This is a genomic window from Solidesulfovibrio carbinolicus (genome assembly GCF_004135975.1).
Classification (GTDB): domain Bacteria; phylum Desulfobacterota; class Desulfovibrionia; order Desulfovibrionales; family Desulfovibrionaceae; genus Solidesulfovibrio; species Solidesulfovibrio carbinolicus.
In genome coordinates this window covers 2,452,327-2,508,753 of the sequence record NZ_CP026538.1, presented here as the reverse complement: position 1 = coordinate 2,508,753, position 56,427 = coordinate 2,452,327, and the positions used below count along the sequence as shown (strand labels likewise).

The 56,427-nt window shown below is 64.5% G+C and carries 56 protein-coding genes and 1 tRNA gene (1 of these 57 only partly in view); 33 read left to right on the top strand and 24 right to left on the bottom strand.

Annotated elements, in window-relative coordinates; translation table 11 throughout:
• Positions 1-135: 135 nt before the first annotated feature.
• The 3 genes from glgA (at position 136) to pdxA (ending at position 4,808) form a co-directional block, all read left to right on the top strand.
• Positions 136-1,593 carry a glycogen synthase GlgA gene (gene glgA, locus C3Y92_RS11230; protein WP_129352558.1) on the top strand — a complete coding sequence of 486 codons (1,458 nt, stop codon included), beginning with the start codon at positions 136-138 and terminating at the stop codon, positions 1,591-1,593.
• A gap of 183 nt (positions 1,594-1,776) precedes the next feature.
• Positions 1,777-3,708 carry a 1,4-alpha-glucan branching protein GlgB gene (gene glgB / locus C3Y92_RS11225; protein ID WP_129352556.1) on the top strand — a complete coding sequence of 644 codons (1,932 nt, stop codon included), beginning with the start codon at positions 1,777-1,779 and terminating at the stop codon, positions 3,706-3,708.
• A gap of 89 nt (positions 3,709-3,797) precedes the next feature.
• Positions 3,798-4,808, top strand: coding sequence for a 4-hydroxythreonine-4-phosphate dehydrogenase PdxA (gene pdxA, locus C3Y92_RS11220; protein ID WP_129352554.1), 1,011 nt, complete (start codon positions 3,798-3,800; stop codon positions 4,806-4,808).
• 102 nt (positions 4,809-4,910) lie between these two features.
• On the opposite strand, the gene pgi is transcribed toward pdxA, so the two are convergent.
• The 3 genes from pgi to C3Y92_RS11205 all read right to left on the bottom strand — a co-directional run bounded on the left by pgi (position 4,911) and on the right by C3Y92_RS11205 (position 8,973).
• On the bottom strand, positions 4,911-6,560 hold the full coding sequence (pgi, locus tag C3Y92_RS11215; RefSeq protein ID WP_129352552.1) for a glucose-6-phosphate isomerase: 1,650 nt from the start codon (positions 6,558-6,560) through the stop codon (positions 4,911-4,913).
• A gap of 195 nt (positions 6,561-6,755) precedes the next feature.
• Positions 6,756-8,540, bottom strand: coding sequence for an aldehyde ferredoxin oxidoreductase C-terminal domain-containing protein (locus C3Y92_RS11210; protein ID WP_129352550.1), 1,785 nt, complete (start codon positions 8,538-8,540; stop codon positions 6,756-6,758).
• Complete coding sequence (locus C3Y92_RS11205; protein ID WP_129352548.1) at positions 8,530-8,973, bottom strand: 4Fe-4S dicluster domain-containing protein; 444 nt, start codon at positions 8,971-8,973, stop codon at positions 8,530-8,532. Before C3Y92_RS11205 ends, C3Y92_RS11210 begins: the two co-directional genes overlap by 11 nt.
• A 186-nt stretch (positions 8,974-9,159) precedes the next feature.
• On the opposite strand from C3Y92_RS11205, the gene C3Y92_RS11200 reads away from it, so the two are divergent.
• Positions 9,160-9,235: transfer RNA gene (locus C3Y92_RS11200), tRNA-Ala, on the top strand.
• Between the two features lie 77 nt (positions 9,236-9,312).
• Here C3Y92_RS11200 and C3Y92_RS11195 read toward each other — a convergent pair.
• Entirely contained in the window at positions 9,313-10,053 is a 741-nt protein-coding gene (locus C3Y92_RS11195; RefSeq protein ID WP_129352546.1) for an SDR family oxidoreductase, read from the bottom strand.
• 181 nt (positions 10,054-10,234) lie between these two features.
• On the opposite strand from C3Y92_RS11195, the gene C3Y92_RS11190 reads away from it, so the two are divergent.
• Complete coding sequence (locus C3Y92_RS11190; protein WP_129352544.1) at positions 10,235-11,191, top strand: serine/threonine protein kinase; 957 nt, start codon at positions 10,235-10,237, stop codon at positions 11,189-11,191.
• Between the two features lie 13 nt (positions 11,192-11,204).
• Positions 11,205-11,693, top strand: a complete 489-nt coding sequence (locus tag C3Y92_RS11185) for a universal stress protein (RefSeq protein ID WP_129352542.1) — start codon at positions 11,205-11,207, stop codon at positions 11,691-11,693.
• A 204-nt stretch (positions 11,694-11,897) separates the two neighbouring features.
• Here the strand turns inward: C3Y92_RS11185 and C3Y92_RS11180 are convergent, their stop codons facing one another.
• The 20 genes from C3Y92_RS11180 to C3Y92_RS11085 all read right to left on the bottom strand — a co-directional run bounded on the left by C3Y92_RS11180 (position 11,898) and on the right by C3Y92_RS11085 (position 32,423).
• Complete coding sequence (locus C3Y92_RS11180) at positions 11,898-12,356, bottom strand: hypothetical protein (RefSeq protein ID WP_129352540.1); 459 nt, start codon at positions 12,354-12,356, stop codon at positions 11,898-11,900.
• Between the two features lie 10 nt (positions 12,357-12,366).
• Entirely contained in the window at positions 12,367-13,689 is a 1,323-nt protein-coding gene (locus C3Y92_RS11175) for a vWA domain-containing protein (RefSeq protein WP_129352538.1), read from the bottom strand.
• Positions 13,686-14,669 carry an AAA family ATPase gene (locus C3Y92_RS11170; RefSeq protein ID WP_129352536.1) on the bottom strand — a complete coding sequence of 328 codons (984 nt, stop codon included), beginning with the start codon at positions 14,667-14,669 and terminating at the stop codon, positions 13,686-13,688. Before C3Y92_RS11170 ends, C3Y92_RS11175 begins: the two co-directional genes overlap by 4 nt.
• 231 nt (positions 14,670-14,900) lie before the next feature.
• Entirely contained in the window at positions 14,901-15,119 is a 219-nt protein-coding gene (locus tag C3Y92_RS11165; RefSeq protein WP_129352534.1) for a hypothetical protein, read from the bottom strand.
• A gap of 14 nt (positions 15,120-15,133) precedes the next feature.
• Entirely contained in the window at positions 15,134-15,442 is a 309-nt protein-coding gene (locus C3Y92_RS11160) for a type II toxin-antitoxin system HicA family toxin (RefSeq protein ID WP_129352532.1), read from the bottom strand.
• A 134-nt stretch (positions 15,443-15,576) separates the two neighbouring features.
• Positions 15,577-16,233 (bottom strand): CBS and ACT domain-containing protein, encoded by a 657-nt coding sequence (locus C3Y92_RS11155; protein WP_129352530.1) that lies wholly within the window; start codon positions 16,231-16,233, stop codon positions 15,577-15,579.
• 27 nt (positions 16,234-16,260) lie between these two features.
• Entirely contained in the window at positions 16,261-18,039 is a 1,779-nt protein-coding gene (locus C3Y92_RS11150) for an aldehyde ferredoxin oxidoreductase family protein (RefSeq protein WP_129352528.1), read from the bottom strand.
• An 11-nt stretch (positions 18,040-18,050) separates the two neighbouring features.
• Positions 18,051-18,761, bottom strand: a complete 711-nt coding sequence (locus C3Y92_RS11145; RefSeq protein ID WP_129352526.1) for an ABC transporter ATP-binding protein — start codon at positions 18,759-18,761, stop codon at positions 18,051-18,053.
• Complete coding sequence (locus C3Y92_RS11140; RefSeq protein WP_015860941.1) at positions 18,748-19,476, bottom strand: ABC transporter ATP-binding protein; 729 nt, start codon at positions 19,474-19,476, stop codon at positions 18,748-18,750. Before C3Y92_RS11140 ends, C3Y92_RS11145 begins: the two co-directional genes overlap by 14 nt.
• Positions 19,473-20,480 (bottom strand): branched-chain amino acid ABC transporter permease, encoded by a 1,008-nt coding sequence (locus C3Y92_RS11135; RefSeq protein ID WP_129352524.1) that lies wholly within the window; start codon positions 20,478-20,480, stop codon positions 19,473-19,475. Before C3Y92_RS11135 ends, C3Y92_RS11140 begins: the two co-directional genes overlap by 4 nt.
• A 10-nt stretch (positions 20,481-20,490) precedes the next feature.
• Positions 20,491-21,375 carry a branched-chain amino acid ABC transporter permease gene (locus C3Y92_RS11130; protein ID WP_129352522.1) on the bottom strand — a complete coding sequence of 295 codons (885 nt, stop codon included), beginning with the start codon at positions 21,373-21,375 and terminating at the stop codon, positions 20,491-20,493.
• 67 nt (positions 21,376-21,442) lie between these two features.
• Entirely contained in the window at positions 21,443-22,690 is a 1,248-nt protein-coding gene (locus tag C3Y92_RS11125; protein ID WP_129352520.1) for an ABC transporter substrate-binding protein, read from the bottom strand.
• Between the two features lie 49 nt (positions 22,691-22,739).
• Positions 22,740-24,065, bottom strand: a complete 1,326-nt coding sequence (gene gabT / locus C3Y92_RS11120; protein ID WP_129352518.1) for a 4-aminobutyrate--2-oxoglutarate transaminase — start codon at positions 24,063-24,065, stop codon at positions 22,740-22,742.
• A 416-nt stretch (positions 24,066-24,481) separates the two neighbouring features.
• Positions 24,482-26,185, bottom strand: coding sequence for a sigma-54 interaction domain-containing protein (locus tag C3Y92_RS11115; protein WP_129352516.1), 1,704 nt, complete (start codon positions 26,183-26,185; stop codon positions 24,482-24,484).
• A 244-nt stretch (positions 26,186-26,429) separates the two neighbouring features.
• Positions 26,430-27,149, bottom strand: a complete 720-nt coding sequence (locus C3Y92_RS11110; RefSeq protein ID WP_129352514.1) for an N-formylglutamate amidohydrolase — start codon at positions 27,147-27,149, stop codon at positions 26,430-26,432.
• A complete protein-coding gene (locus C3Y92_RS11105; RefSeq protein WP_129352512.1) occupies positions 27,115-28,380 on the bottom strand; it encodes a carboxylate-amine ligase in 1,266 nt (421 codons plus the stop codon). The genes C3Y92_RS11110 and C3Y92_RS11105 overlap by 35 nt, the downstream gene beginning before the upstream one ends.
• Positions 28,377-29,846, bottom strand: coding sequence for a RimK family protein (locus tag C3Y92_RS11100; protein WP_129352510.1), 1,470 nt, complete (start codon positions 29,844-29,846; stop codon positions 28,377-28,379). The genes C3Y92_RS11105 and C3Y92_RS11100 overlap by 4 nt, the downstream gene beginning before the upstream one ends.
• Complete coding sequence (locus C3Y92_RS11095) at positions 29,846-30,607, bottom strand: C39 family peptidase (RefSeq protein WP_235669463.1); 762 nt, start codon at positions 30,605-30,607, stop codon at positions 29,846-29,848. The genes C3Y92_RS11100 and C3Y92_RS11095 overlap by 1 nt, the downstream gene beginning before the upstream one ends.
• Positions 30,608-30,700: 93 nt before the next feature.
• Positions 30,701-31,681 (bottom strand): flagellar motor switch protein FliM, encoded by a 981-nt coding sequence (fliM, locus tag C3Y92_RS11090; protein ID WP_006919667.1) that lies wholly within the window; start codon positions 31,679-31,681, stop codon positions 30,701-30,703.
• 160 nt (positions 31,682-31,841) lie between these two features.
• Positions 31,842-32,423, bottom strand: a complete 582-nt coding sequence (locus C3Y92_RS11085; RefSeq protein WP_129352506.1) for an outer membrane beta-barrel protein — start codon at positions 32,421-32,423, stop codon at positions 31,842-31,844.
• 436 nt (positions 32,424-32,859) lie between these two features.
• Between C3Y92_RS11085 and C3Y92_RS11080 the strand changes: the two genes are divergently transcribed.
• The 27 genes from C3Y92_RS11080 to secD form a co-directional block, all read left to right on the top strand.
• On the top strand, positions 32,860-33,486 hold the full coding sequence (locus tag C3Y92_RS11080) for a class I SAM-dependent methyltransferase (protein ID WP_129352504.1): 627 nt from the start codon (positions 32,860-32,862) through the stop codon (positions 33,484-33,486).
• Between the two features lie 45 nt (positions 33,487-33,531).
• The gene (locus C3Y92_RS11075; RefSeq protein ID WP_268932642.1) at positions 33,532-34,803 is read left to right on the top strand and encodes a glutamate-5-semialdehyde dehydrogenase; all 1,272 of its coding nucleotides are present in this window, start codon (positions 33,532-33,534) and stop codon (positions 34,801-34,803) included.
• A gap of 9 nt (positions 34,804-34,812) precedes the next feature.
• Complete coding sequence (gene nadD / locus C3Y92_RS11070; protein ID WP_129352500.1) at positions 34,813-35,496, top strand: nicotinate (nicotinamide) nucleotide adenylyltransferase; 684 nt, start codon at positions 34,813-34,815, stop codon at positions 35,494-35,496.
• Between the two features lie 16 nt (positions 35,497-35,512).
• Positions 35,513-36,721 (top strand): alginate O-acetyltransferase AlgX-related protein, encoded by a 1,209-nt coding sequence (locus C3Y92_RS11065; RefSeq protein WP_129352498.1) that lies wholly within the window; start codon positions 35,513-35,515, stop codon positions 36,719-36,721.
• Positions 36,722-36,911: 190 nt separating this feature from the next.
• Positions 36,912-37,973, top strand: a complete 1,062-nt coding sequence (locus tag C3Y92_RS11060) for a hemolysin family protein (protein ID WP_129352496.1) — start codon at positions 36,912-36,914, stop codon at positions 37,971-37,973.
• 23 nt (positions 37,974-37,996) lie between these two features.
• Positions 37,997-38,410 (top strand): cytochrome c maturation protein CcmE, encoded by a 414-nt coding sequence (locus C3Y92_RS11055; protein WP_129352494.1) that lies wholly within the window; start codon positions 37,997-37,999, stop codon positions 38,408-38,410.
• Positions 38,411-38,599: 189 nt separating this feature from the next.
• Positions 38,600-40,492, top strand: a complete 1,893-nt coding sequence (locus tag C3Y92_RS11050) for a heme lyase CcmF/NrfE family subunit (RefSeq protein ID WP_129352492.1) — start codon at positions 38,600-38,602, stop codon at positions 40,490-40,492.
• A gap of 16 nt (positions 40,493-40,508) precedes the next feature.
• The gene (locus C3Y92_RS11045) at positions 40,509-41,180 is read left to right on the top strand and encodes an ABC transporter ATP-binding protein (RefSeq protein WP_129352490.1); all 672 of its coding nucleotides are present in this window, start codon (positions 40,509-40,511) and stop codon (positions 41,178-41,180) included.
• Positions 41,174-41,851, top strand: coding sequence for a heme exporter protein CcmB (locus C3Y92_RS11040; RefSeq protein WP_129352488.1), 678 nt, complete (start codon positions 41,174-41,176; stop codon positions 41,849-41,851). The genes C3Y92_RS11045 and C3Y92_RS11040 overlap by 7 nt, the downstream gene beginning before the upstream one ends.
• A 5-nt stretch (positions 41,852-41,856) precedes the next feature.
• The gene (locus C3Y92_RS11035) at positions 41,857-42,525 is read left to right on the top strand and encodes a cytochrome c biogenesis protein (protein ID WP_129352486.1); all 669 of its coding nucleotides are present in this window, start codon (positions 41,857-41,859) and stop codon (positions 42,523-42,525) included.
• A 3-nt stretch (positions 42,526-42,528) separates the two neighbouring features.
• Positions 42,529-42,669, top strand: coding sequence for a CcmD family protein (locus C3Y92_RS11030; protein ID WP_006921665.1), 141 nt, complete (start codon positions 42,529-42,531; stop codon positions 42,667-42,669).
• Positions 42,656-43,264 (top strand): tetratricopeptide repeat protein, encoded by a 609-nt coding sequence (locus C3Y92_RS11025; protein ID WP_129352484.1) that lies wholly within the window; start codon positions 42,656-42,658, stop codon positions 43,262-43,264. Before C3Y92_RS11030 ends, C3Y92_RS11025 begins: the two co-directional genes overlap by 14 nt.
• A 132-nt stretch (positions 43,265-43,396) precedes the next feature.
• Entirely contained in the window at positions 43,397-44,563 is a 1,167-nt protein-coding gene (locus tag C3Y92_RS11020) for an ABC transporter substrate-binding protein (RefSeq protein WP_129352482.1), read from the top strand.
• A gap of 99 nt (positions 44,564-44,662) precedes the next feature.
• On the top strand, positions 44,663-45,547 hold the full coding sequence (locus C3Y92_RS11015; RefSeq protein ID WP_129352480.1) for a branched-chain amino acid ABC transporter permease: 885 nt from the start codon (positions 44,663-44,665) through the stop codon (positions 45,545-45,547).
• 45 nt (positions 45,548-45,592) lie between these two features.
• Positions 45,593-46,639 (top strand): branched-chain amino acid ABC transporter permease, encoded by a 1,047-nt coding sequence (locus C3Y92_RS11010; RefSeq protein ID WP_129352478.1) that lies wholly within the window; start codon positions 45,593-45,595, stop codon positions 46,637-46,639.
• Position 46,640: 1 nt separating this feature from the next.
• Positions 46,641-47,429, top strand: coding sequence for an ABC transporter ATP-binding protein (locus C3Y92_RS11005; RefSeq protein ID WP_129352476.1), 789 nt, complete (start codon positions 46,641-46,643; stop codon positions 47,427-47,429).
• Positions 47,422-48,129 (top strand): ABC transporter ATP-binding protein, encoded by a 708-nt coding sequence (locus tag C3Y92_RS11000; RefSeq protein WP_015860915.1) that lies wholly within the window; start codon positions 47,422-47,424, stop codon positions 48,127-48,129. The genes C3Y92_RS11005 and C3Y92_RS11000 overlap by 8 nt, the downstream gene beginning before the upstream one ends.
• 28 nt (positions 48,130-48,157) lie before the next feature.
• Positions 48,158-49,615 carry an IMP dehydrogenase gene (gene guaB / locus C3Y92_RS10995; protein WP_129352474.1) on the top strand — a complete coding sequence of 486 codons (1,458 nt, stop codon included), beginning with the start codon at positions 48,158-48,160 and terminating at the stop codon, positions 49,613-49,615.
• Between the two features lies 1 nt (position 49,616).
• The gene (guaA, locus tag C3Y92_RS10990; protein ID WP_129352472.1) at positions 49,617-51,167 is read left to right on the top strand and encodes a glutamine-hydrolyzing GMP synthase; all 1,551 of its coding nucleotides are present in this window, start codon (positions 49,617-49,619) and stop codon (positions 51,165-51,167) included.
• 57 nt (positions 51,168-51,224) lie between these two features.
• A complete protein-coding gene (tatB, locus tag C3Y92_RS10985) occupies positions 51,225-51,506 on the top strand; it encodes a Sec-independent protein translocase protein TatB (protein ID WP_129352470.1) in 282 nt (93 codons plus the stop codon).
• Between the two features lie 17 nt (positions 51,507-51,523).
• Positions 51,524-52,114: an imidazoleglycerol-phosphate dehydratase HisB gene (gene hisB, locus C3Y92_RS10980; protein ID WP_129352468.1), complete on the top strand. Its 591-nt coding sequence runs from the start codon at positions 51,524-51,526 to the stop codon at positions 52,112-52,114.
• Complete coding sequence (locus C3Y92_RS10975) at positions 52,114-52,794, top strand: DcrB/PsbP domain-containing protein (RefSeq protein WP_129352466.1); 681 nt, start codon at positions 52,114-52,116, stop codon at positions 52,792-52,794. The genes hisB and C3Y92_RS10975 overlap by 1 nt, the downstream gene beginning before the upstream one ends.
• Positions 52,791-53,534 carry a 1-(5-phosphoribosyl)-5-[(5-phosphoribosylamino)methylideneamino]imidazole-4-carboxamide isomerase gene (gene hisA, locus C3Y92_RS10970; RefSeq protein WP_129352464.1) on the top strand — a complete coding sequence of 248 codons (744 nt, stop codon included), beginning with the start codon at positions 52,791-52,793 and terminating at the stop codon, positions 53,532-53,534. Before C3Y92_RS10975 ends, hisA begins: the two co-directional genes overlap by 4 nt.
• Positions 53,534-53,734 carry a heavy-metal-associated domain-containing protein gene (locus tag C3Y92_RS10965; RefSeq protein WP_129352462.1) on the top strand — a complete coding sequence of 67 codons (201 nt, stop codon included), beginning with the start codon at positions 53,534-53,536 and terminating at the stop codon, positions 53,732-53,734. Before hisA ends, C3Y92_RS10965 begins: the two co-directional genes overlap by 1 nt.
• Before the next feature lie 69 nt (positions 53,735-53,803).
• Positions 53,804-54,481, top strand: a complete 678-nt coding sequence (locus C3Y92_RS10960; RefSeq protein ID WP_129352460.1) for a thermonuclease family protein — start codon at positions 53,804-53,806, stop codon at positions 54,479-54,481.
• Between the two features lie 174 nt (positions 54,482-54,655).
• A complete protein-coding gene (gene yajC, locus C3Y92_RS10955; RefSeq protein ID WP_129352458.1) occupies positions 54,656-55,027 on the top strand; it encodes a preprotein translocase subunit YajC in 372 nt (123 codons plus the stop codon).
• Between the two features lie 114 nt (positions 55,028-55,141).
• Positions 55,142-56,427, top strand: the 5' portion of a protein-coding gene (gene secD, locus C3Y92_RS10950; RefSeq protein ID WP_129352456.1) for a protein translocase subunit SecD. Its footprint extends 319 nt past the window's final position; the window shows 1,286 of its 1,605 coding nt (coding positions 1-1,286); its start codon is at positions 55,142-55,144; the stop codon falls past the right edge of the window.

Here is a 56,427-nt window from a genome sequence, read left to right as displayed (position 1 = left end):
CGCGGGGAAGGGCTTTTGCCGCGCCTTGTTGCCCCGCAGTCCGCCCGAGGCGGTTGACGGGAAGAACAGACCACATCCCCGGACCCGCGGCTGGCTGCGGCATGGGGAAGAGAACCGGCCCTGCCGAGGAGCGCGATGAAGTTTCATCACAAGGTCCTCTTTGTCGCTTCGGAAATGTATCCCTTCTCCAAGACCGGCGGTCTCGGGGACGTCATGGGCGCGCTGCCCAAGGAACTCAAGCGCCAGGGCGTCAACGTCGCCCTGATCGCGCCCTACTACGGCCGCCTCAACCACGGCGACCACCAGCTGCGGCTGATCTATTCCAAATGCCGCGTCGGCTATCCCTGGGCGCCGATCACCGCCGACATCTACACCGCCACCTGCGACGACGTGCCGGTCTACTTCGTCCAGCGCGGCGAATACTTCGACCGTCGTTTTTATTACAACACCCACGACGGCGACTATTTCGACAACTGCGAGCGCTTCATCTTTTTCTGCCGGGCCACCATGGCCTGGGCCAGCCGACTGGACGGCGCGCCGGCCATTGTCCACGCCCACGACTGGCAGGCCGCCCTGGTGCCGGCCTACCTGCACTTCCTGCGTCCGGCAGCGCCCTTTTGGCGCAACACCAAAACCGTCATGACCATCCACAACCTGGCCTTTCAGGGCCGTTTCGCCTCGCGGCTGTTCTTCGACTCCGGCCTGCCCAAGGAGGCCTGGGGCCTGGACGGCGCGGAATTCTGGGGCGATTTCAACCTGCTCAAGGCCGGCTTGGCCTATTCCGACATCATTACGGCGGTCAGCCCCACCTACGCCCTGGAGATCCTCTCGCCCCAGTTCGGTTGCGGCCTGGAAGGCATCCTGACCAAGCGCGCCCCCCAACTGCGCGGCATCTTAAACGGCGCGGACTACACCGTCTGGGATCCCATAAACGATCGCCACCTGCCAAGCGCCTACAGCCCCGACGACCTCTCTGGCAAGGCGGTGTGTAAGCGCAATCTGGTGGCCGAGCTGGGACTGGACCGGCGGTTTCTCAAACGGCCCATTCTCGGTTTTATCGGCCGCATCCGCGACCAGAAGGGCATTGATCTGCTTATCGACATCATGAGCCGCGTCATGGACAAGGACGCCGCCGTGGTGGTCCTTGGCGAAGGCAGCCTCGATTACGAGGCCGTGCTCTTGGACATGATGGAGAACTACCCCGGCCGGCTGGCCGTGCGCGTCGGCTATACCGAAGATCTGGCCCATCGCATCCAGGCTGGTTCGGACATTTTCCTGATGCCCTCGCGCTATGAGCCCTGCGGTCTGACCCAGATGTACGCCCTGCGGTTCGGCACGCCGCCCGTGGCCACGGCCGTGGGCGGGCTGCGCGACACCATCGTGCCCTGGCCAGACCCCGCAGCCACGGGGTTCACCTTCTCCGAACCCGATCCCGAACTCTTCTACCGGGCCATCCTCGACGCCCTGGAACTCTGGGACCGCCCCGAAGCCTGGAAAGCCATGGTCGTACGGGCCATGCGGGCAGATTATTCCTGGGAAAAGGCGGCCAAGAACTACATCAATCTCTACCGGGAGCTTGGGGCCGACATTTAAGCCGCCGCGAGATCGACACGGCATTGACGCCGTCTTGGCCTCGCGACGCGACCTGCAAAAACGAGAGTATTGACCGCCTTGCTCGTCAGCTGCCTTGTGCGCTTTTCGAGAAGGCGACACCCCGATCCGACGCGCCGGGACCGGCTGGACCAAGGGCCGTCCCGCCCGCCAAAGGAGTTCCCCATGTCCAAAGCCGCCGCTCCGTCCGTGTCCCCCTGCCTGCCCGTGGCCCTGGGCGAACTCGATATTTTCCTTTTCGGCCAGGGCAAGCACTGGGATCTCTACCGGCTCCTGGGCGCGCATCCCTACGACGGGCCGGACGGACCGGGCTACCGGTTCGCCGTCTGGGCTCCCAACGCCCGGGCCGTGTCGGTTATAAGCGACGCCAACGGCTGGACCCCCGGCCTGCAATCCCTGCATCCCGTGGCCGCCTCGGGCATCTGGGCCGGTTACATCCCGGGTTTCGAGAGGGGCTGGCTCTACAAATTTTCCGTCACCCAACAAGACGGCGCGGTGGTGGAAAAGGCCGATCCCTTCGCTTTTTGCACCGAGATGCGGCCCGGCGTGGCCGCTCGGGCCTGGGATCTGGACAGCTACGCCTGGAACGACGGGGCCTGGATGGAGCAGCGCCGGGCGCGCGGCCTGCCCCTGACCGATCCGGTGGCCATCTATGAAGTCCATGCCGGCTCCTGGCGCTGGAAAACCGCCGACTACGGCTCGTTTTATTCCTACCGCGACCTGGCCGAGACCCTGGTGCCCTACGTGCGCGACCTGGGTTTCACCCACATCGAATTCATGCCCCTGGCCGAACATCCCCTGGACGAATCCTGGGGCTATCAGGTCGGCCACTATTTTTCCCCGACCTCGCGCTTCGGTACGCCCGAGGATCTGCGCTACTTGATCGACGTCTGCCACCAAAACGGCATCGGCGTCATCCTCGACTGGGTTCCGGCCCATTTTCCCAAGGACGCCTGGAGCCTGGGCCGCTTCGACGGCACCGGGCTTTTCGAGCACGAAGATCCGCGCCAGGGCGAGCACCCCGACTGGGGCACCTATGTCTTCAATTTCGAGCGCCACGAAGTCAAAAACTTCCTTTTGGCCAACGCGCTCTACTGGTTCAAGGAATTCCATCTCGACGGCCTGCGCATCGACGCCGTGGCCAGCATGCTCTACCTCGACTACTCCCGCCGGGAAGGGCAGTGGATTCCCAACAAGTACGGCGGCAAGGAAAACATCGCGGCCATCGAGATGCTGCGCGAACTCAACGTCGTGGTCCACGAGCATTTCCCCGGCGCGGCCATGATCGCCGAGGAGTCCACCTCCTGGGCCGGCGTGTCGCGGCCGGTCTACACCGGAGGCCTGGGGTTCACCTTCAAGTGGAACATGGGCTGGATGAACGACACCCTGAGCTATTTCGCCAAGGACCCCATCTACCGGGGCTACCACCAAAACCAGCTCACCTTTTCCATGCTCTATGCCTTTCACGAGAACTTCATCCTGCCCCTGTCCCACGACGAGGTCACTCACGGCAAAGGCGCCCTCATTTCCAAGATGCCCGGCGACCAGTGGCAGCAGATGGCCAACCTGCGCCTGTTTTTGGCCTATATGTGGGCCCATCCGGGCAAGAAGCTTCTGTTTATGGGCTGCGAGTTCGGCCAGTGGAAGGAATGGAACTCCCGGGAGCCGCTGGACTGGGCGCTGATGGACTTCCCCAACCATCAAGGCGCGGCGGAACTCGTGCGGGCGCTCAATGCCCTGCACAAGGCCTATCCGGCCATGCACGACCGCGACAATGACTGGACCGGATTTGAGTGGGTGGATCTTTCCGATTACGCCGCCTCGGTCATCACCTTCCTGCGCAAGGCCCCGGACGGGTCGCCGGTCCTTTGGGCCTTTAACTTCACGCCCATCGTGCGCGAGAACTACGCCGTGGGCTGCCGCATCCCCGGCTTCTGGCGGGAGATTTTCAATTCCGACGCCGCGCTTTTCGGCGGCGGCAATATCGGCAACGGCGGCGGCGTCATGGCCCGGCCGGCCGCCTACGGCGACTGGCCCGAATACCTCTCCCTGACGCTGCCGCCCCTGGCCGCCGTGGCTTTGACCCCCGAAGGCTGAAAATGGACGGGAGGAGGCGCGGCCTCCTCCCCAAACCTCCTGTGCCGGGGAATCATCCTTCCGGCTTTTGGTGTTATGGAAGGAAGCCCATGACTGCCCAATCCCCTTTGAAAAACCCCATCCTTCTCACCCTCGGCGACGCAGGCGGCCTTGGGCCGGAACTGGCCTGCCGGCTGCTCGGCGGCCCGGACGCGCCGAAAAACGACCGTTCTGTGGCGCTTGTTGGCCCGGAAACGGCCCTGGTTTGGCACGCAAGTCACCTGGGACTGGCCCGGTTCTGGACGCGCCTGCCCGACTATGACGCCCTGGCCGAAGCCTCCCCCGGCGTTTATCTCCTGGAGCCTCAGGGCTTGGCCGGGTTGCCGGTTGCGGCTGGAAAAGAGACGCCCGAAGGCGGCCGGGCCGCCGGCGAGAGCCTGGAACTGGCCCTGGCCGTCCTGGCCGCTCATCCGGACTGGGGGCTGGTCACCGGCCCGCTGTCCAAGGCGGCGCTCAACGCCGCCGGCTTCGCTTTTCCGGGTCATACCGAATTTCTGGCCGAACGTTCAGGCGTGGGACGTGGCGGGGTGTGCATGCACCTGTGCGGTCCGGTGCTGCGGGTGAGCCTGGTCACCACCCATCCACCCTTGGCCAAGGTGCCGTCGCTGGTCACCTACGACCGGGTGGCCCGCTGCCTGGCCCTGACCTGGGACTACGTCACGCGCCTTGGCGTGGCGGACAAGCCCATTGCCGTGTGCGGCCTCAATCCCCATGCCGGGGAGGGCGGGCTTTTAGGTCGCGAGGATGAGGCAGTGGTGCGCCCGGCCGTGGACGCGGCCCGGGCCAAGGGCGTCGCGGCCGTGGGGCCGCTGCCGGCGGACACGCTCTTTTACCGGGCGGCCCAGGGCGAATTTTCCGCCATCCTGGCCATGTACCATGACCAGGGTTTGCCGCCGCTAAAGCTTTTACACTTCAAGGACACGGTCAACGTGACCCTGGGGCTGCCCTTTGTGCGCACCTCCGTGGGCCACGGCACGGGCTTCGAGCTTGTCGGCACGGGCAAGGCGGCCACAAGCAGCTTGGCCGCCGCCTTGGAGCTGGCCAAGCGGCTGACGGGGTAACCGTGTCTTCCCGCTATCCCCCTTTTAACCCTTTGGGGGGGGCGGGGGCCTGAGGCCCCCGCCCGCCGGAGGCGTCGCTTTGCTGCGACGCGGGGCGCGACACTAGTCGCCCAGACGCAATTCCTTGTAGTAATTGACCAAGCCGTTGGTGGAGCAGTCGTGGGATTTCACTGGCGCGTCGTCCTCCAACTCCTTGAGGATGGTCCCGGCCAGCACCTTGCCGAGTTCCACGCCCATCTGGTCGTAGGAGTTGATGTCCCAGATGGTTCCCTGGACAAAAATCTTGTGCTCGTAGAGCGCGATCAGCGTGCCCAGGGTCTTGGGATCCAGGACGCGATACAGGAACGAATTGGTCGGGCGGTTGCCGGTGAAGGACTTGGCCTTGGATAAAAGCTCCAATTGTGCCTCGTCCAATCCCTTGCCGGTAAGTTCTCCCCGGGCTTCGTCCACGGTCTTGCCCTTCATGAGGGCCTCGGTCTGGGCAAAGAAGTTGGACAACAGCATGTCCTGATGCCGGCCCAGGGGTGTGCGGGTGACGGCGGCGGCCAGGAAATCGCAGGGGATGAGCTTTCGGCCCTGGTGGATGAGCTGGTAAAAGGCATGCTGGCCGTTGGTGCCGGGTTCGCCCCAGATGATGGGGCCGGTGGTGTAGTCCACGAACCGGCCGTCATTGGTGACGGACTTGCCGTTGCTCTCCATGTCGCCTTGCTGGAAATAGGCGGCGAACCGGGTCAGGTGCTGGTCGTAGGGCAGGATGGCCTGGGTCTGGGCCCCGAAGTAATTGTTGTACCAGATGCCGAGCAGTCCCATGACCACCGGAATGTTGCGCTCCAGGGGCGCGGACCGGAAATGCTCGTCGGCGATAAACGCGCCTTCGAGCATGGCCTCGAAGTTGTCGAAGCCCACGGCCAGGGCGATAGACAGGCCAATGGCCGACCACAGGGAATAGCGCCCGCCGACCCAATCCCAAAAGGCGAACATGTTGGCCGTGTCGATACCGAAGGCGGCCACGGCCTCGGCGTTGGTGGACAGAGCCACGAAATGCTTGGCCACGGCCGCCTCGTCGCCGGCCTGGGCGAGAAACCAATCCCGAGCGTCATGAGCGTTGGCCATGGTCTCCAGGGTGGTGAAGGTCTTGGAGGCGATGATGAAAAGAGTCGTCTCCGGGGAGACGCGCCTTAGCGTGTCCACCATGTGCGCGCCGTCCACGTTGGAAACGAAATGCGACGTGATGCCGGGCACGGCATAATGGGCCAGGGCCAGGCTCGCCATCTGCGGCCCCAGGTCCGAGCCGCCGATGCCGATGTTGACCACGTCGGTGATGGCCTTGCCGGTGTATCCCTTCCACTGGCCGGAATGGACGCGGCCGCAAAAAATGCGCATCTGGTTGAGCACCTTGTTGACGTCGGGCATGACGTCGCGGCCGTCCACCGCGATGGGCCGGTTGGCGCGGTTTCGCAGGGCCACGTGGAGCACGGCCCGGTTTTCGGTGCGGTTGATCTTTTCGCCGGCGAACATGGCGTCGCGCCGGGCTTCCACCCCGGCTTGCCGGGCCAGGTCGAACAGCAGGCCCAGGGTCTCGTCCGTGACCCGATTCTTGGAATAATCGAACAGGACGTCGCCCAGGCGCAGGGAATAGTTGTCGAACCGGCCGGGGTCGGCGGCGAACAGGTCGCGCATGTGCAGTTCCTTGACGCGCTCATGGTGAGCGACGAGGGCGCTGTGGGCCGGATGCTCGGTGAGTTGGGCCATGTCTGGTCTCCTTTGACCGTCAGGGGCTTAGGATCGAGGCCTTGGCCGGGGCGGGCACGGCCGGACGACGTTTCTGCCATAACACGCCGTGGTTGCGGAAAAAAGAATAAAATACGGCATCGGCCCCGGTTTGGGGCCGATGCCGTATGGCCTAGCATCTCGCCGCGTCGATTGCACGGCGGGGACGGCGTTTTATTACATAGCCGGCGGTTGGGGCTCGGCGGCGGCAGGCGGCGCGCCGAGTTCGGCCACGGCCTCGGCATAGGCGGCCCGCAGGGCCTCCATGTAGACCGCGTCCACCGGCCCCTTCCAGGTGGTCACCTCGGTGAAGCGCTTGGGAATGCGCGTGGCCCTGGGATCGTAGCCGGTGGCGATCTTGAGCCGCCAGCGGGCGCGCCGGGCGTTCTCGGCGGCGGCGTCAAAGGAGCCGGCCAGTTCCTCGTGGCCCAGGCAGCCGAGCACCGAGGCGATGACTTCGGGCTTGTAGACCTCCCGGGCGAAAAGGCAGGCCACAAGGCAGGTGAGAAGCACCCGTTCGCGTTCGTCCTTGACAAGGAAATCCACCACCTTGGCCACGTCCTGCTCCTTGTGCTTCTGGTCGTAGGAGTAGGCCCCGGTATCGAGGTGGGAATGACGGAAAGCGACGGTCTGGGAGGCAAAATAGGTCTCGCCCGTGGCGTAGCCGGCCATTTCCTGCCCCAGCACGCAGGCGTAGTCGGCCCCGCCGTAATGGGCGGCGGCGGCCATGGCGCCCTGGCCAAGCAGCGCATAGAAGTCGTTGGCCTTGTGGCCGATGAGCCACATGGCGCGCTTTAGGGCGGCCGCGTCGCCGAAGGCGAGCTTCACCTCGGTTTCCTTTTCGGAAATGACGCCCTTTTGCGTGGCCTCCACGGCCCAGGCCAGGGCCACGCCGGCCGAGATGATGTCCAGACCCTGGCGGTCGGCCATGTCGTTTATCGCCAGCACCTCCACCGGATCGGTCACGCCAAGCATGGGGCCGGCCGCGAAGTTGGGCTCGTGGTCGTAGGCCACCTGATGGATGGCGAAACGGTGGGAAGTCGAGAACATCTCGCGCACCATGCCGACGTGGATGCAGCCCACCGGGCAGCCGGCGCAGGCGGCGTTGTGCATGAGGAGCTTTTCGGCAAAAGCCTCGCCCGAGACCTTGTCCGCCTCGGCGTCGCTGGTGGCGGCCAAGTTGCGCCAGGGCAGGGACTTGAGTTCGTTTAAGGGCAGCACGTTGGCCGGGGTGCCGAGGTTGTGGTATTTTTCCATCATCCCCGAAGACGTGACCTTTTCGTGAATGTCCTTGAAAAGCTTGGCGTAGCCCTTGTCGGCCGGAAGGGGCAAGTCGCCGTCGCCCTGCAGGACGATGCCTTTGAGGTTTTTCGCGCCCATGACCGCCCCGGCCCCGAGGCGGCCGAAGTGGCGGTAGGTATCGACGTTGATGCAGGCGTAGCCCGAGCCGTTTTCTCCGGCCGGGCCGATGCGCAGGATGCTGCGGTGGCCCGAGGCCCCTTCGGCGATTTTTCGCAGGAGCTTGCCCGTGGTGAACACGTCGGCCCCGGCCAGATAGTGGACGTCGAGGCGTTCGATGCGCCGCGAACCGACCACCAGGGTGGAGAGCCTCGGGGCCTTGCCCACCACCACCAGGGCGTCGTAGCCGGCAAAACGCAGGGACAGGGCCGAACGGCCGCCGGCGTGGGATTCGGCGTAGTTTTCGTTGTAGGGCGATTTGAAGCCGCACACGGTCTTGCTCATGAGCGGGAAATAGCCGGTGGCCGGACCAATGGCGAAAATCAGCGGCTGGCGGGGATCGAAGGCCGGGGCCGTGGGCAGGCCATATTTTTCGTAGAGGAGCGCCGCCAGCCCCGAGCCGCCGAGGTAGTCCCGCCGACCGGGCAGGATGGCCAGTTCGCCGCGACCGCGTTCGAGGTCATAGACCAGGACGCGGAACAGATCGTTTGCCTCATTCGACATGGCAACTCTCCAGGCAGGGGGCGGCGGGCGTGTCGGCCTCGACCAGCTCCAGGCAGTCATGGGGGCAATAGGCGGTGCACTGGCCGCAGTGCAGGCACACGGCGGGATTGCCGGCCGCGTCAAGATTGATGGCGTCCACCGGACAGGCGGCGGCGCATTGGCCGCACTGGATGCACAGGGATTTTTTGAGGGTTACCCCGCCGCCGGACTTGCGTTGGCGCATGGCCCCGGTGGGGCAGGCGGCAGCGCACGGGGCCGGGTCGCAGGCCAGGCACAGGATGGCCTGGAAGCCGCTGGACACGCCGCCGGTGGATCGGATGCGGATGCCGGCGGTTTGCCAGGACATGGACTTGTAAACCAGCCGGGCGCAGGCCAGGGAACAGGAATGGCAACCTATGCAGCGCTCCATGCGCAGGGCGCGATGGATCTTCATGATCAGGTCTCCAGAGGCGAAATCGCCAAAAAAGGCATAATGGTTTCGGGTATCTTTCAATTGGGATAGTGGCATCAGGAACGCCCGAGGTCAACCGCACTCCGATGACATTTGGCTAACGCCACGAAAACGACAAAGGATTTCTTGACCGGGCCGAGGATTGCGCTTAATAACCTTCTTCCCAACGGGGGCGTAGCTCATCTGGGAGAGCGATGCGTTCGCAACGCATAGGTAGTGGGTTCAAGTCCCATCGCCTCCACCATTGGAATGTCAGGGCCTTGCGGCAATTTGCCGCAAGGCCTTTTTTCTGGTCCGACTCCGGGAGCGCACCACCCCCGGCTACGCCATGCCCCCGTTGGCTCGGATGACCGCGCCGTTGATCCAGCCGCCGCTCTCTCCCACCAGAAACGACACCACCCCGGCCACGTCCTCGGGCGTGCCGAGCCGGCCCAGGGGCGTTGCCGCGACGATGCGCTCCACCATCTCCGGCGTCTTGCCCGTCAAAAAAAGCTCCGTGCCAACCGGCCCCGGAGCCACGGCCGAGACGCTGATGCCGCGCGGCCCCATTTCCTTGGCGAAGATGGCGGTCATGGTTTCCACCGCCGCCTTGGTGGCCGCGTAAACGGCGTAGCCGGCCGGCCGTAGCCCGACCACGCTGGAGGAAAAATTGACGATGCGCCCATTGTCGCGCAGCCGGGTCGCGGCCAGACGCAGCATGTTGAACGTGCCGCCGAGGTTGATGGACACGATGCGCTCGTACAGTTCGTCGCTGGTGTCGGCCAGGGAAACCACTCCGGGTTGCATCACCCCGGCATTGTTGACGATGACGTCCACGTTGCCAAAGACGGCTTCGGCCGCCTCGAAAAGCGCGGCCGCATCGGCCGGATCGGACACGTCGGCCCCGATGGCCACGCCATGCCCGCCCTCGGCCACAATGTCGCGCACAACAGCCTCCGCCCGGGTTTGCCCAGTCACGTAATTGACCACCACCGCCAGCCCGTTCGCAGCCAGGCGCCGGGCCACAGCCGCGCCGATGCCCCGGGACGCGCCGGTGACAATGGCCACGCGTTTGTCCGCCATGAGTCCTCCCCCCATCCTGTCCGCGTTCGTATTGCCGGAATCGGCCCAACGACGACAGACGTCGTTTGACATTAGCCCGTCCACAAGCCCGGGACAAGCCGTCCAATACGCCCCAGGCGTTGCCCAAGATCCCAAAATCGGGCACAGGTATAGGAAACGTCCAACCGCCACGGAGGCGTCCTTGGCCCCATCCGCCCGCGAACTGCTCACCCGTCTGGCCCCGGATTTTCCGGCCCGCCACGTCGGGGAACTCTACGACGACACCAGCGAATTCATGCGCATCGGCTACGGCGACGTCATGGTCCTTGGCGAGCGCCACTTCCTGGTGCTGCGCGACGAGGCCGAACGCCGCTTCGGCATGGAAGACCCGAAATACTGGGTCAAACGCTGCCGCTGTCTGGAAACCGGCGGCCGTAACATCGTCAAGCTCGTTTTCCACGAGAACTTTCCCATGACCATCGGCTCCATGGTGGTCACCTGCACACGAAGCCCGCGCAAGGAGACCCGTATCCTCGACCTCGTGCGCGGCGACCCGCGCTTTATGCAGGGCGAGACCATCTACGACGTGGCCGGCAATCCCGTGCGCATCCTCGACCTTGTCGCCGGCAAGCGCCTGGACGAAAAGATCGAGGCCCTGGAAATGCCGCATCGCGACTATTTCCACGACCTCTTCCCCACGGTTCTCGAACGCTTCATCGAGGCCTGCCAGGCCATCAAATGGCTCCATGACCGCAATGAAAAGCACGGCGACGTGCGCCGCGACCACCTCTACGTGCTCCACGATTCCGGGCAGTATTGCTGGATCGATTTCGATTACACTTTTGACTTCCAGGAAAGCCCGTTTGGCCTCGACCTCTTTGGCCTGGGCAACATCATCCAGTTCCTGGTCGGCATGGGGCAGCACACCACCCAGTCCGTCTCGCCGGCCATGCGGGCGCAGATCACCAGCGACGATTGTTCCATCATGTTCCCCAATCGCATCGTCAATCTGCAGAAGCTGTTTCCCTACATCCCGCTGGAACTGACCAATGTCTTGCGGCGATTTTCCCTGGCCGCCGAGGTCTACTATGACACGGCCGGCGAACTCATCGACGACCTTTGCCGCGCCCGCCAAGCCCTTGGCCGCAGCGGCGTCTGAACCTGGAGCAGCCATGAATACCGACAAAATCCTTATCGCCTACGACGGCTCGGACAATGCCCAACGCTCCGTGGCCTATGTCGCGGCCATGGTCGGGCACGATGGAACCCGACAAGTCGATGTGGCCGCCATTGAACGTCCGGCCGACCGGGACCTTTTTGCCGATGACGCGGCCTGGAAGGCCGAATGCCAGCGCCGCAACGCCGCCATGCGTGACGCCCTGGCCCAGGCCAGGGCCATGCTCGTCGCGGCCGGCATTCCCGATGGCAAGGTCGGCACGCGGTTCGTGGAGAGCTGCCGTTCCCCGCTGCGGGAAGCCACCGAATGCAGCATCGGCACGAGCATCGCCCTGGAAGTGCTGCGGCTGGCCGAGGAAGGCGGCTACGGCACCGTGGTCGTGGGTCGGCGCGGCGTGTCCAAGCAGGAGGAATTTCTTTTCGGCAGCGTCTCCACCAAAATCATCCACGCCGCCAAGGGGCTGGCGGTCTGGGTGGTGGCGTAAGGACGCGACGAGAAGAGGCAAGAGGCTTTTGGACGCCTCGTTTTGGAGGGGCAATTTATCGGTTTGGGTGGCGGCTGGCGATGGATTTGACATTTCCATCAGGCGCTTTTTCGTGGGCGCGACAAGAGTCCGGCCCGGAGCAAACGCTAGGGGCCGCCCGGACACATTCCCGGGCGGCCCTTCGGCGTTTGAGCCTGCAAGGCGCTACTGGGCCAGCCCCAGCAGCCGGTCGGCCATGAGCGACGGGGCCAGATCCCGCTTGAGGCCGGCGGAGAGCGTCAGCTCCCCGCGCACGTCCATGGGCTGGCTGGCTCCGGCCGCAGCCAAAGCCGCTTCAAAGGCCCGGCGCAGGGCCGTAAACGACGCTTCCACTTCCGGGTAGGCGTTGTCCTGCCGCCAGGGCAGGCGCAGCGATTGCCGCAGCCTGCCGGCGGCATGGTTGGGCGTGGCCAACTGGTAAACGCCGGCCGGCGCGGCCCCGGCCCGTTCGTGCTGGCCGGGATAGCAGTGGGCCTGCCAGGAAGACGGCGGCTCGGGGATGGTCGAATCAATGCGCACGTAAGGCAGGGCCAGGGCTTTTTCGTGGCCTTCCAGGACGACGTCGTAGACCAGTTCCGGGCGCAGATTGCCGCGCTTTTTGACGATATGCCAGGTAATGCGCATAGGGACTCTCCTAGTCCAGTTGGACGACGTCGCCGAACGGCGGTCGCTCCTTGGCGGTTTTGGGCACGATCCACAGCACCGGATAGGCCGGCTCCTCGGGAAACCGGTCGCACTGGAGATCGGTGAAATAGAGCAGACAGGCCGGCCGTAACCCGTCGGCCTCAACCTTGGCGAAGGCCGGGCGGTAGTCCGTGCCGCCGCCACCCGGCGGGGACAGGTGCAAGGGCGGATCGGCCCGGGAGTACACGGTCGCTTCGCCCACGGCCGCGTCGCAGGCATAGACGTGCAGCCTGGCCTCGCAGGCGCTCAGGATGGAGCCGAGCTCGGCGCAAAAGGCGGCGAGAAGCTCCTCGTCCACCGAGCCGGAGGTGTCGAGAACAAGGGCCACCTCGCCCAGGGTCATGGAGCGCGGCGAGGGGAGGTACAGACCCAGGTGGATATGGCGACGGCTGGGCGGCGACCAGGAATAGTCGCTGACCGCCCGGGCCAGGATGAAACGGCGCAGCAGTGCCGCCCAATCGAGCCTGGGCGAGGCCAGCTCGGCCAACAGCCGGTCAAGACCGGCCGGCATGTTGCCCATGGCGCTGGCCGCCCGGCGCGACTGGTTGACGTCCTGGCGCAGCTTGTCGGTCAGATCGCGGTGCTCGGATTCCCGGCGCTGCCCGTCCAGGTCCGGGTGGTCGCGCACCTCGCCGATGCTGCGGCTTGGCGTTTGGCCAAGGGTTCCGGCCCCGTCCTTGTCGCCCGAAGCGCTTTGGGGCTGTTTGTCCTGGCCGGTAAGCGCGGCGCCGGACGGCGTGGGTTCGGCTTGTCCGGCCTTGGCGGCCAGCGGCGTGTCGCCGTCGCCGCCGCCCGGGGCGGTGTCGGCCGGCAGGGCCGAAGTCTTGGCCGCATCCGTGCCGCCGCCGCCATGACGCTGGTCGATTTCGCCGGCCAGCACGGCATAGATGGCCTCGGCCGGCTTGCCGGCGTGGGCGGCCTCGAAGGGGTGGCCCGGGGGCAGGGTGAAGCCCGCTTCCACGAGCAGCGCGGACACGGCCAGGTCGCAAGCCAGGTTCCACAGCCCCTTGTCGCGGTCCTTACGGCGCAAATGGTGTTCGCAGGCCAAGTGCAGGATTTCATGGGCGATAATCGCCGAGATTTCGTCCTCGCCGCGCTCGGCCACGAAAAGGGGATTGTAGCCGAGCGTGACGCCGTCGGTCCAGACGTCGCGACAGGAGGCGTCGGCCAGTGGGGTGAGGCGCAGGGCCATGGCCCCGAAAAACGGGTGGCCCAGCACGAGCTCCATGCGTGCCCGCACGAGCTTTCGGCCTACGGCGTCGGGCGCGGTCACACGAACACCTCGGCGTTGTCGCGGGCCCAGGCGGCAAAGGCCGGCGTCTTGGCCGTGCGGCTGTCGCGGCGCACGGCGTCGCGCATGAGCAGCACCCCGAATTCCACCGGCAGCCGGGCGGCGTAGCGGGTCAGCGCCGGCATGACGTCCGGGCAGGCCAGCCGTCCCAGGGCCTCGCAGATGGCGTAGGCGGCAGCCGGCTCCAGTGGAGCCGGCGCGGCGTCGGGATCGGCCAACACGGCGTCGGTGTCGGGCAACTCGCGCCAGGTGCGCAGGAATCCGGAAAATTCCAAAGCCGCGCCGTCGCCCACGGCCCCGCGCAACAGTTCCAGTTCCACCTGCGGATCGGGCGCGCCACGCAACATGGCGGACACGAATTCCCAGGACCGGGGCGTGGGAAAGGACCGGACGGCCCGGGTCGGATCGAAATCGTGGAGCAAAGCGGGCCGGAAGCGCAAAAAGGCCGTGACCTCGGACGCGATGCCCGAAGCTTCCGCCCAGGCAATCCAGTCCTCCAGGTGGGGTTCGATTTCCAGGTGCACGAACCGGTTGGCCAAAGCGGTCGGCATGCGGTGAGTGACGGCCCGGTCCTGGTCGCGGTTGCCGGCGGCAAGGACGGTCCAGCCGTCCGGCAGCCGGTATTCGCCCAGGGCCCGGTCGAGGATGAGCTGGTAGCAGGCGGCCTGGACCAGGGGCGGGGCGGCGTTTAATTCGTCAAGGAACAAGACGCCCTGGCCGCCTGTCGGCAAAAAGGCCGGGGCGCGCCAGTGGGTGCGGCCGTCGGCGTCGATTTGCGGCAAGCCGCGCAGGTCCACGGGATCGAGGAGCACGGCCCGGATGTCGATGAGATCAAGGCCAAGGACAGCGGCGGTCTGGGCCACGATCTGGCTTTTGCCGACGCCCGGGGGACCCCAGAGAAATACGGGTTGGCGGATGGGGAGCAAGGTGGTCAGGGCGCGGGCTACATGGGACGGGATCAACGGCAACCTCCAGGAGAAAAGTCCCGGGGCGCTGCCGTCATCGGAGCAGGAGCGCGGAAGGCGGCATGGCGCGGACTTCCACGCCGCCTGACGCGCCGGGCATGGCCACCGTCCGGAAACGCCCCGGGATGGGTTGCTGATAATGAAATTGAGAATTGATGTCAATTAAATAACGGAGAAAGCAAAAATGCCAGCAAAAGCCTCTGTCTGAAGGGACACGGCGAACCGCCCTCAGGCCGGCGTATCGGGCGGCAGACAGGTCTCCTGGCAGACGGCCAGATAGTCGTCCACGGCTTCCTCGAAGGCGCGCTGGAGCGCTTCGGGGGTGGCGGCGTGGAAGGTGACGATGTCGCGGATGCCATCGATGCGGCCGTGGAGCGTGCCGTCTACCTCCGCGGAACAGACGAGGCAATAGCCCTTGTAGACGGCGTAGCAGGCGGCGTTGTCCATGGAGAGCCTCGCGGTCAGACGGCCACGCCGGCGCGCAGGAGATATTCGCGCACGTCGGCGGCGCAGCCTTTGTCCAGCACGTTTTCGGGGTGGGGGCGATGGAAGAAGCCCTTGACGCCGCCAAGAACAAACCGCACCCGTGAGCCGGCGGTCTTTTGGTGATGGTGGATTTCCCGGCCGCCCAAGGCGCGAATCAGCGCTGCCACGTCGTCCCAGAGAATGTCCGGCCGGGCGGGCACGCAAAACAGCGCTTCCCAGGTCTTTTGCCGGGCGCTGTTGAGTTTGACGGCGGGTTTGCGGGACAACACGGTTGGGGATGGCATGATTGAATAAGAAGACCAGAACCGGACGCCCGGCGTCAAGAGGCGGCATCAAGGTGGTTGCAGGAAATAAAGAGCCCCGGACGGCCAAGCGGGGATAGAGCCGTCCGGGGTGAGGCGAGGACAGGAACTATCAACTAATCGCGGGTCCAGTAGAGCAGGTGTCCGGTCTTTTCGAGTTCGGCGCGCAGTTCCCGTTCCCGGGTCTCTGGCAGACCCTGAATGCGGATGGACACGTCGCGCTGGCCCGGGCCGCCCCGGTCGTAGGAGGACAGGATGCTCACGATGCGGGCCTCGAAACGGCGCAGCTCATCAAGCACCGGCTTGAGGCTGCCCTCGGCCACGCCCAGGCGCAGCCCGATCTGGATGCCGCCCTGGTCGATGCCGGTGATGGAGACAAACAGGCGGAAGATATCGGTGTCGGTGATGATGCCGACCACCTTGTTCGTTTCATCGACCACCGGCAGGCTGCCGAACTTGCGGTCGCGCATGATAAGCGCCGCCCGCTCCACGGTGTCGGTGCACCGGATGCGCACCGGGTCCTTGGTCATGATGGCTTTGACCTTGAGCTCCGAGAGCAGGTAGGTCATTTCGTACATGTCCAGTGAGGTGGCCGAGGACGGCGAGGCCGCTTTGAGGTCGCGCTCGGAAATGATGCCGACAAGCTTTCCGTCCTTGTCCACCACGGGCAGACGACGGATTTTTTTGTCGCGCATGATCCGACCGGCCTTGATCATCGAGACATCCTCGGTCGCCGTGGCCACGTCGGTGGACATCCAATCGCCGACAAGCATGTGCCGCTCCTTTGGGATGCTTTGGGGTTAGAGGTCGGCAGCGCCGGTCGGCACGCCCTGAGGCGACCAATTGCGCAACCGGTAATAGTCGGCCAGCATGGCGTCGAAGGCCTCGCGGGGGAGTTCCTTGCCGCTTGGCAGGGGTTCGCGGTGGATGCGCTCCGGGAGGCGGTCGTCGGCCGGGGTCAGCCCTTCGCGCAGGTTGAACTCCCGGGTCATGTCGGCGATGGCCGCGGCCCGGCGTTTGAGCGCTGCTTCGCTGGCGTCGAGGCCGGTGGTCAGGCCGATGACCTGGGTCAGCTCGTCCCAGGTGTAGAGATCGCGGAAGAACCGGCACAGGATAAGCGTATCGAAGATGGTGAGACGGTCCTCGAACTCGATGAGCATGGCCGCCTTGCCTTCCACGGCGTCGGGCGGGATCATGCCGGCCAGCTCGGGCTTGTAGAAGGTGGTGCGCAGATGGCAGGCCCCCCGGTCGGATGTGGCGTAGGCCAGCCCCATGCCGCGAAGCGCCCGGGGGTCGTAGCCGGCCGGCTCCAGGCCCTTGACGTGGACGGCCAGGTCTTCCAGTCCCCAGGCCCGGGCCGCGACCTTGATGCCCTGGCCCAGGAGCGCCCCGATGCCCGTGCCCGAGGCGATGTCCTGGATGAGCCGGGCCGCGCCGTCGGGGTCGTTGTAGGCGATGGGGTAGTCCACCCGGCCGCGCGAGACGGCCTCGACGGTGAAGGCGCAGAGGTTGCCGGCGGAGATGGTATCAATGCCCAGGCGGTCGCAGAGGTCGTTTAAATACACGATCTCGGCCATGTCATCGATCATGCACAGCCCGCCGAAGGCGTAGATGGTTTCGTACTCCGGCCCTTCCAGGGTCAGGCCCTTGTGGCGGCCCGAGGCGAGCTTGGCCATGCGGCCGCAGGACATGAAGCATTTGGCGCAGGCGTGGGCCTTGACCTCGTGCTCCTTGTGGAAGGTCTCGCCTGAGATCTTCTCCCAATGTTCGCAGTTGCCCTGGGTCCAGTACTTGGCCGGAAAGGCTCCGGCCGCGTTCATGACCCCGACCATCATGGTCGTGCCCATGGCCTTGTAGACCTGCACGCCCTTGGTCTCCACCCCGCGCTTGGCAAAGGCGGCGGCATGGGCGGCCAGGCCGGCGGGATCGGCCGCCTGGCGCTTGCGGTCGCCCTGGAACACGATGGCCTTGACCTTTTTGGAGCCCATGACCGCGCCGACGCCGGTGCGGCCGGCACAACGCCAGCGTTCGTTGGCGATCATGGCCAGTCGGCACAGGTTTTCCCCGGCCGGGCCAATGACCACCGCGCCCACGCGCTTGGCGTCGTCGCGGGGCAGCACGAAACGCTCCCGGGCCGCGTCTTCGGTGGCGTAGGCGTCCAGGCCGGCCAGATCGGCCGCGTCGTGGAAGGTGCAGCCGTCGGGGTGGATGGTCAGGGCCGTGAGCGCATTCGCCGCGCCGGTGAGGACCACGGCGTCGAAACCGGCGGCGTCCACGGCCTGGGGCGTGCGGCCGCCGGAATAGGATTCGGTGTAAAACCCGGTCTGGGGGGATTTGGTGAACACGCCGTAGCGGCTGGCCCCCCAGGCCACGCCGCCGCACAAGGGGCCGGCGGCGAAGATGAGGTTGTTCTCCGGAGCCAGGGGATCGACCCCGGCCGGGTTGCGGTCGAGCAGCAGCCGGGTGGCTAGGCCCTTGCCGCCCAGATAGGCGTCAAGATGGGCCGGATCGGCCGCTTCGATAGTGAAAGCGCGCCGGGTCAGGTCAACAGTAATGATGCGTCCGTGAAAGCCGTGCATGGCTTTTCCTTTTAAATGCCGAGATAGGCCGATTTGACGTGGGGGTTTTCCAGCAGTTCCTTGGCCGAGCCGGACATGGCCACCCGGCCGTGTTCCAGGACGTAGCCCCGGTCGGACAGACGCAGCGAATGGTTGACGTCCTGTTCGACCAGAAGCACCGTGGTGCCGGCGTCGGCGATCTTGCGCAGGGTCTCGAAGATCGACTTGACCAGGATGGGAGCCAGACCCAGGGACGGCTCGTCGAGCATGAGCAGGCCCGGCAGAGCCATGAGTCCCCGGCCGATGGCCACCATCTGCTGCTCGCCGCCGGAGAGCGTCATGGCCAGCTGGGTCTGGCGCTCGAGCAGGCGCGGCAGCAGTTCGTAGACCTGGCGCAGGGTCTTGTCACGGTCCTTGTAGGCCCGCGAGTTGTAGGCCCCGATGTCCAGGTTCTCGGCCACGGTCATGAGCGAAAAGAGCCGGCGGCCCTCGGGCACATGGACCAGACCGCGCTCGACGACGGCTTCGGGGGGCAGGGCCTGGATGGCCTCGCCCCTGAAGCGGATGATTCCTGAACTCGGCGGCACCAGGCCCGAAATGGCCTTCAGCAAGGTCGATTTGCCCGCGCCGTTGCCGCCGATGATGCTCACCACCTCGCCTTCGTTGACCGTCAGCGAGAGGTCGTTGATGATCTGCACGTCGCCGTACGCGACGTTGATGTTCTCCACGCTAAGCAGCGTCATACTCGCCTCCCAGATAGGCCTTGATGACGTTTTCATCCTTGGTGACGGCCTCGGGCGAGCCTTCGGCGATCTTCTGGCCGAACTGGATGACCACCACCCGGTCGGACAGGGCCATGACGGCGCGCATGATGTGCTCGATGACAAAGACGGTGACGCCCCGGTCGCGCAGTCCCCGGATGATGCCGATCATGTCGTCGACTTCGGTGGGGCGAAGGCCGGCCATGACCTCGTCGAGAAGCAGCAGCTTGGGATCGGTGGCCAGGGCCTTGGCGATCTCCAGGCGTTTGCGGTCGGCGATGGTGAGGTTGGCGGCCAGCATGTCCTTGGTATGGTCGAGCTGGAGGGTGACCAGCACTTCTTCGGCAATTTCCCGGGCCTTGATGGTGGAATTGGTGCGCAAAAAGGCTCCCACCATGACGTTGTACAGCACGGTCTTGCTGCCGAAGGGCTTGACGATCTGGAAGGTGCGGGCCAGCCCCAGCCGGGCGAGATCCCAGGGCTTCTGGCCGTGGATGGTCTGTCCGGCGAATTTGATCACGCCCTCGGAGGGGGCGAACACGCCGGCCACGAGGTTAAAGACCGTGGATTTGCCCGCGCCGTTGGGACCAATGAGCGCCAGGATTTCGCCGGTCTTGATGTGCAGGTCCAGGGAGCTGACGGCGGTTAAGCCCCCGAAGTGCTTGGTGAGATTGGTGACTTCCAGGATGTTGCTCATTTCGCTGCTCCCTGGTCGGTGATTTTGCGGGCCAGCCGGTCATAAAGGGCGGCCAGCGGCGCGGTGAGACCCTTGGGCAGGTAGATCATGACCAGGATGAGGATGAGCCCGAAGATGACCAGATGCAGCCCGGGCAGCATGTCGCTTAAGTAGATGCGGGTGAATTCATTAAGCGGTCGCAAGAGCAGCGCGCCGATGACCGGGCCGGCGATGGTGCCCCGGCCGCCGATGAGCGCGATAAAGGCGATCTCGAAGGAGAGGTCCAGGCCCATGAGCCCTTTGGGATAGAAGTAGAGCATGAGCTGGGCGTAGAACGTGCCGGCCAGGGCGGTGAGGAAGCAGGACAGGGCCATGGCGAAGAGCTTGTAGTTGGCCACGTTGATGCCCAGGGCGGCGGCGGCCTCGGGTTCTTCGCCGCCGGCGGCCAGATAGTAGCCGATCTTGGAGCGGGAGACGAACCAGGTAAAGGCGAGGACCAGGATCAGAAGAACCAGAATGATGTAATAGTACGGTAGCTTGGACATGAACTGGTAGTCCCAGAACGTGGGATCCTTGAGCAGCGGCACAAGCAGCCCCCGGGGGCCGTTGATCTTCAGCGGTCCCAGGGTGTCGATATTTTCCACCATGACCCGGATGCCTTCGGCAAAGGCGATGGTGCACAGGCAGAAGTAGGCCCCGCGCATGCGGAAGGTGGGCAGCCCGATGATGACGCCGATGACGGCGGCAATGGCCCCGCCGACCAACATGCCGATCCAGGGCGACACGCCGTACTGCAGGGTCAGGATCGAGGAGGTGTAGGCCCCGATGCCGACGAAAACGGAATGCCCCAAGGGCAACACGCCGGCGAAACCGCCGACCAGGTTCCAGGCCGTGGTCAGGTAGGCGTAGAAAAAGAGCAGGATGAGGATTTGCAAATAGGTGGGCGAGGTCACCACCAGGGGCAGCCCGAAGGCCACCAGGGCCGCCGCGATCAGCAAGGTCCGGTCAAGTTGTTTTCGGCTCACGGCGCGCCTCCTACCAATCCTGTTTGTGGCCGAAGAAGCCGGATGGTTTGACGAAGAGAATGATGAGGAAGATGGCGTAGATGATGGCTTCGGTCCAGGTGGAGGCCATGAACTGGGAGAAGACGGATTCGATCAGGCCGATGACCAGGCCGCCCAGGAGCGCGCCGGGAATGCTGCCCAGGCCGCCGAGCACCACAATGATAAAGGCCCGGATGTCGAAGACCACGCCCACCGAAGGATAGACGTAATAAAAGGGGATGAGCACGCAGCCCGCGATGCCGGCGATGGCCGTGCCGAGGCCGAAGGCGATGTTGTAGATGCGGTACTGGTTGATCCCCATGAGGTTGGCCGCTTCGCGGTCCAGGCTGGTGGCCCGAAGGGCTTTGCCGGTTTTGGTCTTGCGCATGAACAGGGCAAGACCGACGGCCGTGGCAACGGCCACGACAAAGCCGGAAAATTTGGGAATGGAGATGATGAATTCCCCGAGCGCGAAGGACTTGTTGGAAATGGCCGTACGCACCGTGCGGTACTCGGCGCCGAACAGCATCAGCGCCAGGTTGTCGAGGACGTACCAGACGCCGGTGGTGACGATGATGACCGTCAACGGTTCCCGCACCTGGCCTTCGGCTTTGAACACGGGTTTGATGACCACGTCCTGCAGATAATAGCCGAAAACGAACAGGACGGGCGGTACAATGACAAGGGCCAGATACGGGTGGATGCCCGTGAGCCGAATCAGCCAATATGCGCTGAACATGCCGACCATAAGCAGTGAGCCATGGGCAAAGTTGACGACTTTCATCACTCCGAAGATCAGAGTGAGTCCAAGGGCCGTCAGCCCGTACATGGCTCCCATCATGGCGCCGTTGAGCGTCGCCTGAATCACCGCGGTCATGAAAAGCCTCTCCGGACGTTTGCCCCGGACCGGAAAGGCCGGTCCGGGGCGTTACTGCAACGTGTTACTACTTGTTGGCCGGGAAGGCCGGGACGTAGCCGGCGCGGCGGGCGGCCTTGGGCCACACGGTGACGCGGTCGGGCTTGCCATCGACATTGGCCACCTGGACAATGACGATGCCGGCGTTCTTGTTCTGGCCGGTCTCGTCGAACTTGACGCCGTCGTAGGAGACGACCATGCCCGGTCCGGTGGTGAGGTTGGTGGCGGCCAGGGCGTCGCGGATCTTGGCCGGCTCGGTGGAGGCGGCTCGTTCCAGGGCGTCGGCGATGACGTACATGGCGACGTAGGCGTCAACGGACTCGCCGGTCAGGTCGTAGCCGTACTTTTTCTTGAACTTTTCGTTGGCCGGCTTGGCGGCGGGCTTGTTGACGTCGGTGTTCCACTCGACTTCGTCAAAGATGCCCAGGGCGTTGGTGTCGGTGTTTTCCAGGAACTTGGGATCGGCGTGGCCGCCGCCGCTGGCCAGGACGACCTTGGGCTTGACCTGCATTTCGGCCATGGTGTTGGTCAAAAGGATGGCGTCGGCGGCGTTGGACACCAGCATGACGATGTCGGGCTTGGCGGCCTTGAGCTTGGTCACCACCGGGGTAAGGTCGGTGGCGGTGCTGGGATAGGGTTCGTCGAGGACGACCTCGTAACCGTCTTTTTTGGCCAGTTCGCGCCACTTCTCGGCAAAGCCGGTGCCCCAGTCGCCGTTTTCAAAGACAAAGGCGATCTTTTGCAGCTTCACGCCGGTTTCTTCCTGCATGTCTTTGAGGAAACGGAACTGGTCGCGCACCCACCAGGAGTCCTTGGCGGCGATGCGGAAGACGTTTTTAAATCCGCGCTCGGTGATGGTGTCGCGCACGGCCACGGGCACCACGAAGGGGATGCCGTAGCGCTCGGCCACCTGGGTGGCCGGGTAGGTGACGGCCGAGTTCCAGCAGCCGGTCATGAGGTTGACTTTTTCGGTGTTGATGAGGCGCTCGGTCTCGGTGACGCCGACGGTGGGGTCGGACTTGCTGTCGGCATAGACCAGCTCCAGCTTGGCGCCGCCCAGGGACTTGATGCCGCCGGCGGCGTTGATCTCCTCGATGGCCATTTCCCGGGCCTGCTTGCCCTGGACGCCGACCGAGGCCGACGGACCGGACAGGGGCTCGACGTTGCCGATCTTGACGGTCTTGTCGGCGGCCAGGGCCGGAGCGGCGAACAGGGCGGCGGACAGGGCCATGCCCATGCAGCCGGCCAGAATCGTCGTGATGGAACCGTTTTTCATGCCTGCACCTCTTTACGTTGTCGGTTGGCTGGGTCGGGCCTTGTTGCCGTTATTTGCCGAGGCTTTTGGAGACCTCGCGGATGCCTTCTTCCATGATGTCCAGGCCGCGGTCGAGTTGGTCGCGGGTGATGACCAGGGGCATGAGCACCCGGATGCAGTTGCCGAAATTGCCGCAGGACAAAACGAGCAGCCCGTTGTCCTGGCAGAACTTGGCCACGCCCTTGGCCGCCTCGGGGCAGGGGGCCTTGGTGGCGCGGTCGGAAACGAATTCCAGGGCGCGCATGGCCCCAAGGCCGCGCTCGTCGCCGATGAGCTGGTACTGCTTCTTAAACGAAGCAAAGCGGCGCTTGACCACGCCGCCCAGGCGCTCGGCCTTGGCCAGCAGGTTGTCCTGTTCGAAGATGTCCATGACGGCTAGACCCGCGCGGCAGGCCAGCGGGTTGCCGCCGTAGGTGCCGCCGATGCCGCCCGGGGGCACGGAATCCATGATCTCGGCCTTGCCGACCACGCCGGCCAGGGGCAGGCCGCCGCCCATGGACTTGGCCACGGTCATGAGGTCCGGGGCCACGCCGAAATGCTCCATGGCAAAGAGCTTGGAGGTGCGGCCAAAGCCGGACTGGATTTCGTCGGCCACGAAAACGATGCCGTATTCGTCGCAGATGGCGCGCAGCTTCTCGAAGAATTCCTTGGGCGGAACCACGAAGCCGCCCTCGCCCTGGACCGGCTCGGCGATGATGCAGGCGATATTCTCGGCGGCGGCGGTGGCGATAAAAAACTCGCGCAGCTTGTCGGCGCAGGCCACGCCGCACTTAGGATAAGTCAGGCCCAGGGGGCAGCGGTAGCAGTAGGCGTAGTTGGGGTACTGGTAGACTTCCGGGGCCAGGGGGCCGAAGCCGAACTTGTAGGGCTTGACCTTGCTGGTCAGGGACATGGCCAGCAAGGTGCGGCCGTGGAAGGCGTTTTTCATGGACACGACGCCGGCCCGGCCGGTGTGGCAGCGGGCGATCTTCACGGCGTTTTCCACGGCTTCGGAGCCGCTGTTGACGAACATCGCCTTTTTCTCGAAGTCGCCCGGGGCGGCTTCGGACAGGCGGGCGGCGAGCTGGACGTAGGGCTCGTACATGGTGACCATGGAGCAGGTGTGGAGATAGCGTCCGGCCTGATCCTTGACGGCGGCGACGACCTTGGGGTGGCAGTGGCCGACGTTTAACACGCCGATGCCGCCGACGAAATCAATGAACTCGCGTCCGGTGACGTCGCGAAGCAGGGCGCCCTTGGCGGATTCGACGAAAAAGGGCGTGGCGTTGGGATGCCCCTTGGGGACATAGCGATCACGCAATGCTTGCAGTTCCTGCGCCTTGTCGGTGGTGTTCACGGATCATCCTCGGATGTTTCAGGTGGTGGCGTAAGTGCCTTGTACCAAAATGCACACAAACGGTAACAGGTCTTTTCAGCAAGAACCGGACCGAGTCATAATATCAATAAAAATAAGCATGTTAACATTGGTATGACGAATTTTCCCGAAACAGCCTGATTCTGTTATGAATCAGCAAAATTGTAAAATTTCAATAAATTCGTAGTGATATTGCAAGACAACATGCTGAATCAAGTTGAATCAGCATTTTCTGCGGCTGGCCCGCCCGGAATCGCCAGGCGTGTTCCGAGACCCTTTCCTTCAGAAAGCGTCAATCGCATGAGAATCCAAAATGATAGGCAATAAGCCGCCAAACCGGATAAAACGAAAAAACGTTTATCCCGGTCCTGGCCGCAAATGGCTGATGCAGAAGTGAATCAGGAGCGGGAAAGGCCGTAGCGCTTGAGCTTGCGCACCACTGTGGCCTGGCTCACCCCGAGATGGGCGGCCATCTCCCGGGTGGTGCGGCAGGCGGCCATGGCCTCGCGCAGACGCCGGATGGCCGTTTGCTCGGTGGAATCGGCCAGGGGACGGGGGCCGGACGGCGTGTCCACCGCCGGCGGCGTGTCGCCGGCCAGGGCTTCGATGAGCGCGTCGGTAAGGTCGTCGTCGTCGCTCATGACAAAGGCTTTCTGGATGATGCTGACCAGTTCCCGGACGTTACCAGGGAAGGCGTAGGCTTCAAGCTGGCGCATGGCCCGGGCCGAGAGGCGCTTGGCCTTGCCGTGGCGGGCGTTTTGCTGGGCCAGGTAGAATTCGGCCAGGCCGAAGATGTCCTCGCGGCGCTCGCGCAGGGGGGCGATGCGCACCACGAAGGTGTTGAGGCGATAATAGAGGTCGGTGCGGAACTGGCGGCGCTCGACCAGGCCTTCCAGGTCGCAGTTGGTGGCCGCCACCACCCGGCATTCCACGGTGCGGGCCTCGGCCCCGCCCAGGCGGCGCAGCTCGTGGTCGTCGAGGTATTTGAGCAGCTTGGCTTGGATGCCCAGGGGGATGTCGCCCACTTCGTCGAGAAACAGCGTGCCCCCGGCGGCCAATTCGATCAACCCCGCCTTGCCGGCCTCGCGCGCGCCGGTAAAGGCCCCTTTTTCATAGCCAAAAAGTTCGGCCTCGAACAGGTTTTCCGGCACGGCCGGACAGTTGATCTGAATAAACGGCTTGGGCGAACGGGGGCTGACCTGGTGCAGAAATTTGGCGAGCAGACCTTTGCCGGTGCCGGATTCGCCAAGCAGCAAAACCCGTGAGGCGTCCATCTGGGCGAGCTTTAAAAGGGTGCGCAAGGTGCGCTGCATCTGGCCGCTTTGGGCCACGATATCCTTCTGGGAAAGCTCGAAAAGCGACAACTCGGCCAGTTCGCTGCGGTAGCGTTCTTCCACCTTGCGGGCGTTTTGAAGCCCTTGCCTGAGATTTTGCAATTCCGTCACATCGCGCTCGTTGACCACCACCAGGGCCACCTCGCCCTGGTCGCCCAGCACCGGAGTGGCCGTGACCAAGAGCTGTTTGCCGGTCTTGGTGATGTGCTGGATCATGCTCGACTGGCGTTTGGTTTCAAGCACGTCCAGGGTGGCCGAGCGGTCGACCATGCGCTGGGCCACGATGCAGGACACGTTTTTCCCGACGTAGTCCTCGGCGTTGACGGAATTGAGGCGTTCGGAGGCGGCATTGATGGAGAGGATGGTTCCCGAGCCGTCGCAGATCCAGATGCCGTCGGACACGGAATCGAGAATGGCCCCCAAGCGGCCTTCCATGGCCGGATGGGCTTCGCCGGCGCAGGGGCGGCAGATGCAGGTGGCTCCGACCACCCGGCCGTCGCGGCGGATGGGAAAGGTGGTGGCGACCACGGTCTTGGAGCCGACATTGAGGCGATCATAGACCACCTCGCCCGTAGCCAGGCATTTGGCCATGGGCTGCCAGAGATCGGGCCGGGCCAGGGGCAGGGCCGCGCCGGGCGTGGCCACCTCGGGCCCGAACATGGAAAGCGCGGCGGGGTTGACGTTGGCCACCCGGCCGTCGGCGTCCACGGCCAGCACCGGCCGTTCAAGGGAACCCAGGATGTCGGGCACGGAAAAAGGGGCGGGCATGGGCTGTCAAGGCTCCCTGGGCGCGTTGTTTGGCTGGTAGGAAGCCTTTTACTGCCACGAAAAAGGCTTCGGAGGCAAGGAAGACGCCTGGACAGGAGGGCGTGGGAGGCGCGGTCACGGACGCTTCGGCGGGCAGTGGTGATGGGCGATCACTGGGCTGGCCGCGCCAGACTTAACGGCAATGATCCCGGAGGCAGCTGGCCACCGTCGCAAACTGTCTCCAACCCATTTGTCCGGCGCGCCGTCAGCGGCAGGACGCCGCGCGTCCAAGGGTCCGCTGCAGCGCGTCGGCCAACGTCTCGCCAATGCTCGCCAGCGCTTCCGCCCCGCCCAGGGCGAAGCGCTGGTTCACTTCCAGTTCCACGCCGAGATAGCGCTCGCCGAAACGACGCCGCAAGGCCGTGACCAGCCCGTCGGACACGCCTTTGTACGGGTAGTTGCGCCGCAGGATCAGGTCGCCGTCCAGACAGGCCAGCTCACGCATCCACGCGCGGCAGAAGGTCTTTTCAGAGCTTCGCCCGGGGTCGTAAAGAAAGCCTACGTCGCAGTGGCGCGTAACACCCCCAAGACGCGGGGTGAAGCTGTGGCTGGCGATGTGCAGCACCGTGCGCCCGGCATCAATCCCCTCGGCCACGAGGGCGGCCACGGCGTCGCGGTGGGGATGGTAGTACGTGGCAAGGATGGCGTCCTTGTCCCGGCGCGGCAGGCCCTTGGTTGCCTCGGAAAAAAGCCCGGGATGCCCGAGCGAACGGTTAAGGTCCACGAGCATCCGGCTGGTCGTGGAAAAGAGCAGCGGCGCGTGGGCGGCCCGGGCGAGCCTCCGGGCCGTTTCCAACGCGCCGAGATCGTGCCCCCGGTGGCTGGCCAAGGCGTCGCGCCAGTCGCCAAAAAGCGGGGCATAGGCGGCGGGGATGTCGGCCCCGCCGTGCTCACAGGTAATAAGGAGCGCCCAGGATGCCGACATTGAAGGGCTCGTTTTGCTCCAGGCAATCGGCCAACTGGCCGTAGACCCGGCGGATGGTCGTCGGGCGATAGTCGCCGTCCACGGCGGCCAGGATGCGCCGGGCCAGACTCGACTGATCGACCAGCACAGCGAGACTCTTTTCCCAGTCCGGGTCGAAGACCATGGTCGGCAACGAACTCATGGCCAGCCGCCGCCAGATGACGCGGGCCGGAATCCAGGACGGGGCGTAGACGCCGAAAAGGCGCGCGTATTCGTCGGGCACCTTGGCCCGGCCGGCGTTTTCGATGGTGGCGTTAAATATCGTGGCCAGCTCGCTTGTGGCCCAGGCTTTTTGCTCCTCATAGGTGGACCAGCGTTCCTCCACCAGCCCCTTGAGGGCCGAGACCACGACGTCGGCCAGGGCGAAGTCGGCGGCCGGGCATTCCTGGGTGTCCAGCACCCGGATTTCGATGGTGGAGCGCTCAAAACGCGGGATGGCCCCCCGGGCGTTGAGGAAATCGCCGCGAAGCACGCCCTTGGGGTCCAGGGGCGCGATGTCGCGGTACAGCGGCTCCAGGATGCGCGCGTGGTATTCGTCGATGGAAAAGACGGCTTCGGGGATCACCGCGCCCATGACCGCCGGCACCCGGTCGGCGTTGTGGGCATAGTGGCGCATCCGCGCGTCGAGCCAGGGCGTGGCCTTGCCGTCGAGGATGGGCGTGGAGGCGGCCAGGGCCGGCATGATGGGCATGAGCACGCGGATGGCGGCATGGAGCCGGCCGAACTCGTCGTCGCCGGCAAAGGGCAGGTTCAGATGCATACTTTGCAGATTGGCCCAGCCATGGCCCTTGCAATTGAAGATGGCGTCGAAGGCCTTGTAGATTTCGCTGCTCTCGTGGGGCCACAGCACGGTTTCCGTGAAGGGGTCCATGAGGGGATGGGCGCCGGTGGGGAGCAGGCGCGCCCCGTGGGGAGCCAGCAGTTCCTCGGCCTTGGCCACGCTGGCGGCAAAGGCGGCGGACAGGCCCTTTAACGTCTTGGCGGGCTTGGTGACCTTCATCTCCAGCACATGGGCCACCAGTTCGTTGGACCAGGTGACCGGCCCCAGCTCGGCGTCGGAGGCGTCCGGGACGCCGGCGGCGGCAGCCAGCAGCTTGTCGGCAATGGGCCGGACCGCCAAGGTCTCGCGGTCCACGATCATGTATTCGATCTCGACGCCAAAAGCGGAAAAAAGCGGTCTGGCCTTGCTCATACGTTGAGGCTCCCGGTTTTGCGGCGTTCGATGCGTTTGAGAAAGACTTCCACCACGCGCAGGTACAGTTCGTCCTGCAGCACCTCATCCTCGAAGCCGGCGTCGATGTTGGGATTGTCGTTGACCTCGATGACGTAGACCTTGTCTCCCACTTGCTTGAGGTCCACGCCATAAAGCCCGTCGCCGATGGCCGCCGCCGCCTTGAGCGCCGCGTTGACCACCTTCTTGGGGGCCTTGGCCACGGGCAGGGTCTCCACCCGCCCGTAAACGTCCTTGCCGGACTTGCCCTTGCGCAGGATCTGCCAATGGCCCGAGGCCATGTAGTACTTGCAGGCAAAAAGCGGCCGCTTGTCCAGCACCCCGATGCGCCAGTCGTATTCCGAGGGCAGGTATTCCTGGGCGATGACCAGATCGGACTTGGACAAAAGCCGCTTGGCCTCCTGCATGAGCGCGTCGGATTCGCGCACCAGCACCACGCCCTGGGAAAAGGCGCTGTCGGGCTGCTTGAGCACGCAGGGCAGGGGCAGCTCTTCCAGGATATGGTCGATATTCTTGCAGTGGGCGATGACCGTGCGCGGGGCCGGAATTTTCAGGCGCGACAGCACCTCGGCCAGATAGACCTTGTTGGAGCAGCGCAGGATGGATTCCGGGTCGTCGATGACCACCAGCCCTTCGGCCGCCGCCTTGCGGGCCATGCGGTAGGTGTGGTGGTCCACGTTGGTGGTTTCGCGGATGAACAGCGCGTCGAATTCCGAGAGGCGGTTGGAATCCTCGCGGGTGATGATCTCGACGCCAAGGCCCAGATTCTCGGCGGCCTTGACGAAACGCTTGATGGCCCGGGCGTCGGAGGGCGGGCGTTCCTCCTCGGGGTCGTGGAGGATGGCCAGATCGTAGCGGCTCACTTGGCGCTTGGGGATGGTGAGCTTTTTGCCGGTGAAGTAGTCGGTGGACACGGCCTCGGCAAAGTCGCGCTCTTCCTCGGGGATATCGCGCAGTGACAGAGGCGAGACGTTTTGCAGCTGCCAGCCGTTTTGCCAATTGCAGTCGGCCCGCAAAAACGGCGTGGGAAAGAGCTTGAACAGCCGCGAGGCGAGTTGTTCCAGGCCCTTTTCCGGCGTTTTGCCGAAATAGGCGGAGAAGCTTATTTTTTCTTGGGGCCTGTCGGCCAGGGCCCGTTCCAGGAGTTCGGCCAGTTCTTCCGAAGCCAGCCGGATGATGCCCACGGACTTCATGTCCTGAATGGCCGTGATGGACGGGATGGGCTTGTGGCCCCGGGCTTCGGCCAGAAGCGACACGTAATAGCCCATGGACTGGTAGCGGAAGGAGCGGCAGAGGTTGATGATCTTGACCCCGCGCAGGGCGGTGAAGGCCTCGTCGGCCAGATAGCTGCGGGCGGCGACGGGTTCGACGCCGGAAAACACCAGGGAACAGTCCTCGGGGTTTTCCATGACCACCAAGACAGACACTAGAGACTCCTTTGCCGGTCCTCGGACCGGCTTTTCTTTCGGGGCGAAAGCACGAGCAGATTGGCGTCGTCGGTGATGACGCCAAGCATGACGGCGCAGACCAGATGGTTAAGCGTCACCTCGTAGTACTGGCTGCGGCTGATGGGATTAGGCAGGAGCGGATCAGCGATATGGGTGACGCGGGCCGAGGAATCGTAACCGTTTATCACCACGAAATGCCCGGACGGCTTGCCGCGCAAGTCGTCGAACACGGTCTTGCCGGCCACGTCGCGTTCGCGCGGGGTGCGGTAGAGATAGGTGGCGGACAAGCCGGCCAGGATAGGCCGGCCGCGCTTTAATATGTCGCGGATAAGCGGCGCGGTCAGGTCCTCGAAACGAATCTGGCCGCCCAGGCGCAGGAATTCCAGATAGGCAGCCGAGGCCTGATGCAGGCGGCGGCCGGTTTTGACGGCCAGCTGTTCGGTCAGTTTGGCCGACAGATCGACGCCCGGGGCGAACCAGGTAACGTCAAAGACCGAAAGATCAAAGGTGTAGAGCTTGGCCTTGTAGCCGCGCCGCAGGGCATGGCAACCGAGATAGGCCCCAAGCGTCCCGCCGCCAGGCAGGGTGGGAGCCTCGGCGATGACGTCCTCCAGGGGAAGGCGGTCGCCGTAGTAGCCGTAGACGGCGTGCAGGCAGGTCGGCCCGCAGGTGGCGTCGTCGGGCTGGGGCAGGATGGACAGGGCCAGGGTTTGCGGTTCCACGGGACGGGAAACTATCACGGTCGCAAGGATGTGACCATGACGCATTTGCAAGGTTTGTGAAAAATTGAACTATTGGAAGCGGTTGTCAATGCTCAAAAAAACGCGGCAAGGCTATTCAAGGCGAATCTCTTCTTCCTTGACGATCTGGAAGGCCTTGTTGGACTTGACCAGCCCCGGGATGCCCTGGAACTTGCGCACACCCTGGATCTCGGCTTCCAGCAGCTCGTCCACGTCGTTTTCAAGCATGAGGATGTCCCCGGGCTTGAGCGACAACAGCTGACGGCCGGTGATCTGGGAGCGGCCAAAGCGCACGAGCAGCTCCACGGGCGTTTCCATGAGCCGTTCCTTGAACCGGGCGATCCAGGCATGGTCCACTTCCAGGCGTTCGGTCTGGAAGGAGGCGTAGAGCTTGGAACGGATGGGCTCGATGGTGGCATAGGGCAGGCAGACGATGAGCGAGCCGATGGCGTTTTCGAGCTCGACCTCGAAGGTGACGACCACGACCACGTCGCTTGGCGGCACGATGGCCGCGAACTGGGGATTGACCTCGCTGCGCACGAGTTCGATGTGGACCTCGTGGACGGGCTGCCAGGATTCCTCCATGTTTTCCAGAGCGATGCGCACCACGCGGTTGATGATGGCCTGCTCGATGGGGGTGAAATCCCGGCCCTCGATCTTGGGCTGAGAGCCGGCCCCGCCGAAAAAGCTCTCCACCATGGCGAACACGAGCCTGGAGTCGACGACGAGGATGGCGTTGCCGCGCAGCGGATCAAGCTTGAAAATGTTGATGGAGGTGGGGACGGGCAAGGAGCGCATGAAGTCCCCGAACTTGGACATGTCGATGGAAATGGGGTTGACGTCGGCGCGCTTGCGCATGGCGTTGGCCATGGCGTTGGAGGCCAGGCGGGCGAAGCGGTCGTTGATGATTTCCAGAACCGGCATGCGCCCGCGGATGATGCGGTCCTGGTTGGACAGGTCGAAGACCACGACCCCGGAGTCGTCCTCCAGAATGTCGTTTTCCGCTTCGATCTCGCCGCCGGATAAGCCCCGAAGCAGCGCATCGACTTCGTCCTGATCGAGAATTTTGCTCATGCCCGCACCTTTCGGCCGTTTATCGGCCCACTATAGGGCTATCGGCGCGAAATGAAAAGGGAGGCGTGCAAACGAAAACCGGCCGCCCGTGTGGGGGCGGCCGGATCCTTCCTCCGGGGGCGGCCCCGGTCACACGGGCGTGGCGAACGCCCGGGGCTGGCTAGAAGCTGACATTAAGGCCCAGCGTGCCGCCGAAGGCGTTGATGCCCTGGTTGTTGAACTGGCCGATGTGGAGATACTTGACCGATCCCTTGAGGCTCAGTTGCTGGGTCAGGGAGTAGGTCGCTCCGATCTCGCCGTTTTCGGTCAGGTTGTTCTCGAAACCGTTGTACGGGGTCTTGGCGTCGGCCCACAAGCCGCCGAAGCCCGCGCCGGCGAACATGGTGGCTTGGCTCGTGGCCACGAAATGCCAGCGCAGGTTGAAGTTGGCCCCGATGCCGTTGGCCGGGTCGGACTTGTTGCCGTAGCCCAGGGCGGTCTCGAAGCGCTTGTTTTGATCGACGTAGACGCCCATGCCTTCGGCTTCCACGGCGAAGTTGTCGAAGACGTAGTAATTGAAGGCGCCGCCGTAGGTCATGATGGAGTTGACCCGGGCATTGGTGGTTCCGTAGGCGCTGAACCGGGGTTCGAAGTTGAAGCTTCCGGCCGAGAAGTTCTGGGCCATGACCCAGCCGGCCGTAGCGGCCAGGGTCAGGCAGACGGCGGCGAGAACGAGCATCAGTTTTTTCAGTAAAGCATCCATAGCCTTCTCCCTGTAGGGCGGATTGATTGACGCAAGGTGGTTTTCAATTGTCATGCCAACGGTTTATGTGTTTTATTATTAATAAATTCAGCAAGATGGCATAAGTCGCCTTGCCCTGGCGGGACCAAACCCCGACAAAAGGTGTTTGTTTTTTTAAAAAACTGAAACAAAAGCGGCGCGTTGACACGCCGTCGCAAGACGGTTTGCCTGAGCAGGGGCAGAAGCCTTGCATCGCCAAACAGCATGTTTCGTTGTGCGCCCACCCGGCATATCCTGCGACAGTGACGCCGGACTCCACTGCCAACCTGCGCCAGGCGCTGCGGCGTGTTGTCCCCGAGGGGACGGGTTTCGCACCAATTTGTTGGCAATGAAGGAATGGGCCGAGAAGGCCGTAAAAGCGCTGGGCGGAGCAGGGCGCTTTGGCTATAATGCTTTCATGTATTGGGAAACCGCCGCCGCCGTGCCGTCTTCGTTGGAACTTGTCCCGGAAGTGCGGGCGTGCATTGGCCCGCGCGACCATATTATTGATTTGGGCTGCGGCCCGGGCCGGACCCTGGACGGACTGCGCCGGGGCGGGCTTGGGGCGTCCCATGTCGGGGCCGACTGCAATCCGCCGAGTCTGGCCCTGGCCGCAGGGCTTGGGCTGGCCGTGGTCCGGGCGGACTTGACCGCCTTGCCCTTTGCCGACGGCGCCTTTGACGTGGCCGTGCTCCAGGCGGTCATGACCACGCTGCCGACGCCGGCGGCCCGGTTGGCCGTGCTGGCCGAAGCCCGGCGAGTGGTCACGGGACTCTTGTGCCTGGGCGATTTTCTGCGCAATCCCGATCTGCCGTATTACCGAGCCCGGTACGAGGCCGGTCTGGCCGAAACCGGCGAGGCCGGAAGCTTCCTGGTGCGCGAGGGTGGGGTCGTGCTGTATCAGGCCCACCACTTCACGTTTGGAGAGCTTGAAGGGCTTTTGTCGCAAGCGGGCTTTGGCGTGGTCCAGGCCGTCTTTGCGCCGGTCAAAACCCGTAGCGGCAACATTGTGGCCGGCGTGTCGCTGGCGGCAAAGGCGCTTTGACTTTCCGGGGCCAAGGGGCTATCAGCCTACTTTTTGCGCCCTATCCTGGAGGTTCTCATGAGCGTTGCCGCCGACATGGAAGTCATGGCCCGAAAGGCCAAGGAAGCGTCCCGGGCCATGGCCGCCGCTTCCGGCGCGGCCAAGGACGCCTTTTTGGCCAGGCTGGCCGAGCTGCTGGAAACCCGCCGCGAGGGGGTGCTTGCCGCCAACGCCGCTGACCTCGAAAAAGCGCGCGCGGCCGGCCTGGACGCCCCGCGCCTGGACCGCCTGACGCTTACCCCGGCGGTCATGGACGGCATGGCCAAGGCCTGCCGCGAGATCATCGCCCTGCCGGACCCCGTGGGGGCCATCGAGTCCATGCGGCCCCGGCCAAACGGCTTGCTCGTCGGGCGCATGCGCGTGCCCTTGGGCGTTATCTGCATGATCTACGAATCCCGGCCCAACGTCACCATTGACGCCGCCATCCTGTGCCTCAAGGCCGGCAACGCCGTCATTTTAAAGGGCGGTTCCGAAGCCCTGGCCTCCAACCTGGCTCTGGCCGGGCTGTTGCGTGAAGCCCTTGAGACTTCGGACCTGCCGGCCGACGCCGCCCAGCTCGTGCCCACGGCCGACCGGGCCGCCGTGGCCGCCCTGTGCAAGCTCGACGAACTCATTGACGTCATGATCCCGCGCGGCGGGGAAGGGCTCATCCGGGCCGTGGTCTCCCAGGCCACCATGCCCGTGCTCAAGCATTACAAGGGCGTGTGCCACGCTTACATCGACAGCGGAGCCGACGAGGCCCGGGCCGAGACCATCGTGGTCAACGCCAAGGCCCAGCGCCCGGGGGTGTGCAACGCCCTGGAGTGCCTGCTCGTCCATGCCGATGCCGCGCCGACCTTCTTGCCCCGCATTGGCGACGCCTTGCGCCGGGCCGGCGTGACCATGCGGGCCTGCCCGCGCGCCCAGCCGCTTCTGGGCGAAGGGGCTGGGCCGGCCGCGCCCGAGGATTTCGGCCACGAGTTCCATGACCTCATTTTGGCCGTCAAGGTCGTTGACTCCCTTAACGAGGCGCTCACCCACATCCACCGCTACGGTTCCGGACACACCGAAGTCATTCTCACCGAGAACCATGACCGGGCCATGGATTTCCTGCGTCGGGCCGACGCCTCCATGGTCGGCGTCAACTGCTCCACGCGGTTCAACGACGGCGGCGAACTTGGCTTGGGCGCGGAGATCGGCATCTCCACCTCAAAGCTCCATTCCTACGGTCCCATGGGGCTGGTGGAACTGACCAGCGCCAAGTTCGTGGTGCTCGGCCAGGGGCAGGTGCGGGGCTAGCGAAGCGGCATGTCCGGGGCCAGGATCGGCATTTTCGGCGGGACGTTTAATCCCGTCCACGTCGCCCATGTCCGGGCCGCCATTGAGGTGGCCGAGGCCTTGGGGCTTTCCGCCGTGGAATTTATTCCTTCCGCCCGGCCGCCCCATAAGCTCGGCGGCAAGCTGCTGGATTTCGAGCTGCGCGCCTCCCTGTGTCGGGCCGCCGTGGCCGGCATCCCGGGGTTTTCCGTCAATCTTCTAGAAGCCGACCGGCCCGGGCCGTCCTACACCTGCGACACTTTGGCCGAGCTGGCCGCTTCGCGTCCGGGGCAGGATTTCTGCTTTATCCTCGGCCTGGGCGACCTGCTCTGCCTGCCTTCCTGGAAAGACGGCCTGGGCCTGGGCCGACTGGCCGATCTGGCCGTCCATTCCCGGGAAGGGCAGGGGATCGAGGCTTTCACGGCATTTCTGACCACCCATGCCCAGGGCATGGGGGCCACGCCCACGGCCGATCCGGCCGTCTGGACGCTGCCCGGCGGCCACGCCGCCCGTTTTGTGCCCATCACCCGGCTTGACGTCAGCGCCTCGGACATCCGGGCCCGCTGGCGGTCCGGCCGTCGCATCGACGGACTGGTCTGCCAGGCCGTCTTGTCCCAACTTCTCACCAACGCCGAGACGCTGCGGACCGCCTGGGGCCGCGCCGTATCGGCCTGACGTACGGACGCACGCCTTGCAAAGCCGATCTTCTTTTTTTTGCCGCGTTATCGCCTGCCTGGCCTCGTGCCTGTTTCTGACCATGCTGGTGCTGCCGACGGCGGACAGGTATTTCGCCTTAGCGCCCAAGGGCACCATCGCCGAGACCGATACCGCGCCCTTGCCGTCGGTCAGCGCCGATCCCGCCACCTGGGGCCGCTGGTTCAATGCCCTGCGCCGGGGCTATCTCGACCGTCGCTACAACCTGCGCGGCCTGCTCATCAGCTGGAACAGCTACATGGACACCTTTGTTCTGGCGTCCACCACGCCGTCCTCCAAGGTCATGGCCGGCAGGGAGCATTGGCTGTTTCTAGCCCAGGACGGGGCGTTTCGCAATGTGATTGAGGACGCCCGTTCCCCCGAGGATCTGCCTGCCGCTTCGGTGGACCTGCTGGCCACGGAACTGGAGCATCGCCGCCAGTGGCTGGAGGAACGCGGCATCCGCTATCTGGTGATCCTGGCCCCCAACAAGAATTCCGTTTATCCCGAGATGTTGCCCGAGGCCTTGCGTCCGGTGCGGCCGAAAAGCCACCGCGAACAGTTCGTGGAAGCCGTGCGGGCCAAGGGGCATGTCGAAATCATCGACGTCACGTCGGCTTTGCTTGAAGAAAAAAAACAGCATAACGTCTTTTACATGACCGACAGCCACTGGAACGCTTTCGGCGCTTACGCCGCCTACCGGCAGATCATGGGACCCGTTGTTCGGGATTTTCCGGAGGTCAAACCCTTGCCGCGTGAACAGTTCCGGGTGGAACAGTACGCCTGGATGGCCGGCGACCTGGCCTTCATGATGGGGCTGTCCGATTATTTGAAGGAAGATCGGGTGTTGCTTTTCAACAAGGAATGGTACAAGGCCCGGGGCGCGTCCTACGACGGCCCGGTTGATCCGCACTATTTCGAAGTGCCGCAGTATTCGTTCACCGGCAACGCCAAGCTGCCCACGGCCGTCATCTTCCACGATTCCTTCTGGTGGGAGCTGCTGCCGTTTATGGCCGAATCCTTCAGCAAGGCGCTGTATGTCTGGCTCAAGCCCCAGTCCGAAATGGAGCTGCGCTTTTTCGACAAGGCGCTTATTGAGCGTGAGAAACCGGACATGGTCATTGAGGAGTTCACGGAACGCTACATCATTCCGCCGCTCAAGGGCGGGTTTCGGATCAAAAACGACACGGCTGCCATCAAGGAATAACGGACCAGTGGCCTTTACACCGGCGCGTGAGTTCGTATAAGGGATTGAAGACCCAATCTATCGCGGACAATCCGCCTGGAGTTTTGTCTTTTTCCATGGAACACGACACTTCTTCGTCATCTCCTGACGCCGATGCTTCCGAACCCGCCAACGCCGACCCGGCCAAGCGCCCCGGGACCGGAGGCGGATCGTGTTGACCCTGGCTTTGGCCGTCGGCTTGGCCGTCGTGCTGTCGGCGTTTTGCTCCATGAGCGAGGCGGCGCTCTATTCCGTGCCTTGGAGCTGGATTGAGCGGCTGCGCAAAAGCGGCCGGGCTTCGGGAGAACTCCTTTTCGCCCTGCGCAGCAACATTGAAAAACCCATCACCGCCGTCCTGACGCTCAACACCATCGCCAACACCGCCGGCGCGGCCGTGGCCGGCGCGGCGGCCGCCTCCGTGTTCGGCGCCGAAGATCTCTGGCTATTCACCGCCATCTTTACCGTCGTCATCCTCATTTTCGGCGAGATCCTCCCCAAAACCGTGGGCGTGGCCTACTGTCGGCCGGTTTCGGCCTTCATCGCCCGGCCCATGAAAATGCTGATCCTGGCCCTTTTGCCTATCATCTGGGCCGGCGGGTTCCTTGCCAGGCTGGTGTCCGGCCGCCGCAAGAACCCGGTGTCCTCGGAAGAGGACCTGCGCGCCGTGGTGAGCCTGACCCGGCGCGAGGGGATAATTAATCCCCTGGAGGAACTCTCCATCACCAACATCCTGTCCCTGGACCGCAAGACCGCCAGCGGCGCCATGACGCCGCGCACGGTGGTTTTTTCCCTGCCGGCCGAGATGACCGTGGCCGAGACCCGGGGGCAGGGCAAGGGCGTGTGGCCCCACAGCCGCATCCCGGTCCACGCCGCCGACGATCCGGAAAACATCGTCGGCATCGTCTACCGACGCGAGGTCCTCGAAGCCCTGGCCAACGATCAGGACGACAAGCGCTTGTCCGACCTGGCCAAGCCTGTACGCTTCGTGCTCGACACCATGACCCTGGACCGGGTGTTGGTAAAATTCCTGGAATCGCGTATGCATCTTTTCGTGGTGCTGGACGAATACGGGGGCGTATCCGGCGTCATCACCTTGGAAGATGTCTTGGAAGAGATATTGGGGAAGGAAATCATTGACGAAACCGACCAGGTGGCGGACATGCGCGAACTGGCCCGGACCCGACGTGAGGCGCTTTTGCGCCAGCGCGCCCGGGACGATGCGATGCCGTCCTAATCTTCAACCTATCGGGTTTTGCCATGGCGAAAAAGAAGAACACTCCCATGTATCTCGTGGCCTTGGCCCTGTTTCTCGGGGGCCTGGGCTATCTGCTGTATTCCGGCCTGGGTGAGAACACCGCCTATTTCCTCAATGTCTCCGAAGCGTTGGCCATGCCGCCCAAGGAGCTGTCCAAGGCTCGGCTTTTCGGCACCGTGGCCGATGAGGGCATTGACCGGCCGGCCGACGCCCTGGGCGTCAGTTTCACGCTGCTGGACAAGGAACAGACCGCCAAGACCATTCGTGTCGATTTCAAGGGCGTGGTGCCCGACACCTTCAAGCCCGGCGTCGAGGTCATCGTGGAAGGTGGCGTCAATCCCGCTTCCGGGGCTTTCGCGGCCAGCACGCTCATGACCAAGTGTCCCTCCAAGTACCAGAAGGAAAACCGAGGCTAACCCACAGCCCCGGCCACGGGTCCGCGAAGCCGGCCGCAGGGCCGCCCCGAGCGCCTGCCGCCTTGGCGGCGACGCGCGACCGTCCCATGCTCAATTGCCGCGAAACCGCTTGCCATCCCCTGGCGTTGTCGGCTCGACGCCCTGTGTCTGTGCCGCCGTCGTCCCCGGGGACCCTATAGAGGAGTTTTCATGCACGTTACGGCGTATTTTGCCTTGCTTGCCGCCATGATCATCTGTCTGGCCGGCGCGGTGGCCGCCTTGTTCGCCCTGTGGCGAAACGACTACGGCCGCCTGGGAATGATCGAAAAGGGCCACCTGTTGGCCACGGCTGGCGTGGTCCTGGCCTCGGCCATCCTCACCGTCGCCCTGTGGCAACGCGATTTCTCCTTTGTTTATGTGGCCGAATACACGGACACGCTGTTGCCGCTTTTTTACGCCCTGACCGCCTTCTGGGCCGGCCAGGCCGGGTCGCTGCTGTTCTGGATGCTCACCCTGGCTCTTTTCGGCGTCTTTTTCGCCGTCTCGCCGGCCTACCGCAGTCTGTCTGCGTCCACGCGCCACGCCTATTGGCTCTTTTTCCTCGTGGTTGAAGCCTTCTTCCTGCTGCTTTTAACCGGCCCCTCCAATCCGTTCCTGGAAGCCGTGCCTCCCGTGCCCGAGGGCCGGGGCCTCAATCCGCTGCTGCGCAATCCCGGCATGATCTTCCACCCGCCGCTGCTTTTTATGGGCTACGCCGGGTTTGCCATCCCGGCTTGCCTGGCCCTGGCCGCCTGGCTGACCGGTGAGCGCGCCTCCTTTGCCGCCGCCGCCCGCAATACCGCCATCCTGTCCTGGATATTCCTTTCCTCCGGCATCATCCTCGGCGGCTGGTGGTCTTACATGGAACTGGGCTGGGGCGGCTACTGGGCCTGGGACCCGGTCGAGAACGCTTCGCTGATCCCCTGGCTGGTCAGCACCGCGTTTATCCACACCGCCATCGTCGAGCGCCGCACCAAGGCCCTGGCCAAAACCAATGTGGCCCTGGCCGTGGTGACCTTCGTCAGCTGCATCCTCGGCACCTACCTCGTGCGCAGCGGCGTGGTCGAGTCCCTGCACGCCTTCGGCGAGGGCGGCGTGGCCGGGCCGCTGCTCCTGTTCATGCTCTTTGCTTTAGTGGTCCTGGCCGCCGTGCTCCTGGCCGGCGCGCCGTTTTTCGCCGACCGGGTCAAGCCGCTTACCGGTCTCATGAGCGTGCCGGGCTTTCTGGTGATCCTGGCTTGGCTTATGCTCGCCCTTTCCGTTGTGGTGTTCCTGGGCACCCTGTGGCCGGTCTTCAGCAAGCTGTGGAGCGCCAACCCCGTCGGCCTGGATGCCGGTTTCTACAACCGCGTGTGCCTGCCGCTATTCGCCTTGGTCACGGCTTTGGTCGCCTTTTGTCCGCTCATGTCCTGGTCCGAGGGCGTGCGCGACAAGGCCGGCCTGGGGCTGACCGTGGGCGCCTTCGTTGGCGGCGGGGCCATTTTGTATGGCCTTGGCATCCATCTGCCCGTGGCCCTTTTCGCCGGCGCGGCCTCCATCGCCGCCATGACCACGGTCGCTTACGTCTTTATCCGCCAGCGCCATGCCCGAAGCCTGGCCGGGGCCCTGGGGGCCTACATCGTCCACCTGGGCCTGGCCCTGGTGACGCTCGGCATCGCCTTTTCCGGTCCCTACCAGCTCAACCAGGAAGCCGTGCTGACTCCGGGCAAGACCATGGAGATCGGCGGCTTCAAGTTGACCTTTAAGGATTTGGAGTTCGAGGAAAACAAGGCCATGGCCATCAGCCGGGCTGTTATTGACGTGACCCGCGACGGCAAGCCCGTTGGCGTGCTCACCCCCGAGCGGCGCGTCTACACAGGCTTCGAGCAGCCCTTTGCCGAGGTGTCCACCATCCCCAGCCTTGGCGACGAAGTCTACGCCACCCTGGTCAACGCCACCGAGAAAAAGGCGGCCAGCCTCAAAATCAGCGTCAATCCGCTGATTAACTGGATATGGATCGGCGGCACGCTCATGTGCATCGCCCCCTTTGCCAGCCTGCGCCGTCTGCGCGGCAAGGGCGAGTAGGGCGGTATTGCAGCTCATGGCCGAAGTCCTTGTCCGCCTGCGCCGGGTCTGCCGTTTTTACGGCGAACGCGCGGTGCTGAAAAACATCGACCTGGAATTGGTCCCGGGCCAGGTGACGCTGGTGGTCGGCCCCAACGGCGCGGGCAAGTCCACGCTGTTGCGCCTTGTCGCCGGGCTGTTGCCGCCAAGCGAGGGCGAGGTGGAAACCGAACTGCCGTCCGGCGGCATCGGCTACCTCGGCCATCGCACGCTCATTTACCCCAAGCTCACGGCCCGGGCCAATCTGGCTTTTTGGCAGTCCATGTTCGGCCAGCCCCGCGACGACGCGGCCGTCACGGCCGTGCTATCGCGCGTGGGGTTGGTCGGCTTTGCCGACGAGGAGGCTGGGGTGTTCTCCCGGGGCATGTCCCAGCGCCTGAGCCTGGCCCGGGTGTTTTTGACCGCGCCCAGGCTGCTGCTGCTCGACGAGCCGGCCTCGGGCCTGGACCCGGCCTCGGCCGTGTGGCTGCGCCGGGAGATTCGGGCCGTGGCCGACGCCGGGGCTTCGGTGGCCTGGGTGAGCCACAACATCGCCGCCGATCTGGCCGCCTGCGACCGGGTGGTGCGTATTGACGGCCACCGCGTCGCCTACGACGGCCCGGCCGCCGGTTTTGACGCCGCCGCCCTGGCCGGGGAGGGCGTATGCTGAAAGCCGCCCTGGCCATCGCCCGCAAGGACCTGTCCCTGGCCCTGTCCGGGGCCCAGGGGCTGGTCCAGACCGTGCTTTTGGGCCTGCTCCTCATCTTCATCATGAGCCTGTCCCGGGAACCGGGCGAACTGTCGCCGCCCTTGGCCGCCGCCGCAGTTTTCTGGCTGGCCACGGCCTTTGGACAGGTGCTGATCTTTAACTTCCTCTACGGCCTGGAAGAGGCCGAGGGGGCGCGCCTGGGGCTGCTCTTGTCACCGGCCCCGGCCCAGGCCGTGTGGCTGGGCAAGGCGCTGTCCGGCTGGGTGTTGCTTTTTTGCTGTCAGATGGTATTCGCCCCTGCGGCGGTCGCCTTTCTCGGCCAGACCGTGGCTGGTTCGCCGCTCATGGGCCTGGCCGTGGTCGCGGCCGTGGACTGGGGGCTTTGCGCCCTGGGTTCGCTTTTGGGAGCCTTGTCGGTGGGGAAGTCGTCGCGGGAGTCGCTTTTGACCGTGATCCTGTTCCCGCTGCTTGTGCCGGCGCTTCTGGCTGGAATCCGGCTTCTGGAAACCGTCATCTCGGGCCGGGGCCTGGAGGCCGTGGGGGCCTGGACCGGAACGGTGGTCGCCTTTGACGCCGTTTTCACCGCCGCCGCCCTGGTCCTTTTTCCTTTTCTCTATACCGGCGAGGAATAGCCCGCATGATCCGCCTGTGCGCCCTGGCCTTCGCGGCCGCTTCGATCATCGCCCAGTACCTGATCTGGTTCTACGCCCCAGTAGAGGAATCCATGGGCGTGGTGCAAAAGATCTTCTACACCCACATGCCCCTGGCCTGGTGGTCCACGGTGAGCTTTTTCGTCAACTTCGTCGCCTCCATCCTCTATCTGGCCAAACGTCGGGACGCCTATTCCCGGCTGGCCGGCGCGGCGGCGGAACTTGGCGTGCTCTTTTCCGGACTGGCTCTTATAACCGGCATGTGCTGGGCCCGGCCCATCTGGAACGTCTGGTGGACCTGGGACCCCCGGCTCACCACCACGCTTGTCATGTGGTTCGTCTATGCCGCCTATCTGCTGCTGCGAGCCTCGGACATCGGCGGCCAGCGCCAGGACACGGTCCTGGCCGTCCTTGGCGTGGTGGCCTTTCTCGATGTGCCGCTGGTCTTTATTTCGGCCCGCTACTGGCGCAGCATCCATCCTTCGGTCCTGGGCTCCCAGGGCGGCGGCATGGAACCCGAAATGTGGCTGGCCGTCGTGGCCAACCTTGTGGCCATGGGCCTTCTCTGGTTGGCCTTGCTCGCCTTTCGCACCCGACAACTCGAAACCGGCGCGGCCGTCACGGCCCTTATGCGCCACGGTTCCATAAGGAATTAAGCCATGGGGAAGGAAGTCTACCTGTTCGCGGCCAACGTCCTGGTCTGGGTTGGTCTCGGCTGCTACGTGGCTTTTCTGGCAACTTCCCAACAGCGTCTCAAACGGCGTCTGTCACGCCTGGAGATTTTAAATGACGACAACTGAACACGGCCCCAACGCTTCGGGCCGCATGGTCCTGGCCTTCATGGGCTTTTGCCTGGTGATCATCTTCGCCGCCTCCTTCATCTACCGCCTGGAACGGCCGACCCTTGAGGTCCACCAGAAAAAAGGCGGCGGCATGGGGCAGGGGATGCCCGGGGGCATGGACCAAGCCATGAACGGCCCCATGCGTGAGGTCATGGAACTCATGCAGAAGCTTCAGGAAAATCCCGACGATCCTGGTCTGCAAATGGCCATGGCCGAACGCTTCATGGCCATGGGTTCCTTTGACCGGGCCAAGACCTTTCTCGACAAAGTTGCAAAGGTCCGTCCTGACGATCCCGACGTCTTAAACGCCCTGGGCGTGGTGCGCTACAACATGCAGGACCTCGACGGGGCCAAGGCGGCTTTCGAAGCCATCCTGGCCAAGGACGCCGAGGACTTCCGGGCCCGCTTCAACCTGGGCCTGCTCTACAAATACGCCTACAAGGACGAAGCCAAGGCCAGACAGATGCTTTCCGCCGTCATTGCTTCGCCCAAAACCGACCCCGAGACGCGGAAAACCGCTCAGGAAGAACTTGAGGCGAAGCCGGGTTCCTAAGCGAGATTGCTTTTCGTGTCGATTTGGTGAATGTTGCCGCGTAACGCGACCGTACCCAACCCGGGCTGGCTTTAGGGCTGTTCCCGGACGCCGAGACCGATGCCCCATGCAACCGCAACCGGAGGAAACGTGATGTTTGGCAGAAAAACGACCCGGGCCGCCCTTGCCTGCGCCCTCGGCCTGACCCTTGGCCTGGCCGCCGCGCCGGCTCATGCCGCCGACGCCATCAAGATCGCCGTTCCCACGCCGCTCACCGGCAGCGCCGCCGGCTACGGCGAGAACGTCAAGGCCGGCGTGGACCTCAAGCTCGAAGAGATCAACGCCGCTGGCGGGATAAACGGCAAGAAGCTCGAGGCCGTCTACTTCGACGAGCAGTGCGAGCCCCGCGAGGCCGCCACGGTGTCCTCGTCCATCGTCAATGACGAGGCCATTGTCGCCATCGTGGGCCACCTGTGCTCCTCGGCCCACCTGGCCGGCCTGCCGGCCTACGTGCGCGAAGGCATCGCCGCCATCACGCCCACGGCCACCAACACCACCATTTCCACCAAGAGCAAGGACGAAAAGGGCAAGGCTTGGTCGTTCCGCAACGTTTACCGCGACGACTTCCAGGGCAAGTTCCTGGCCGATTACTCGGCCAAGGTCCTGGGCCTCAAGAAAGTGGCCGTGTTCTACGAGAACAATGACTACGGCATTGGCCTCAAAGACGCCTTCATCAAGGAAGCCAAGGCCCTGGGCCTGACCGTGGTCGGCGAGGAAGCCTACAAGAAGGGCGACCAGGACTACACCCCGCAGCTGACCAAGCTCAAGGGCGCCGCCCCCGAGGCCATGTTCGTCGCCGGCTACTATCCCGAAGGCGCGCTTATCGCCGACCAGGCCAAGAAAATCGGCCTCAATGTCGCCAAAATGGGCGCTGACGGCTTCGACAACCTTGACTACGTCAAGCTTGGCGGCGCTTCGGCCGACAACACCTACCTGACCGCTCCCTTCCTGGTCGAGACCGCCGGAGCCGACGCCAAGAAGTTCATCGAGGCGTTCAAGGCCAAGTACAAGCGCGACGTGGACTGGATGAGCGCCAACGCTTATGACGCCGCCGGCATCGTCGCCGAAGCCATCGCCAAGGTCGGCGCTGACCGCGCCAAGATCCGCGATTACCTGGCTGGCCTTGATTCCCCGGAAAAGGGCTACAAGGGCGTCACCGGCGTCAATTACTTTGACGGCAATGGCGACTGCCTCAAGCCCGCCTATGTCAAGGTCGTCAAGGACGGCAAGTTCGTCCCGGCCGAAAAGCAGATGAATTAGGCGGAAACCGCCGCAGGAACGAAACGCGAACAGGCTGGAGATCATCCGGCCTGTTCGCGCTTCATGCCCCTCTAAACGCCAAACGCTTCGGAGCAGACGTTGCTCGAACAACAGCTCGTCAACGGGTTCACCCTGGGTCTCATCTACGCGCTCATCGCCGTGGGCTACACCATGGTTTACGGCGTCATTGAGTTGATCAATTTCGCCCACGGCGAAATTTACATGCTCGGGGCTTTCCTTACCCTGTCGTTTATTTCCATGGGACTGCCGCTGCCCCTGGCAGTGCTTTTGGCCATGCTGGCCGCCGCCGCCATCGGCGTGCTGCTGGACATCATCGCCTACCGCCCCCTGCGGGAGGCCCCGCGTCTGGCCGCGCTCATCACCGCCATAGGCATGTCCATCTTTCTGCAAAACCTGGCCATGATCATCTGGGGCAGCCGGCCCATGCCCTTTCCCAAGCAGGCCCTGCCCGCCTTTTTCAGCGAACCGGCCCTGACCTTTTCCGACGTCACCATTTCCTGGATGCAGGTCATCATCTACGCCGTGGCGATCATCCTCATGATCGGACTCAACCTCATCATCACCCGCACCAGGGTCGGCACGGCCATGCGCGCCCTGGCCCAGAACCAGACGGCCGCCTCGCTCATGGGCATCAACGTCAATCGGGTCATCTCCTTCACCTTCGCTCTCGGCTCGGCCATGGGGGCCATGGCCGGCATCATGGTGTCCATGTATTACAACACCATGTATCCGACCATGGGCTATCTGGCCGGGGTCAAGGCCTTTGCCGCCGCCGTGCTCGGCGGCATCGGCTCGGTGCCTGGGGCCATGCTCGGCGGCGTGGTGCTCGGCATCGCCGAAACCCTGGGCGCGGGCTACGTCTCCTCGCCCTACCGCGACGGCGTCGCCTACGCCGTCATGATCCTGGTCATCATTTTCCGTCCCTCGGGCCTGCTCGGCCGGGCCGTGACGGAAAAAGCCTAGCAACCGGCGGCCGTCGCCGGCCGCCTCGAACCGACTGGAACACACATGCGCGGCGCGGCACAATCACTCAAATACCTGCTTCTGGCGGCGGCCCTGGCCTATCCGCTGATGCCTTTCCGGGACGTTTACGTCTTGCACGTCCTGGTCCTCATCATGGTCTACATGGTGCTGGCCATGGGACTCAATATCCTGCCTGGCTTCTGCGGCCTGCTTGACCTCGGATTCGTAGGCTTCTACGGCATCGGGGCCTATACGGCCGGGCTTCTCACCATCCACTACAACATGTCGTTTTGGGTCATCGTGCCCCTGGCGGTCATGAATGGGGCGTTTTTCGGAGTACTCCTCGGCGCGCCGACCTTGCGGCTGGTGGGCGACTATTTCGCCATCGTTACCTTCGGGTTTTCCGAACTCGTGGTGCTGTTTCTCACCAACGAAATATGGCTGACTCGCGGCCCCTTGGGCATCCCCGGCATCGCCCCCATTTCCCTTGACGTCACCTGGCTGGCGACCCTCATGGGTATTGACGAACGCTGGCGCTACGCCTTTCGCGGCGAGGTCCCGTACTATTATCTGGCCATGGTCATGGTGGGACTCGTCTTCCTGGTCATGACCCGGGTGGAGGATTCGCGCCTGGGCCGGGCCTGGCTGGCCATCCGCGAGGACCCCATGGCCGCCGCCTCCTGCGGAGTCAACCTCTTCGCCTACAAGGTCATCGCCTTTGCCGTGTCCACCGGCATCGGGGCCTTGGCCGGCGCGTTTTTGGCCCGGTGGACCCTTTTCATCTCGCCGGACATGTTCAAGTTCTGGGAATCCTTCCTGGTCCTGTGCATGGTCGTGCTGGGGGGCCTTGGCAACATCCGGGGGGCGCTGGTTGGTTCGGCCATCCTCATCGCCCTGGGCGAAGTGTTGCGGGTGGCCTTGCCCAAGCTCGGCCTGCCGGCCGAGACCCGGTTTCTGGCCTACGGCCTCATCATGGTGATCATCATGCGCTTCCGCCCCCACGGCCTTTTCACCCAGGTGGCGGAATCGACCATGCAAAGCAGTCTGATCAAGGACTTGCGCGCCAGGATCGCGGCGCGCCGGACGGCGTAATATGGATGCGATACTTACCGTAGACGGAGTCAGCAAACGCTTTGGGGGCCTTATGGCCCTAAGCGACGTGTCGTTTGCCGTGGAGCGTGGGGCCATCACCGGCCTCATTGGCCCCAACGGCGCGGGCAAAACCACGATGTTCAACTGCGTGGCCGGCATTTATACCCCCACCGACGGCCGCATTCTGTTTGCCGGCGGGGAAGGGGAGCCACAAAACGTCGCCGGCCGCAAACCCGAGCGCATGACCGCCCTGGGCGTGGCCCGGACCTTTCAAAACATCCGGCTTTTTTCGGCGCTGACCGTGCTCGACAACGTGCGCATCGCCCGCCACTGCCGCACCTCGGCCAACTTCTTCGGCTCGGTGCTGCGCACCCGTTCCCAGCGGGCCGAGGAACGGGCCATCATCGACGCGGCCATGGAAAACCTCGATTTCGTGGGGCTTGGCGAGACGGCCCTGTCCCCGGCGGCCAGCCTGTCCTACGGCGACCAGCGCCGACTGGAGATCGCCCGGGCCCTGGCCACCGACCCCAAGCTCATCCTCCTCGACGAACCGGCCGCCGGCATGAATCCCAGGGAAACCGAGGCCCTGGTTGATCTCATCCACGCCATTCTGGGCCGGGGCGTCACCGTCGTGCTCATCGAACACGACATGAAGCTCGTCATGCGCATCTGCAAACGCCTGGTGGTCCTGGACCACGGCGTCAAGATCGCCGACGGCTCGCCCCAGGAAGTCCGGGCCAACCCCGACGTCATCGAAGCCTACCTCGGCAAAGGGGCGGCCCATGCTTGAACTGACCGCCATTGAAACGTTTTACGGCAACATCCAGGCCCTAAAGGGCGTCTCCCTCAAGGTCGCCCAGGGCGAGATCGTCACGCTCATCGGCGCCAACGGCGCGGGCAAGTCCACCACGCTCATGAGCATCTCCGGCGTGGTCCATCCCCGCAAGGGCTCCATCGCCTTTCTGGGCGAGGATATCACCGCCAGCACCACCGAGCGCATCGTCTCCATGGGCATCACCCAGGTGCCCGAAGGACGCATGATCTTCCCGCGCCTGACCGTGCGGGAAAACCTGCTCATGGGCGCCTATCTGCGCAAGGACAAGGCCGGCATCCGCGACGACGAGGACCACGCCTATTCCCTGTTCCCGGTCCTGCGCGAACGCCGTTCCCAGATGGGCGGCACCCTGTCTGGCGGCGAGCAGCAGATGCTGGCCATCGGCCGGGCGCTCATGGCCCGGCCCAAGCTCCTGCTCTTGGACGAGCCGTCCCTTGGGCTTGCGCCGCTGGTGGTGGAAAACATTTTCGAGATCATTGTCCAAATCAACAAAGATGGCGTAACGGTCATGCTTGTGGAGCAAAACGCCCAGATGGCGCTGCAGATCGCCCATCGGGGCTATGTCCTGGAAACCGGCCATGTCACCCTGGAAGGGCCGGGCAAGGAGCTCCTGAGCAACCCCAAGGTGCGTTCCGCTTATCTCGGCCTGGACTAGGCCGCCCATATAACCCGGAGTTTACGATATGGAAAAAGTCATCGATTTCGGCCTCACCTTCGACGACGTTTTGCTTGTTCCCGATTACTCGGAAGTCACGCCCGACCTGGCCGACGTGTCCTCCTGGCTCACCCCGGACATCAAGCTCAACATTCCGCTTGTCAGCGCCGCCATGGACACCGTCACCGAGTCGCGCATGGCCATCCAGCTTGCCCGTAGCGGCGGCGTGGGCGTGGTCCACAAGAACATGACCATCGCCCAGCAGCGGCTCGAAGTGGAGAAGGTCAAGAAGTCGGAATCGGGCATGATCATCTCGCCCATCACCGTGCCCCCGGCCATGACCGTGGAGCAGGCGCTCACCGTCATGAGCGAATACAGCATTTCCGGGCTGCCCGTGGTTGACGGCGACACCCTGGTCGGCATCGTCACCAACCGCGACGTGCGCTTCGTCAAGGACTCGGTCACCACCGTCGGCCAGGTCATGACCAGCGAAAAGCTCGTCACCGTGCCCGTGGGCACCACCCTGGAGGAGGCCAAGCACCACCTCCACGCCAACCGTATCGAAAAGCTTCTGGTCGTTGACGACAACAACAAGCTGCGCGGGCTGATCACCATCAAGGACATCGAAAAGATCCGCAAATACCCCCATTCCTGCAAGGATAGCCTGGGCCGGTTGCGCGTGGGCGCGGCCATTGGCGTGGGCGGCGACCGGGGCGAGCGCGTCCAGGCCCTGCTGGACGCCGGCGCGGACTTCCTGGTGCTCGATTCCGCCCACGGCCACTCCAGGAACATCCTGGAGTCCATCCGGGCCATCAAGGCCGAGCACCCGGGCTGCCAGCTCGTGGCCGGCAACGTCGGCACCTACGAAGGGGCCAAGGCGCTCATTGCCGCCGGAGCCGACGCCGTCAAGGTCGGCATCGGGCCGGGTTCCATCTGCACCACCCGCGTGGTGGCCGGCGTGGGCGTGCCCCAGGTCACGGCCATCATGGAAGCCTCCCGGGCCTGCCGTGAAGCCGGCAAGCGCATCATCGCCGACGGCGGCGTCAAGTTCTCGGGTGACATCGTCAAGGCCATCGCCGCCGGAGGCGACACGGTCATGATGGGCGGCCTTTTCGCCGGCACCGAGGAAAGCCCGGGCGAAACCGTGCTCTACCAGGGCCGCACCTACAAGATCTATCGCGGCATGGGTTCCATCGACGCCATGCGCGAGGGCAGCTCCGACCGCTACTTCCAGGAAAAGACCAAGAAACTCGTGCCCGAGGGCATTGTCGGCCGGGTGCCGTTCAAGGGCCCGGTCACCGACAGCATCTACCAGCTCGTGGGCGGCCTGCGCTCCGGCATGGGCTACTGCGGCTGCAACACCATCGAAGAGCTGCAGCAAAAAGCCCGGTTCGTGCGCATCTCGCCGGCGGGGCTGCGTGAAAGCCACGTCCACGACGTCATCATCACCAAGGAAGCCCCCAACTACCGCGTGGAGACCTACTAGCATGAGCCAGCCCGACAAGGTTCTCATCCTCGACTTCGGCTCCCAGTACACCCAGCTCATCGCCCGCCGCGTGCGCGAGGCCGGGGTGTATTCCGAAATCCATCCCTGCACCGTCACGGCCAAGGAAGTGGCGGCCATGGCCCCCAAGGCCGTGATCCTGTCCGGCGGGCCTTCCAGCGTCGCCGACGCCGACGCGCCGCCCTTTGACCCGGCCGTGTTCGATCTGGGCCTGCCGACGCTGTGCATCTGCTACGGCATGCAGCTTCTGGCCCACCACCTGCCCGGCGGCCATGTGGCCGCCTCCACCGACCGCGAGTATGGCCGGGCCGACTTGCAGCTTTTGGCCGACGTGCCGCTTTTCGCCGGCCTGCCCCAAAAAGACGGGCACATCGTCTGGATGTCCCACGGCGACAAGGTCATGGCCGCGCCCGAGGGCTTCGTGGTGGCCGCGCGCACCAAAAACGTCGAGATCGCCGCCCTGGCCAACGTCTCGCGGCGCATCTACGCCCTGCAGTTCCACCCCGAGGTGGCCCACACCGAGGACGGCGAACGCATCCTGCACAACTTCCTGTTCGAGATCGCCGGCCTGACCTCGGGCTGGACCATGTCGAGCTTCCTGGAAACCGAACTGGCATCGCTTAAGGAAAAGGTCGGCGACGACGAAGTGGTCTGCGCCCTGTCCGGGGGCGTGGATTCCACCGTCGTGGCCGTCATGCTCCACAAGGCCATCGGCAAGAAGCTCCACTGCATCTTCGTCGATAACGGCCTGTTGCGCATGGGCGAGGGCGAGGAAGTGGCCGCGTATCTGCGCGAACACTTCGACCTCAACCTGCATTACGTTGACGCCGCCAAACTCTTTCTCGACAAGCTGGCCGGCGTGACCGACCCCGAGGAAAAGCGCAAGATCATCGGCAAGACCTTCATCGAGGTCTTCGAGGTCGAAGCGGCCAAGCTGCCCAAGGTCAAGTACCTGGCCCAGGGCACGCTGTATCCCGACGTCATCGAGTCCGTGTCCTTCAAGGGACCCTCGGCGGTCATCAAGAGCCACCACAACGTGGGCGGGCTACCCGAGGTCATGAAGCTGGCGCTCATTGAGCCCCTGCGTGAACTGTTCAAGGACGAGGTGCGCAAGGTGGCCGTGGAACTCGGCATGCCCGACTTCATCATCTGGCGTCATCCTTTCCCCGGGCCGGGCCTGGCCATCCGCATCATCGGCGAGGTGACCGAGGAACGGCTTGAGATTTTGCGGCGAACGGATAAGATCGTCCAGAGCGAGCTTGTCGCCTCGGGCTGGTACCGCAAGGTCTGGCAGGGGTTTGCCGTGCTGCTGCCGCTCAAGACCGTCGGGGTCATGGGCGACGGACGCACCTATGAAAACGTGGCCGCCATCCGCGTGGTGGACAGCCTCGACGCCATGACCGCCGACTGGAGCCGGCTGCCGTCGGAAATCCTGGCCGTCATGTCCAACCGCATCATCAACGAGGTCAAAGGCGTCAACCGTGTGGTGTTCGACGTCTCGTCCAAGCCGCCCGCGACCATCGAGTGGGAATAGAAGGTCGCAACGCGACGCAATCCCGGACCTTACGCGCCCGGCCAAAAGAGTAGTGCTATGTTCGGCATCGGTTCCACGGAACTTCTGGTCATCCTGGTGGTGGCCCTGATCGTCATCGGCCCCTCCAAGCTGCCTGATCTCATGAAGACGCTTGGCAAGGGCATGGCCGAGTTTCGCCGCATGAGCAGCGACGTCAAATCCACCCTGGAAGCGGAAGTGGATCGGGCGGACCGCGAACAGAAACAGGCCGAGGCACAAAAACAGCTGCATCCCGAAAACGCCCCGGCTGCCCCGCCGGCCGCCGCCAAGGACGCCGCCAAGGAGGCCCCGACCGCTTAGCCGGTCGGGGAACCGCCATGGCCGAACGCTTTGGAGCCTATTCCCGGGAGACCGGCGAAACCCGCGTGGCCGTCGAGATCACCATCGACGGCGCGGGCAAAGCCGCCATCGACACCGGTTTTGGTTTTGCCGACCACATGCTCAACCTGCTGGCCTTCTGGGCCGGCTTTGATCTCAACCTGACCTGCCGGGGCGACCTGGAAGTCGATGCCCACCACACCCTGGAAGACGTCGCCATCTGCCTGGGCGAGGCCTTCCGTCAGGCTCTGGGCGAACGCGTGGGCATAAACAGGGTGGGCGACGCCCGGGTGCCCATGGACGAGGCCCTGTGCGACGTGGTGGTGGACTTCTCGGGCCGGCCGTATCTGGTCTACCGCGAAGACGTGCTGCCGCCGGTCATTGCCGGCGAGGAAAAGGACCTGTGGCGGGAATTCTTCAAGTCTTTGGCCATTTCCGCCCGCATGAACCTTCATATCCATTTCGTGTACGGCCAAAACGGCCACCATCTGGTGGAAGCGGCCTTCAAGGCGTTGGGACTGGCCCTGCGCCGGGCCACGGCCGCGCACGGATCGAGCAGGGTGCCGAGCACCAAAGGGAGCCTGGACTGATGCGAAGCAAATCTCTGGCCTATCTCGGCGTGGCGCTTTTGGGCTTAAGCCTCGCCGCCGGCTGCGTGCGCAAGACCGCCCCGGTGTCCAAGGCCCCGGCCTCTGGCGATGCCCCGGCTTCGGCCGTGGCCTTCCTGGACAAGAAGTTCGCCGTGTTGCCCTTTACCATCCCGGCCACCGACGCCGACCTCTTGGCCGGCTATCTGCCGTCGGCCCGACACGTGCCCGAGGTGGCTCCGGTCCACCTCGACGCCGCCCTGGAGCAGGATCTGGCCGGGGCCAAGCAGCAGTTCGTGCCGGCCAAGATGGCCGCCTCCTGCGCCAAGTCCGCCCCGCGCGGCGACGAGCCCGGACGGCTGGGGACCCTGCGGTCCTACGTCAACATCGGCAAGTGCGCTGGCGCGGACTACGTCGTCGTGCCCATGGTCATCGACTGGCGCGAGCGCGACGGCTCCGAGATCGGGGCCACCAAGCCGGCCAGCGTCGACTTCGTGCTGTATCTGATCGATGTGCGCACCGGGGCCATGGTTCGCAACTTCCATTTCGACGAGACCCAGCAGTCCCTGGTTTCCAACATCCTGGACGCCAAGAAGTTCGTTGCCCGCAACGGCCGTTGGCTCTCGGCCATGGAACTGGCCCAGGAAGGCCTCAAGAAGGGCATCGCGGAGCTTGGGTTGTGATCATTTTCCCGGCTGTCGACATCAAGGACGGGCAGTGCGTCCGGCTGCGCCAGGGCGTGGCCGACGCCGTCACCGTGTTTTCCCCCGATCCCGAGGCCATGGCCCGGCATTGGGAAGGACTTGGGGCCAAATGGCTCCACCTCATCGACTTGGACGGAGCTTTTAGCGGCAAGCCGCGTAACTTCGACCTTATCGCCCGCATCTGCACCGGGCTGTCCATTCCGGTGCAGCTCGGCGGCGGGGTGCGCGACGCGGCCACGGCCGCCGCCTACCTTGAGGCCGGCGTCAAACGGCTCATTATCGGCACCCTGGCCTTGGCGGATCCCGACGCGTTTGCCGCCATCTGCGCGGCCCATCCCGGCCGGGTGGGCGTCTCCCTGGACGCCGTGGACGGCAACCTCAAAGTTAAAGGATGGGTGGAGGATTCCGGCCTCACCGTCGAGGACGTGCTGCCGGGCCTGTCCGCCGCTGGCGCGGCCTTTGTGGTCTACACCGACATCAGCCGCGACGGCATGCAGTCGGGCGTGAATCTGCCGGCCCTTACAAGGCTGTTGGAACTCACCGATCTGCCGGTCATCGCCGCTGGCGGCGTGGCCACCCTGGACGACGTCAAAGTGCTCTATCCTTATGCGAACAAGGGTCTTGAAGGCCTGATTTCCGGCCGGGCCATCTACGAGGGCACCCTCGATTTTCCGGCGGCCCTGGCCTATATCGCCGAAAAAGCGAAGGAGGACGCCTGATGCCCACCATTGAAGTCGGCGGCATGCACTGCCAGAACTGCGCCAATTCCGTGACCAAGGCCCTCTCGGCTCTGCCGGGGCTGTCCAACGTCTCCGTGGACCTGGGGAAGGGACTCGTGTCTTTTGAAGGCGAGGCCCCTGTGGACGACATCAAGGCGGCTATCGACAAGATCGGCTTTGTTCCCGGAGCCGTGAAATAGCGGCCTGCCCGCTGTGTTCTTTTGACGGCCGTCGCGGCGTTCGCGGCGGCCGTTTGTTTTGGAGGGGCCATGGAAAGCAGGGCGTTGACGGCAAGGGGAGGGCGACGGCTTTGGGTCGTGCTGGCGCTGGCCGCGTTTTGCCTGGCGAGCTTGGCGCAGGCGGGCAGGGCGGCCGACGAGACTGTTCGGGCGGTCGCGGTCTATGACGGCGACACCTGTCGGCTGGCCGACGGCCGCACATTGCGCCTGGCTGGCGTGGACGCCCCGGAAACCGCCCACGAGGGCCGGCCGGCCCAGTATTTCGCCGAGCAGGCCAAGGCGGCCCTGGACGGTCTGACGCGGGGCGTTGCGTTGCGGTTTGTTGAAGTCGGGCCGGCCCAGGACCGTTTCGGCCGGCTGCTGGGCGATCTCGTCCTGCCGGACGGGCGATCCTTGACGGAGATCCTGCTCTCCAGGGGATGCGTCTTTGTTTTCTGGCATAAAGATATGGGGCCGGCCGTATTCAATCGCCTCCTCGCCCTCCAGCGACGGGCCATGGCCCAGGGGCAAGGGTTTTGGCCGCGCCTGCTTTCGCTGCCGCCCCCGGCCGCGCCCTATGTCGGCAATGCGTCGTCGCATCGCTTCCATGGCTCCAACTGCCCGGACGCGGCCCGGATAGCCCGGCGCAACCGGGTGGCCCTGGCGACCCTTGGCGAGGCGTTTAACCAAGGCTATGCGCCGGCTCGTGATTGCACGCCCTGGCCGTAAAGCCGAACAACCGACGGGCGCAAGCCGGCCTTGGCGCGCGAATGGCCTTGACGCGACGGCGTTTTTAGACCATCCATTTTGGCGCGATAGACGCGTCCCGGCCACGGCGCGATGCTTCGGAAGTTCGAAGCGCGCCCAGTCGCCGGCGGCACCATCATCCTAATTGGAGGCATCATGCTGTTTCCGAGTCTGGCGCACGCCATGGGCGCCGCGCCCGGCGGCGACGCCGCGGGGGGCAACCCCATCACCGCCTTTTTGCCGCTTATCCTCATGTTCGCCATCTTCTACTTTCTGCTCATCCGTCCCCAGCAGAAGAAGGCCAAGCAGCACCGGGAATACCTGGCCGGCCTCAAGCGCGGCGATTACATCCTGACCGGCGGCGGCATCTACGGCCGTATCATGGAAGTCCACGGGGACAAGATCACCATTGAGATCGCCAAGGACCTCAATATCGAGATCAACCGCAACTTCGTCTCCGGCCCCGGCGAAGCCGGCGCTCCGGCCGCCAAGGCCGAGCCCAAGGGCAAAGACAAGTCCAAGGATTAGGGATATTCCTCTTCGGGCCGCACAGGCCCGAAGCGACGGCGAAGGGCTGCCCCGGCAGTCCCTTCGTTTTGTCGTTGACTCCCAAGCGCAAGCCTCCCAAGGAGAGCCTCGCCCATGACTGGAAATCTGCGTTGGCGACTGGCCGTGATCAGTCTCGTGGCCTTTCTGGGCCTCATCTACATGCTGCCCTCCCTGGGGTCGGTGAAGCAGAGCTTTCTGGGCAAATTCCTGCCCGATGACGTCGTCAGCCTCGGCCTTGATCTCAAGGGCGGCATCCACCTGACCCTTGGCGTCGATGTGGACAAGGCCTTGGCCAATTCCCTGGCCCAGATGGGCCGCGACGTCCGCGACCAGGTCAAGGACGAGGGCATCGTCATCCAACGTCCGGGCACCAGCCCGGACGGCAAGCGCCTGGAGTTCGTCCTGGCCACCCCCGACAAGCGCGACGCCCTGGACACGTTCCTGTCCAGCCACTTTTCCGTGCTCCACGTCGATGGCGTTGAATCCGCCGCGGACAACAAGCTCCTCTACAAGCTGTCGTTCACCCAGCGCTACAAGGACGACCAGGCCCGCATGACCGTGGACCAGGCCGTCAAGACCATCCGCAACCGCATCGACGAATTCGGCGTGGCCGAGCCCGACATCCGCAAGCAGGCCGACAACCGCATCCAGATCCAGCTGCCGGGACTGCAGGACCCCGAACGGGCCATCAAGCTTATCGGCAAGACCGCCCACCTGGAATTCAAGGTCGTGGACGAGACCGTGGACATGGAAAAAGCCCAGAAGGGCATCCTGCCCCCGGGCGACGAACTGTCCGTGCTGCGCCACCGCAATCCCGACGGCTCCTACCTGGAGCGGCCCATTGCGCTCAAGGCCGACGCCGTCATGACCGGCGAGAGCATTGCCGACGCCCGGGCCAACTTCGACCCCAACAACCAAGCCTACGTGGCCCTGACCTTCACTCCCAGCGGCGCGCGGCAGTTCGAGCGGGTCACGGCGGAGAACGTCAAAAAGCAGCTTGCCATCGTGCTCGACGGCAAGGTGTATTCCGCGCCCACCATTCAGGAAAAAATCGGCGGCGGCCGGGCCAGCATCACCGGCCGATTCTCCACCGAGGAAGCCCGCGATCTGGCCATCGTGCTGCGCGCCGGGGCGCTGCCCGCTCCGGTCACCATCCTGGAGCAGCGTACGGTCGGTCCTTCCTTGGGCCAGGAATCCATCGAAAAGGGCGTCCATTCGGCCGTCATCGGCGGCCTGATCGTCATCGCCTTCATGATCGTCTACTACGGCGTTGCCGGAGCCGTGGCCGACGCGGCCCTGCTGTTCAACCTCGTGCTCATTATGGCCGGTCTGGCCGGTTTCGGGGCCACCCTGACCCTGCCCGGCATTGCCGGCATCAT

Coding starts and splice junctions, on each gene's coding strand:
- glgA (WP_129352558.1), top strand. CDS start 136: ATGAAGTTTCATCACAAGGTCCTCTTTGTCGCTTCGGAAATGTATCCC.
- glgB (WP_129352556.1), top strand. CDS start 1,777: ATGTCCAAAGCCGCCGCTCCGTCCGTGTCCCCCTGCCTGCCCGTGGCC.
- pdxA (WP_129352554.1), top strand. CDS start 3,798: ATGACTGCCCAATCCCCTTTGAAAAACCCCATCCTTCTCACCCTCGGC.
- pgi (WP_129352552.1), bottom strand. CDS start 6,560: ATGGCCCAACTCACCGAGCATCCGGCCCACAGCGCCCTCGTCGCTCAC.
- C3Y92_RS11210 (WP_129352550.1), bottom strand. CDS start 8,540: ATGTCGAATGAGGCAAACGATCTGTTCCGCGTCCTGGTCTATGACCTC.
- C3Y92_RS11205 (WP_129352548.1), bottom strand. CDS start 8,973: ATGAAGATCCATCGCGCCCTGCGCATGGAGCGCTGCATAGGTTGCCAT.
- C3Y92_RS11195 (WP_129352546.1), bottom strand. CDS start 10,053: ATGGCGGACAAACGCGTGGCCATTGTCACCGGCGCGTCCCGGGGCATC.
- C3Y92_RS11185 (WP_129352542.1), top strand. CDS start 11,205: ATGAATACCGACAAAATCCTTATCGCCTACGACGGCTCGGACAATGCC.
- C3Y92_RS11180 (WP_129352540.1), bottom strand. CDS start 12,356: ATGCGCATTACCTGGCATATCGTCAAAAAGCGCGGCAATCTGCGCCCG.
- C3Y92_RS11165 (WP_129352534.1), bottom strand. CDS start 15,119: ATGGACAACGCCGCCTGCTACGCCGTCTACAAGGGCTATTGCCTCGTC.
- C3Y92_RS11160 (WP_129352532.1), bottom strand. CDS start 15,442: ATGCCATCCCCAACCGTGTTGTCCCGCAAACCCGCCGTCAAACTCAAC.
- C3Y92_RS11155 (WP_129352530.1), bottom strand. CDS start 16,233: ATGCTTGTCGGCGATTGGATGTCCACCGACGTGGCCACGGCGACCGAG.
- C3Y92_RS11150 (WP_129352528.1), bottom strand. CDS start 18,039: ATGCACGGCTTTCACGGACGCATCATTACTGTTGACCTGACCCGGCGC.
- C3Y92_RS11145 (WP_129352526.1), bottom strand. CDS start 18,761: ATGACGCTGCTTAGCGTGGAGAACATCAACGTCGCGTACGGCGACGTG.
- C3Y92_RS11140 (WP_015860941.1), bottom strand. CDS start 19,476: ATGAGCAACATCCTGGAAGTCACCAATCTCACCAAGCACTTCGGGGGC.
- C3Y92_RS11130 (WP_129352522.1), bottom strand. CDS start 21,375: ATGACCGCGGTGATTCAGGCGACGCTCAACGGCGCCATGATGGGAGCC.
- C3Y92_RS11125 (WP_129352520.1), bottom strand. CDS start 22,690: ATGAAAAACGGTTCCATCACGACGATTCTGGCCGGCTGCATGGGCATG.
- C3Y92_RS11115 (WP_129352516.1), bottom strand. CDS start 26,185: ATGCCCGCCCCTTTTTCCGTGCCCGACATCCTGGGTTCCCTTGAACGG.
- C3Y92_RS11110 (WP_129352514.1), bottom strand. CDS start 27,149: ATGTCGGCATCCTGGGCGCTCCTTATTACCTGTGAGCACGGCGGGGCC.
- C3Y92_RS11105 (WP_129352512.1), bottom strand. CDS start 28,380: ATGAGCAAGGCCAGACCGCTTTTTTCCGCTTTTGGCGTCGAGATCGAA.
- fliM (WP_006919667.1), bottom strand. CDS start 31,681: ATGAGCAAAATTCTCGATCAGGACGAAGTCGATGCGCTGCTTCGGGGC.
- C3Y92_RS11085 (WP_129352506.1), bottom strand. CDS start 32,423: ATGGATGCTTTACTGAAAAAACTGATGCTCGTTCTCGCCGCCGTCTGC.
- C3Y92_RS11080 (WP_129352504.1), top strand. CDS start 32,860: ATGTATTGGGAAACCGCCGCCGCCGTGCCGTCTTCGTTGGAACTTGTC.
- nadD (WP_129352500.1), top strand. CDS start 34,813: ATGTCCGGGGCCAGGATCGGCATTTTCGGCGGGACGTTTAATCCCGTC.
- C3Y92_RS11055 (WP_129352494.1), top strand. CDS start 37,997: ATGGCGAAAAAGAAGAACACTCCCATGTATCTCGTGGCCTTGGCCCTG.
- C3Y92_RS11050 (WP_129352492.1), top strand. CDS start 38,600: ATGCACGTTACGGCGTATTTTGCCTTGCTTGCCGCCATGATCATCTGT.
- C3Y92_RS11045 (WP_129352490.1), top strand. CDS start 40,509: ATGGCCGAAGTCCTTGTCCGCCTGCGCCGGGTCTGCCGTTTTTACGGC.
- C3Y92_RS11040 (WP_129352488.1), top strand. CDS start 41,174: ATGCTGAAAGCCGCCCTGGCCATCGCCCGCAAGGACCTGTCCCTGGCC.
- C3Y92_RS11035 (WP_129352486.1), top strand. CDS start 41,857: ATGATCCGCCTGTGCGCCCTGGCCTTCGCGGCCGCTTCGATCATCGCC.
- C3Y92_RS11030 (WP_006921665.1), top strand. CDS start 42,529: ATGGGGAAGGAAGTCTACCTGTTCGCGGCCAACGTCCTGGTCTGGGTT.
- C3Y92_RS11025 (WP_129352484.1), top strand. CDS start 42,656: ATGACGACAACTGAACACGGCCCCAACGCTTCGGGCCGCATGGTCCTG.
- C3Y92_RS11020 (WP_129352482.1), top strand. CDS start 43,397: ATGTTTGGCAGAAAAACGACCCGGGCCGCCCTTGCCTGCGCCCTCGGC.
- C3Y92_RS11010 (WP_129352478.1), top strand. CDS start 45,593: ATGCGCGGCGCGGCACAATCACTCAAATACCTGCTTCTGGCGGCGGCC.
- C3Y92_RS11005 (WP_129352476.1), top strand. CDS start 46,641: ATGGATGCGATACTTACCGTAGACGGAGTCAGCAAACGCTTTGGGGGC.
- C3Y92_RS11000 (WP_015860915.1), top strand. CDS start 47,422: ATGCTTGAACTGACCGCCATTGAAACGTTTTACGGCAACATCCAGGCC.
- guaB (WP_129352474.1), top strand. CDS start 48,158: ATGGAAAAAGTCATCGATTTCGGCCTCACCTTCGACGACGTTTTGCTT.
- guaA (WP_129352472.1), top strand. CDS start 49,617: ATGAGCCAGCCCGACAAGGTTCTCATCCTCGACTTCGGCTCCCAGTAC.
- tatB (WP_129352470.1), top strand. CDS start 51,225: ATGTTCGGCATCGGTTCCACGGAACTTCTGGTCATCCTGGTGGTGGCC.
- hisB (WP_129352468.1), top strand. CDS start 51,524: ATGGCCGAACGCTTTGGAGCCTATTCCCGGGAGACCGGCGAAACCCGC.
- C3Y92_RS10975 (WP_129352466.1), top strand. CDS start 52,114: ATGCGAAGCAAATCTCTGGCCTATCTCGGCGTGGCGCTTTTGGGCTTA.
- C3Y92_RS10965 (WP_129352462.1), top strand. CDS start 53,534: ATGCCCACCATTGAAGTCGGCGGCATGCACTGCCAGAACTGCGCCAAT.
- C3Y92_RS10960 (WP_129352460.1), top strand. CDS start 53,804: ATGGAAAGCAGGGCGTTGACGGCAAGGGGAGGGCGACGGCTTTGGGTC.
- yajC (WP_129352458.1), top strand. CDS start 54,656: ATGCTGTTTCCGAGTCTGGCGCACGCCATGGGCGCCGCGCCCGGCGGC.